The following is a 54,199-nucleotide window of genomic DNA, read 5'->3' as shown; positions in this document are numbered from 1 at the left end:
GCGCATCAGAGCGTCAGTCGATCAGCACCAGATGACGCGCGGATGAATGGGACAGTGAAGAAAACTCAGGTCTTGTCGTCGTCGCCTTGCGTGATCAGCCGGGCGCTGCGCTGGCCCGTCACATAAATCCACAGCCAGCTCAATGAAACCGCAAGCCGGTTGCGAAAGCCGATCAGGAAATAGATGTGCGCGATTCCCCACAGCCACCAGGCCGCCCAGCCGGTCAGCTTGATCCAGCCGAAATCGATCGCCGCGGCGCGCTTGCCGATGGTGGCGAGATCGCCGTCATGCCTGTAGCGGAATGGCCGCGGGCTTGCGTCTCCGGCAAGCCGCGCCCTCAGCGTCGCAGCAACATGCTTGCCCTGCTGCTTGGCGGCGGGCGCCACGCCGGGAACGGGGCGCCCATCGGGCCGCAGCACGTGCGCGGCGTCGCCGATGACGAAAATCTCCGGACTGCCGGGTACAGTCAGGTCGGGCTCGACGAGCACCCTGCCCGCCCGATCCGCCGCCGCTCCGAGCCATTCGGCGGCAGGCGACGCGGCAACGCCTGCGGCCCACAGGATGGTCCTCGCCGCCAGTTGCTTGTCGCCAAAGACGACGCCCTCGGCATCGCAACGCGTGACGGCCCGGCCGAGTTCGATCGTCACGCCGAGCCGTTCGAGCGCCTTGCTGGCATAGTCGGAAAGTTTTGGCGCGAAATTGGCAAGGATTCGGTCGCCGGCCTCGATCAGCACCACGCGCGTCTGCTGCGTGTCGATGTTGCGGAACTCGCCGCGCAGCGTGTCGTGCGCCAGTTCGACGATGGTGCCGGCCAGTTCCACGCCGGTCGGCCCGCCGCCGACGATCGCCAATGTCAGCAACGCCTGGCGTTTGGCGGGATCGGTTTCCCGCTCGGCCTGCTCGAAGGCCAGAAGAATACGGCGCCGGATCGTCGTGGCGTCCTCCAGTGTCTTCAGGCCCGGCGCGAACGGCTCCCATTCGTCGTGGCCGAAATAGGCATGACGAGCGCCAGTGGCCAGCACCAGCGTGTCGTAGGCGACAGCGCTGCCGTCATCGAGCAGCACGCGATTGCCGGCACGATCGACGCCGGCGACATTGGCAAGCAGCGTCGTCACGTCCTTGCGCTTGCGCAGGAGGTGGCGGATCGGCCAGGCGACCTCGGACGTGGCCAGTGCTGTAGTCGCCACCTGGTAGAGCAGCGGCTGGAAAAGATGGTGGTTGCGCTTGTCGATCATGGTGATGCGCACCGGAGCGCCTGATAGCCCGCGGGTAAGTTCGAGGCCGCCGAACCCCGCGCCGACAACGACCACGTGATGGCTGGCCTGGTTCACTTCATTTCACCCTGACGGTAAGAATGCTTGTCTTAGATGTAGGTATTTTTGTGCAATGCAGCAACAGAGGGACGGTGCCCGGGACTCGCCGTCCCATGTCGTGAATGCACAAGTTATATCGTGTCGCGAGGTATAGCGTCATCCAACACGCTATGAGGTGACGCATGGCCAACGATCATGACGACCAAGGTCCGGCGCAGTATTCTTCGCCGCCTTGCTTCATGCATGAACTCGATCCGGAATTCCGGGCGCCGCTATCCGACTGGACCGATGTAAGGCGCTGGCGCAAGGCCGAGCGCGAACGCCTGATCGCGGCGCGGCTGGCGGTTTCAGCCGATGCGCGAGCGGCAATGTCCCAGCGAATTGCCGAAGGGCTCGACGCGATCATCGGCGAGATCGCCGGTCGCATGGTCAGTCTTTACTGGCCGTTTCGCGGTGAGCCGGATTTGCGGCCATGGATGGCATCCGTCAATGAGCGCGGCGGCCGCACGGCGCTACCCATCGTCGTGGAGAGAGGCCAACCGCTGATCTTCCGTGCCTACAAATCCGGTGACCGGTTGGAAAAAGGCATCTGGAACATCCCGATACCGGCCGAGGGCGACCCGGTTCTGCCAGATATCGTCATCTCGCCGATCGTCGGCATCGATCCGGCAAATTATCGCCTGGGCTATGGCGGCGGCTTCTTCGACCGCACGCTGGCCGCCGTGCCGTTCAAGCCGCTGGTCATCGGCGTCGGCTACGAACTCCAGCGTATAGCGACCATCTATCCGCAGCCGCACGATATCCCGATGGATCGGGTCGTCACCGAGGCCTAAGAGCGCCGCGCAGCAGCGCAAATGTCTCGTGACAAAAATCCGACTTGGTCGACAAATAACATGACCTTTGAGCGGACCATGCTGTTGAGGACTATTTCGACATGCGCTCTGGGCGGATCCAACGGTCGCTCAGTCGCTCTTAGACTGGCTGCTTCACAACGGATGATAGGATGATCGGACGAACTTTAGCGGCTGCCCTTGCCATTGCGTTTTCCTTTTCGCCTGCGCATGCGCAACTACAGCATCGTTTGCCGAGCGGCTATAAATGGGGCCGCTGCCTGCTTGTTGTTGACGGTCAGACCCGCATATCCGGAAGATGCTCCTATCAAATCGAGACGGGCGGCGATTTTAATATCCAGGGGCCTCGGCAAGTTTTTGCAGGTATCGACTATCCTGATACGCATAGTGGGGCCGGTGAAATGTCCGAAGATTACTGGGCAGTTGTCTACAAGGACGGTGATGTTTGGGACGGCTATGCGAACTCGGACATTAGGGAAACTCACGGTGATGAACGTTGGGCAGACCTTCGCCGCGAAGGCGCATGTTATGTTGGAAAGGACGTCCGGGTGTGCCTCTGGCGTTAAGCCATCTCCGGCTTCATGCCCATGGCCGTGCGGTCGACGATCTCACGCAAGGCGAATGACGAGTTGATCTTCGTCACATGCGGCATCGCCGACAACCATTCCTTGTGGATGCGCTCATAGTCGACTAGGTCCTTTGCCGCTATGCGCAGGATGTAGTCGTATTCGCCCGACATCAGATGGCAGGACAGCACGTTGGGGCAGCGCTTGATCGCCGCCTCGAAATCCGACAGCGTCTTCTCGAACTGGCCCGACAGCGATATGTGCACGATCGCCGTCATCTGATGACCAAGTGCCGCATTGGACAGCCGGGCGTGGTAGCCGCGGATGGTCCCGGATTTCTCCAGATTGTCCAGCCGGCGCGAACACGCCGACTGCGACAGGCCAACCTTCTCGGCGAGCGCCGCGTTGGGTATCCGACCATCCTTCTGCAAAGCCTCAAGAATAGCGATATCAATCCTGTCGAGCGGCATTTTTCGTGAATCCTGCGAAAATATGGCTGTTCCGCGCAATAATTATCGAAACTTGCCCATGCGCGCAAGCGCATTCGCAAACACATGCGCAGCGATTCATGGTTCACTCCGCCAATACAGGGAACGAGCCCAAAAGGGCCGGATCAGGAGAAGAAAATGCGCGTCGGCTGCCCCAAGGAAATCAAGAACCACGAATATCGCGTCGGCCTCACGCCCGGCTCGGTCCGCGAATATGTCGCTCATGGCCATGAAGTGCTGGTCGAGACCGGTGCCGGTGCTGGTATCGGCGCCGATGACAATGCTTACCGCGCCGCCGGCGCCACGATTGCCAAGACCGCTGCCGACGTGTTCGCCAAGTCGGACATGATCGTCAAGGTCAAGGAGCCGCAGCCCAATGAATGGGCGCAGCTTCGCGATGGCCAGATCCTCTATACCTATCTCCACCTGGCTCCGGATCCGGAGCAGACCAAGGGGCTGCTCGCTTCCGGCGTCACGGCAATCGCCTACGAGACCGTGACCGACGACCGTGGCGGCCTGCCGCTCCTGGCGCCGATGTCGGAAGTCGCCGGACGCCTGTCGATCCAGGCCGGCGCGACGGCGCTGCAGAAGGCCAATGGTGGCCGCGGCGTGCTACTCGGCGGCGTGCCGGGCGTGCTGCCCGGCAAGGTCACCGTGCTCGGCGGCGGCGTCGTCGGCCTGCATGCCGCCAGAATGGCGGCGGGCCTTGGCGCCGACGTCACCATTATCGACCGCTCTATTCCGCGCTTGCGCCAGCTGGACGACCTCTTCGCGGGCCGTGTCCATACCCGCTACTCGACCGTCGAGGCGCTTGAGGAAGAATGCTTCTCGGCCGACATCGTCGTCGGCGCCGTGCTCATCCCGGGCGCCGCCGCGCCGAAGCTCGTCACCCGCGAAATGCTGTCCGGCATGAAGAAGGGCTCGGTGCTGGTCGACGTCGCCATAGACCAGGGCGGTTGCTTCGAGACCTCGCACGCGACGACTCACGCCGAACCCACCTACGAGGTCGATGGCGTCATCCACTATTGCGTCGCCAACATGCCTGGCGCGGTGCCGGTCACCTCGGCCCATGCGCTCAACAACGCAACGCTGCACTACGGCCTGCAACTCGCCGACAAAGGCCTGAAGGCGCTGGTCGACGACCACCACCTGCGCAACGGGCTCAATGTCCACAAGGGCAAGATCACCAACCGGGCGGTCGCTGAGGCGCTTGGCTACGAACTGGTCGAGCCGAAATCTGTCTTGGCTGCCTGATCTCACCCAGGAAAACCTCCTCCTGTCAGCCCGTCGGCTATGCCGGCGGGTTTTTTCTTGCGTGCAAAGCGCAGGCAACAAAAAAGCGGAGCCAAAGCCCCGCTTCCTAGGTATCGAGATCTCCCGCCGGTTCATCCGCGGTCGGCAAATCAATCGACCATCGCTTTCTATCGCGACTATGCGACGGGAGTAAGACAGCCTCTCCAGCCCGCCATCTTCGCCTCACGCGCGCTCGATGCGGCACTGGTAGCAATTGTTGCGCGCCGAGCGGACATGGAGGTAGGCGATATCGTCGCGTTCGAACAAGGTCTCGGCTCGCGCGGTAATTGCTCCGGTCGGGATAACACCGCCGCTGCCATAGACGATGCGGTCGTCCCTGCCATAGCCGCGCACGATGTAGTCGGGGCTTTCGAGAATCTCGGGCAACTCCTCGCTCTGGGCGGCGCGTTCGCATTCTTCGGCATGCAGGAAGATTGGCCCGGTTTCGGCATAGGGCTGAGGGTCCGGAAATGGCCGGTACGCCAGGATGAGAAAGGCGTCGCCAGCGGCGATGTTCTTCAGACAGTGCCGGCAAGGCATGCCGTCACCATCTGAAATCTGTCGCTCGGGCGTGTGGCCGTAGGCATCCGGGCCGCCGAACTGCAGGGCCCTGACATCTTGGGTCGGCAGAGCTTTGAACTGAATGGTCATGGTGAAAATCTCCGGTGTCGTTGACCAGAAATTATGCGCTAAGGCCGATGCTTCCCACCCGATTCCTGCCAAGTATCGAAGCGCCGATGGCATTGGCAGCCGGTGCCGATCGATCTCTCGATGGATCAGCGACCTCATCAATGACGAAGCCGGCTAATCAATATGTCACGGCCGCATCACGCTGGCCGAACGCTCGGCGAAAGGCAGCGGATGCACGATCTCCTTCTTCTGCGCCACCGGAGCAAAGCCAAGCTTCTGGTAGAGCGGCAGCGCCGCCGGATGATCGAGCGTGCAAGTCTGCACCGCCACCCGCTTCGGCCCGTACGACCATGCGGCGGCAATCGCAGCACCGAGAAACCAGCGGCCGATGCCTTGCCCGGTCGCATGTTCCATCATGCCGAAATAGGCGAGTTCCACCTCATCCGGCAAATGTGGCTTGAGGTCGAAGAAGCCGGCCGGCGCGCCATCGAGATAGAGCACCCTGATATCGCGATCCTCGCGGTGGATGCCGGCCGCAAGCTCGTCGTCATCCAGCCTCAGTACATTGACCCAGTGCCATTTGCGCCCCACCCGGTCCATCAGGTAGCGGTAGAAATGCAAGGGAATGTCCTTGGTCTTCAGCAGCGCGATCTGACGGTTGTAGGGCACCGGCGGCGAATAGGCCGGCGGTACATGCATCTCGAGAAATGTCACGGTGACTTCGATGTCTTCCAGCACGCCGTTGTCCATCGTCGTCATTCCTTGCCGGTCACAACAGGCGTGTCGGAGAGCCCGCCCCACTCCGCCCATGAGCCGTCGTAAAGCCTGTTGTCGGTATGGCCGAGCGTTTCCAGCGCCAGTGTGACCACCGCGGCAGTGACACCGGAGCCGCAAGACGTGACGACAGGCTTAGAGAGGTCGATGCCGGCCTCCTCGATAACCTTGCGCAGACGGTCCTTTGACAACAACACGCCGTTTTCCGACAGCGCCGAATAAGGCAGATTGCGCGCGCCCGGCATATGGCCGGAACGGACGCCGGCGCGGGGCTCGGGCTCGGTGCCGGCAAAGCGGCCCGGTCCACGGGCATCGGCGATCTGGCTTTCCCTGGTGTCGACGATCCGGCGCATGTCGGCGAGGCTGGCGACGCGACCCGCGTCGAAATCGGCATGGAATACGCATGGCGCGATCTTCGTGGGCTCGGCCGTTACCGGCCAGCCGGCCGCCTTCCAGCCATCGAAGCCACCGTCCAGAATATAGGTCTGGAAAACACCCATCACGCGGAACATCCACCACGCCCTGGGCGCGGAGAAGAAGCCCGGGCCATCATAGACGACGATGGTATCATCGGCCGAAACCCCCATCGCACCGACATACTGTGCAAAATGCTGCGGCGACGGCAATGTGTGCGGCAGAGCAGAATCGGGATCGGAAACCGCATCCTGATCCAGGAACCGAGCGCCCGGAATGTGCGCCGCCTCGTATTCGGCGCGCGCGTCGCGTTTTTGCGCAGGCAGATACCAGGACGCATCGATGATCACCAGGCCAGGCTGGCCGAGGCGCGTCCGCAGCCAGTCCGCGTCGACGGTGAAGGGGCTATCCTCGGCCATTCCTGTTCTCCTGCTTCGTCTTCGGCAAAACTCTGTTTAACTTGACAATCTGGACGCGTTGCGCGCGCGATATTCGGTTTGGATACGCGGCATGATCAACTGCGGCAGTCCGTTGATTCTGATTGTTTTCGTGTTTCGTGGCGAGTACGGATTGATCGTTAGGATCTGGGGTGGGCGGGGTCAATAAAATCTCGACATGAGCAATCTTCTGTTTTCCCGTGTTCCCAGCAATCCGGTTTCGCTCGGACTTGTCTGCAATTTTATTGCACACTATCCGCCTTTCGACGGCTATGAGTTCGGCCTGATGGTGAAGACACTGCGTTACCAGTTGGATCAGCAGACACACATGATCGGCTCGATCGACGACGTGATCGTCGCCTATGTCGGCTGGATCCAGACCAGCCGCGAGATAGCCGAGGCTTGGGCGACGAATGGCGGGCCGCTCAATCCCTTCCCCGGTGGCGATGCCACAGCGGTGACGGTGATGGCGACGCGGTCCTCGTCCCACATTCTGCCGCTGATCAAGAAGGCCAAGCTCATCAACCTCGACAAGTCAGTATTCTGGAAACGCGACTTCATCGACAACCGCGGCTCGGTCAAGCGTGCCGTCCGCAAGCGCAACGTCTGATGGATCCGGCCAGCTCCGCCGAGGCGCTGACGCAAGAAATCCTCATCCGGCTGGATGACCGCTATGCCGCGATGTTCGTGCGCATCTGGCGACCGGCCGGCACGCCGCGCGCAACGGTGTTCTGCCTGCACGGCTTCACCGGCAATGGTGCCGACTTCGACTATCTCGCCACCTTCCTGTGCCGCAATGGCTTCCTGGTTATCTGCCCCGATTTGTTGGGGCGCGGGCGCAGTGCCTATCTGGGGTCGGGATACGACATCAATGTCTACTCCAAATGCCTGCGCGCGCTCGGCGAGTTCGCCGGCACGGAGAACCATTTCATCGGCACTTCGTGGGGCGGCACGATCTTGCTGCTGTTTCTGCAGATGACCCGCTCCAAGGCCGCGGGAATCATTCTCAACGACGTCCCCATGCTCGGCGGACCGAAGGTTGACGCGATGAGACACGAAGTCCTCAAGGAAAGCATGCTTGCGTTCAAAACCCGGGCGGCGGCCAAGGACTATCTGAACGCCACCAGAGCCGTCATGGGCCCGGTCGAGGATACGGTGTTCAACCGCTATGTCGAGAACAGGATCGCCACCGGTCCCGATGGCTTCCGGCTCGCCTACGACCCTGCCACGACGGGAAATTTCGGCGCCCTCGCCGGCCGCGAATACGATCTCTTCCCAATCGCCGCCAAGATCGACGCCCGCATCCTGCTGCTATACGGTCGCGACAGCCAAGTCATCGACCGGCCGGCCATCGAGCGTACGCGGCTGGCACGGCCTGATCTGTGGCTTGTGGACAACATCGATGCGGGCGATCCGCCATCGCTGATGACACTGGACCAGGCTCTGCTCATCCTGGGATTTCTGTCTGCCGCCTGAAAACCTGGCGTGTCGTGGTGGGGTTGGTTTCGGAAATGCATTTCGACGATTTGTACAGCGAATATGTCACCGCGACCCATGATCGCCAGAGCTCCACCGAAAACCCTGCCAAAATCCTCATCTGCACGACACCGCGAACGGCGGGGCATTCCTACTGTCAGGTCTTGCGGCAGTTCGGCCTGGGAATGCCGACGGAGTATTTTCAGTGGCAGTACGCCTTGCCGCTGATGAGACGGTGGTCGGCTGACGACACCATGGACTTTGAAAAACTCAATCAGCAGGCGCCGGCCTATGGTCGCCATCTTCTGGCGAAAAGGACGGAGAACGGCGTATTCGCCGCCAAGATCTTCTTTGAAAACCTGCCATTCGCGCGCAGTTCAATCGGCGATGACAACGGCAACTCGTTCTATGTCTTCCTCTCCAGGAGAAACAAGGTCGATCAGACCATAAGCCTGCTCTCGATGCTGCATACGGGCCAGCCTTTCGACAGTCAGGAGACACTGCCTGGAATTCCCACAGTAACAACTTTGACCGAGAGGGTTGTCAGGGATACCGCCCAGTATATTCTCGATAGCGAGATCAGGTGGAAAAATTACCTGAACGCCCTTGATCGGCGCAGGGTGGCGGAGGTCTGCTATGAGGACTTTATCGCAAACCAGCAGGAAAGCGCTTCCGCCACGATGGGCAACTGGTTCCCAGACTTCGAATTGAAATCAAAAATCATATCGACAAGCATGCGCTATGCGCATGATGTCGAGCTCAAGACCATGATCAAACGTCAGTTTGGGGACTACGTCAGGCGGTTCTGGCAGGACCACGCCTAACGCTGGCGCATCACCGCTTCGAAACACTGACCGAAGACCCCTGCGCCGGGCGCAAGGCCAGCGCATAGTCGAACCGGATCACATCGTCGGCCCGGCTGAAAGCGAACTGCCGCACAATGGCAAGGACCGCCTCCCTGACTTCCAGCCGGCCGAGGCGCGCGCCACCACACATGCGCGGTCCGGTAAGGAAGGGAATAAAGGCCCGTCGATCAAAGCTGTTCTCGAGGAATTCCTTCCGGCTTGCGTCGAAGACACGCGGGTTTGACCAGAAGGCTGGATTCTGGTGCACGCCGACGATCGATACCATGATCAGTTGCCCGGCATAGAGGTTCTGGCCGTCGAGAACCGTATCGGCGCCGACTTCCCGGGTCAGGAACGGTATCGGCGGGAAATAGCGCATCGTCTCGTTGATCATGCAATCGGTGTACGGCGTTTGTGCCTCACCCGAGAGAACCTCAGCATGGATACGCTCCTGCACCTGCAGGTTGGCACCCAGCCGATCGATCACCCAAAGAGCGGTGGTCACCGTCGTCTCGACGCCAGCGAAGAAATTCATGACGAACTCCTCCACCGGTGAGAAGTCCTCCAGGTCGGAGGCCAGATCCCTGAAGCGGTCCATCTCAGCGGCCGCCCGGGAGTCCGCCATCAGCAGCGATGTGAAATCGGCAACAACCGCGCGGGCATCCTGGATGACATTCGTGCGCTCGGCGCTCGTCGGCGATACCCAGGAATAATATTGGAGGCGCCTCAGCACGTCGCGGACCCTGTCGAGCAGCAAGAGCGTCGCTGCCATATCGGGAACAAGGCCGAAAGCCCGGTAAAATATCGTCATCGACGCCGCGAACAGAGCTTGCTGGATGGAGGGCAGCGTTGCGTCACTCCCGGCAAGACCGGCGGCGTAGAGCTCTGCCATCGGGTGCTGCTGCGCCGGCCTGGCTGCCGCCAGGTAGGTATCCTGGGTGATGGCGCGCCGAACCGACCAATCCTCGCCATTGGTGTTGAAGCGGCTGAAACCGAGAGCCGAGATCAGGGAGAAATTCTTGCGAAAGAGCTCCGGCGCCTTGACGATGGTGTCAACGGCTTCCGGGTTGTCGAAGACAATCAGGTTGCCGAGACTGCCAGCCCTTCCATTCGTTTCCACCTGCCCGCTTTGGGCAAAAAGCGCATAGACGAGGTTGTTGAGAACGCTTTCGATTTGCGTCTGATTGTCCATCTATGCTCCCCCGGCAATCCCGAACGCCACAGGCGTGGCGCTAACATTCGCCTACAAAATCCGCGGCTATCTTATTTGATTCTCGGGGAGAAAAAGCCATCTGTGGCAAACGCGTAACACTGCCCGAGCAAATTATTGTGACAGCTATCTCGCGGGGTACCGCTGCGGTAATGTGCGAGTGGGCTAATAACTATTGATTTGTTTTCAGGCGGGGAAAAATGCGAAATCACGTTTCAAGCAAGCTTCTTGCTACTGTTGCAGCGTCGGCTGCTTCGGTGACATCTGTTGGTGTGGTTGCGGCCCATGCCGCCGATGCGCAGGCAATTGATCCAGCAGTGGTCGATTCCCGCATCAAGATTGCCTTCGAAGGCGCGGTCTATCAGTCCAACGTCGACAAGCTTGGTGACACCACGGACAAACTAGGCAGCAACAACGGCTTTGGCGATCTCTATGGATCGGTCGCGCTGACCAAAGCGATATTTCCGGATGTCGACTGGCGCCTCGCCGGGTCCTTTCATGCAGGGCAGGATAATGACACCAGTTTTGACATACCGATAACGGGCAGCGACCCCGGCAACGTCAATCTTTCGTTTGGAAACAGCTACAATTTTCAGACGCTGGACTTCGATATCGGCAAGCACGTTCAGGCACAAAGCGCCGACATCCGCTTCTTCGGCGGCTTGCGGCTGCTGCACTCCAAGGAGAAAATCAGCCTGCACGAAGGCATTACCCGGGATAATCCGGCGGACAAGTCCGGCAGCGTCGACAAGCTCGGCTCGTCCGAATTTTACGGCATCGGTCCTCGCATCGGCGCAGAAGTCTATTATCCCTTGGGCGAGACATGGGGTCTGACTGGCGCGGTTTCCGGTTCGGCCATGTGGGGCCGGCGCACGAACAAGATCAGCCTGAGCGCGACGCAGCACGATCCGGGCGCTATCCCGCCTGATCCGATCGATCAGACCATCAATGCAAGCGAAAGCCAGCATTCCAGCGAAGTGGTGACCAATGTCGACCTTTCCGGTGGCGTGACTTTCAAGCCATGGGACAACACCACGTTCACTGCTGGCTATCGGGTCGAGCAGTGGCACAATCTTCTCCAGCTCTCCGATAAGAGCACCCAGACCTTCAACGGCCCGTTCCTGCGCCTCGAAGTCAAGATGTAGCCCAGCGGTTCGGGCTGCCGAGCTCGGACCGCGGCGTCGAATGGATTGCAATTGACTGAACTGGAAGTGGCGTTTGAATCGAAGTTTGCCGTAAACGGCAACGTCAAACTGCACTACACGGCGGCGGGCTCAGGCCCGCCGATTGTGTTCCTGCACGGCTTTCCGGATCACGGCATGGGTTGGCGCCGGCAGTTGGAAGCACTTTGCGGCCGCTACCGCGTGATTGCGCCCGACTTGCGGGGCTATGGGCAAAGCGATGCGCCGCAGGGCTACGGCAACTATGTGCTGACGAATCTGGTCAACGACGTGCTGGCCGTTCTGGCCGCGGAAAAGCTGACCCAGGCCGCCATTGTCGGCCACGACTGGGGCGGCATCGTTGCATGGTGGCTGGCCATACGCGCGCCGCAGGTCGTGCGCCATCTCGTCCTGCTGTCGACGCCGCATCCGCGCAATCATCTCAACGCCATTGCCGATCCGGCCAATGCCGAGATGATCGCCTACATACGCAGCTTCCAGGTACCCGGTGCAGCCCAGATGCTGAACATCGACGACCTTGCTACCTGGGTCGCCGATCCGCAGGATAGGCAGGCGCTGACGGACTCGCTGCGGCGATCCAGTCCGGAAGCAATGCTTGGCTACTACAGAGCCAACATTCCGCTCGGCAAGGTGCCAAGTCTGGGACAATTGCCACTCGTCAAGGCACCGACCCTGGTCCTGTTTGGCACCGACGATCCCTATGTTCCCGTCAGCGCTTTCGATGGCACGTTCCGCGAGGTCGACAATGTGACCGCGCTGATAGCTCTGCCCGGCGCCGGTCATTTCATCCACCATCAGGCAGCGAAGTTCGTCACCGAGCAGATCGAAGCCTGGGTGGAGAGACCGCCTTCCAGTTTCCGACACCTTGCGTAAGGTGTCTCACGACCGCCTGAAGAATTGTAGCAGGCCGACCACCGTCTGACCTCAGGCCTCCGGCATCGGGCCGAAGCGGATGCGGAAGCGCCGGTTTTCGCGGCCCTTCTTCTCGATCTTGCCGATGTGGATTTCACCGATTTCGCCAGTGCTTTTGACATGCGTGCCGCCGCAAGGCTGGCTGTCCACCGAGGCGTTCTCGCCGATGCAGACAAGGCGGATCCTGCCGGTACCGACAGGCGGCCGGACGTTCTTGGACTTCACCAGGCCAGGGTTTGCAGCCAGTTCCTCATCGCTGATCAGCCTGGTGAAGATCGGGTGGTCGGCGCGCACAAGGTCCATCAGGCTCGCCGTCACCTCTTCCTTGCCGAAGCTAGCATCGGGAATGTCGAAATCGACACGGCTGTCGTCCTCGGAAACGGAAGCACCCGTGATCGGGAATGGGCAGACGACGGTAAGCAGGTGGCAGGCCGCGTGCATGCGCATCAAGAGGTGCCGCCGCTCCCAGTCGATCGCCAGGCTCACCTTCTCGCCGACCTCCGGCACGGCATGATCCGGCGCCGGCACGTGGATGATCTCGTCCTTGGTCTCACCGGAAATGGTGGCGGCAATGGCGACGCGGCTGCCATCGGCGCGTTCGAGATGGCCGGTATCGCCTGGCTGGCCGCCCGAGGTGGCGTAAAAGATCGTCCGGTCGAGAATGATACCGCCACGATCGTTGACGGCGACGACGGTGGCGTCAGCCGTCTTCAGATAGGCCTCATCGCGAAACAGCGCTTCCGTCTTGTAGGCCATTACGCGACCTTTTCGAATGGCACTGAAATCCTGCTCTTCAGCTCCATCCAGCCTGGCACCGGCAGCTTCTTTTCGCGCAGGAATTCCGGGTTGAACAGCTTCGACTGGTAGCGCGTGCCGTAGTCGCAAAGAATGGTCACGATGGTGTGGCCGGGGCCCAATTCCCTGGCCAGCCGGATCGCGCCGGCAATGTTGATGCCAGTCGAGCCGCCGACGCAAAGGCCTTCCTCCTGGATCAGGTCGAAGATGATCGGCAGCGCATCTTCGTCCTTGATCTGGAAGGAGAAGTCGGGCGTGAATCCTTCCAGATTGGCGGTGATGCGCCCCTGCCCGATGCCTTCGGTGATCGAGCTGCCCTCGGACTTCAGCTCACCGCTGGTGTAGAAACTGTAGAGCGAGGCGCCCAGCGGATCGGCGAGTGCGATCTTGACGTCCTTGCTTTTTGCCTTCAGCCCGAAGGCGACGCCGGCCAGCGTCCCACCCGAACCGACAGCCGAGACAAAACCGTCAATCTTGCCTTCGGTCTGGTTCCAGATTTCCTGCGCCGTGGTGCGGATATGGCCGTCGCGGTTGGCGACATTGTCGAACTGGTTGGCCCAGATGGCGCCGTTCGGCTCCGTCCTCGCCATCTGCTCGGCCAGCCGGCCCGACAGTTTCACGTAGTTGTTGGGGTTCTTGTAAGGAACGGCAGGCACTTCGATCAGCTCGGCGCCGAGCAGCCTGATCGTATCCTTCTTCTCCTGGCTCTGCGTGTCGGGAATGACGATGACGGTGCGGTAGCCGAGCGCCTTGGCGACCAGCGTCAGCCCGATACCGGTATTGCCGGCGGTCCCCTCGACGATGACGCCGCCGGGCTTCAGCAACCCGCGCTGTTCAGCGTCGCGGATGATGAACAGACCGGCGCGATCCTTGACCGACTGGCCCGGATTCATGAATTCGGCCTTGCCAAGGATCTCGCAGCCGGTTTCTTCGGAAGCTTTGTTGAGGCGGATCAGAGGCGTATTGCCGATCACGTCGATCACAGAACGGGGCATTCAGGATTCCTTTGTGCGGTGCGCCGAAACCCTAGAAACCCGAAGCTTCGGTTTCAAGGCAAGAATTTGTCTGGTCCAGTCGCATTTGCCGTGCTGTTGTTGCAACAACGCTTCCCGAGACCAACCTCATGCCCCACTGTTCATTTCCGCCTGGCGTCGAAAAGCAGCTTTTCATTCGATTTCTTCATCGCTAGAGCAAGGCAGGAACAAGTCGACAGGGCGCAGCATGACACTCTACCGGGCCAACCCGAAGCACGGCGTCGCCTGGATCACGGGCGGAAGCAGCGGTATCGGCCGCTCGCTGGCCAGGGATCTTGCGTCCCAGGGCTACGCCGTCGCGGTGACGGCGCTCGACGACGATCCGATCGACACGCTCGTCGTCGAGACCGCACAGATGCCGGGCAGTGTCACCGCTTTTCCCTGCGATGTCACCGACGAGCCACGCATGGCCAGAACCGTCGCCGCGATCGAGAAGGAACTCGGGCCTATCGTGCTCGCCGTCTTCAATGCCGGAAACTACATATCGACGCCGGGTGAGAACCTCGTCGTCAACGACTTTCGCCGGTCCTTCGAAGTCAACTATTTCGGCATCGTCAACGGCTTGGTGCCGGTCATCGAGCGCATGCGTGTCAGGGCACGCGGCCACGTCGTTCTGGTCGGTTCGGTCACCGCCTATTTCGGTTGGCCGACCACGGCCGCCTATGGCGGCACCAAGGCGGCGATCAACATCCTGGCCGAATCGCTGAAATATGATTTCGACAAGATGAATGTGCGCATCCAGGTGATCAATCCGGGCTTCATCGACACGCCGCTGACCGAGAAGAACATGCTGCCGATGCCGGGGCTGATGCCGGTCAGCCGGGCGTCTCGTCGCATGGCGCGGGGAATCAAGTCCGGCGGCTTCGAAGTCACTTTTCCCCGTCGGACAAGCTGGCCTCTGAAACTGCTCAGTCTGCTGCCGAGGCCGCTGTGCAGAGGGGTGATCAGCCTGACGACCAACTGGAAGGCGCGCCCGCTTCACTACGACCGAAAGCCGCCAATCGAATAGAGCGCTGTCGAAAATTGGCGGCTCCTGCCGGCCGTTGCCTGTCTTTGGCCGCAGCCATAGGTTGAGAATTGTAGCGTGGAGTCTGCGATGGGGCGACGGGTTGTGCTTGCTGTGCTGGTCCTATTCGCAGTCCTCGCATTGGCCTTCGTGCTCGGCCCGCGTGTTGCTGTCGACACCACGATCCATTTCGATCCCTCGGCCATCGGTGACGATCCGCAAGCCTATGTGGCAAGAGTGGAAGCAGCCGTGCCCGGAATCCGCGACGGGCTGGACAAGGAGATCGTCTGGGCAAATCCGCTGGTTCATGCCAGGACGCCGCTGTCGATCGTCTATATCCACGGCTTTTCCGCATCGAAGGGCGAGGTCCGGCCGCTGCCTGACGACGTGGCCGACCAGCTCGACGCCAACCTCTTCTACACCCGCCTTACCGGTCACGGGCAGGATGGCGCGGCGATGACGCAAGGCAGCGTCAATGCCTGGATCAACGACTATGAGGAGGCGCTCGCCATCGGCCGGGCGATCGGCGACAAGGTGATCGTCATCTCGACCTCGACCGGCGGCTCGCTGGCGGCATGGGCGGCAACGCAGCCGGGCGCGTCGGACGGGGTGGCGGCGATCGCGTTCATCTCGCCGAACTTCGGCGTCAAGGCATCCGGCGCCGAGTTCCTGACCATGCCGTGGGGCAAGCAGATCGCCAAACTCGTCGCCGGCAAGGAACGCAGCTTCGTGCCGCGCAACGCGCTGCATGAGAAATTCTGGACGTACCGCTACCCGATCGAAGCGACCTTGCCGATGCAGGCGCTGACCGAACTTGCCTATGGCGCGCCGGTGGAGAAGGCGACCATCCCTGCCCTGTTCATCTTTTCGGATTCGGACAGAGTGGTGCGGCCCGATCGCACCCGCGAAATCGCCGGGCGCTGGGGTGGTGCGCACGAACTGGTGCCGGTCGACGACACCGGCGACCCGGACAACCATGTCATTGCCGGCGACGCGCTATCGCCGTCGACCACAGCCTTCCTCGCGCAGAGGATTGGTGTCTGGATCGAAGCGGTGGTGAAGTAAGGCGCGGACGAAAAGGGCGGCCGAAGCATCGCTTCAGCCGCCCTTTTCAGTATCACTCACGGGCAGTCAGCCAGCCCGAAGCTTGGCCGACTACAATGCAAGCTGGCTTACGCAGCCCGGGCCGCGGGCCGCTTGCCGCCGAAGCGGCGCTTGTTGTTGCCCTTGAAGGGCTTGGCGCCTTCCGGCTTGCGCTCGCCAGCGAAAGCCGGCTTGTCGCCGAAGCGCTTCTTCTCACCGCCCGGCCGCCGGCCGTCGCGACGGCCATTACGGTCATTGGCGGGCTCGAAGCGCTCGTTCTTTTCAGCCGGATTGCGCAGCGGGTCGGGACTGCCGAGATGGTCGGCAACGATCGGCAGCTTGGTGCGGATGATGCGCTCGACCTGGCGCAGCTTGCTGTTTTCGGAAGGATCGCAAAGCGTGATGGCGATGCCGTCCATGCCGTTGCGGCCGGTGCGGCCGATGCGGTGGACGTAGCTTTCCGCTTCGTCCGGCAGGTCGAAGTTCACGACATGGCTGATGCCGGGTACGTCGATGCCGCGCGCCGCGATGTCGGTCGCGACCAGAATGCGTACCGAACCTTCACGGAAATCGTTCAGCGCCTTCTGACGGGCATTTTGCGACTTGTTGCCGTGAATGACGGCGGCCTTAAAGCCGTCGCGCTCGAGGTCCTTGGTAACCCGGTCGGCGCCATGCTTGGTGCGCGAAAAAATGATGACGGACTTCATCGCTTCGTCGGCGAGCATCGTCGACAGCACCTGGCGCTTCTGCTTGGTGCGGGCGAAGACGACGCCTTGCACGATCTCGACCGCCGCAGTGCTATGCGGCGAGACTTCGATGCGAACCGGATTCTTCAGCAGGCCCTTGGCCAGCTCGGCGATCTCATCCGGCATGGTGGCCGAGAATAGCGCCGTCTGGCGATCAGGCGCGGTCGCCTTGGCGATGCGCTTGACGTCGTTGATGAAGCCCATGTCGAGCATGCGGTCGCCCTCGTCCAGCACCAGCCATTTGGTGTCGGAGAGAATGAGGTCGCCTTCGCGCACCAGGTCGGTCAACCGGCCGGGCGTGGCAATAAGAATGTCGACGCCGGGGGCTACCTTCTTCACCTGGCTGAAGCGCGAGACGCCGCCCAGCACGAGTGCGGTCGAGACATGCGCGCCCTTGGCGAGGATCTTGATGGTGTCCTCGATCTGCACGGCGAGTTCACGCGTCGGAGCCAGAATCAGTGCGCGGGTGGTCTTGGCGCGCCGCTTGGTCCCGAGCGCGATGATCTTCGACAGGATCGGCAGCGCGAAGGCCGCGGTCTTGCCGGAGCCGGTCTGCGCAATGCCGAAAATGTCACGGCCTTCCATCTGCGGCGGGATTGCCTGCGCCTGGATCGGCTTGGGCTCGGTGAAACCGGCGGCGTGGGTGGCCTTGAGCAGCGCACCCGTAATTCCCAGTGCTGCGAAACCAGAAAGTTCCCCAGAGTCCTTACCGGGCAAAGTGTTTTCGTTGGTCAAAATAATCTTCTTTCACGCGGCCTCTGGCCGCAAACATCAATGGCGGCAGGGCGCAACCTACCGTCGGATAACATTGTCATGGAACGACAAGGCGGCGGACGATTCCGTCCGCGCGGCTGCGCTGTCGTGCCCGCAGGCATCATGCCACGGGGCTTTTTCGCCACCTTGCCGATCAACCGGAAAGAGGGAAAACAGACGCAACCAGTCTCATTCGTCGAGAAGGCCGGATAGTCCCGGCCCAAGCGCCTATGCCGCCGCATATGGCCCAGTTCGCCGCCAAATGCAAGGGGCGCCATGCTGCAGCGCAACAAAACCATGAGGAAGGGGGTGCTTGCACTCGCCTGCGAGCATCATTACCACGAAATGCAGCCTGCGCGGGAGATCGGCCATGAAAGATGTACTCAAGGAACTCGAACGCCGTCGCGACATCGCCCGCATGGGCGGCGGCCAGTCCCGCATCGACGCCCAGCACAAGAAGGGCAAGCTCACCGCGCGTGAACGCATCGAGGTCTTTCTCGACGAGGGCTCGTTCGAGGAATTCGATATGTATGTCGAGCATCGTTCGACCGATTTCGGCATGGAGAAGACGAAGATCGCTGGCGATGGCGTCGTCACCGGCTGGGGCACGGTGAATGGTCGCCCGGTCTACGTCTTCGCCAAGGATTTCACCGTGTTCGGCGGTTCGTTGTCGGAGGCGCACGCCGAGAAGGTCATCAAGGTGCAGGAGATGGCGCTGCGCAACCGCGCACCGATCATCGGCCTTTACGACGCCGGCGGGGCCCGCATCCAGGAAGGCGTGGCGGCGCTCGGCGGCTATGCCGAGATCTTTCAACGCAATGTGCTCGCCTCCGGCGTCATCCCACAGATTTCCGTGATCATGGGCCCTTGTGCCGGCGGCGACGTCTATTCGCCGGCCATGACCGACTTCATCTTCATGGTGCGCGACACCTCCTACATGTTCGTCACCGGACCGGACGTGGTGAAAACCGTCACCAACGAGACGGTCACCGCCGAGAGCCTCGGCGGCGCCTCCGTCCACACGACGAAATCCTCGATCGCCGACGGCGCCTATGACAATGACGTCGAGGCGCTCCTGCAGATGCGCCGCCTGGTCGACCTGCTGCCCGCCTCCAACACATCGGATCTTCCCGAGATCGAATGCTACCAGTCGGTCACCGACCACGATCTGTCGCTCGACCGGCTGATTCCCGACAACGCCAACAAGCCTTACGACATCAAGGAACTCATCCTGAAGATTGCCGATGAGGGCGACTTCTTCGAGATCCAGCAGAATTTCGCCAAGAACATCGTCACCGGCTTCGGGCGGGTCGAGGGCCGCACGGTCGGCTTCGTCGCCAACCAGCCGATGGTGCTGGCCGGCGTGCTCGATTCGGACGCCAGCCGCAAGGCAGCGCGCTTCGTGCGCTTCTGCGACTGCTTTTCGATCCCGATCGTCACCTTCGTCGATGTTCCCGGCTTCCTGCCCGGCACGGCTCAGGAATATGGCGGGCTGATCAAGCACGGCGCGAAACTCCTGTTCGCCTATGCCGAGGCAACCGTGCCGAAGATCACCGTCATCACCCGCAAGGCCTATGGCGGCGCCTATGACGTGATGGCGTCAAAACATCTGCGCGGCGACATGAACTATGCCTGGCCGACGGCACAGATCGCGGTGATGGGCGCCCGGGGCGCGGTCGAGATCATCTACCGCAAGGACATCGGCGACGCTGAAAAGATCGCGGCCCATACAAAGACTTACGAGGATCGCTTCCTGTCGCCCTTCGTCGCCGCCGAACGTGGCTATGTGGATGAAGTGATCATGCCGCACTCGACACGCCGCCGTATCGCGCGGGCGCTCAGGATGCTGCGAAACAAGGACATGCAGAACCCCTGGAAGAAGCACGACAACATCCCGCTGTGAGCTGAATGTCGCTGGTATTGCGCAAGCGCCGTTGATCAGCGCCTGCCTCGGGCAGCGACCAGTTCGCGCAACACCGGCACCAGCGCCAGCGGCAGATCCTCGGCGATCAGACCCGGTCCGAACCGGCTGCCGGCTTCGGCATGGATCCAGACCGCGGCGCAGGCCGCTTCGAAGGGCGGCATGCCTTGCGCCAACAGGCCGGCGGTGATGCCGCACAGCACGTCACCCGAACCGGCGGTGGCAAGCCAGGGCGCGCCATTGCAATTGATCGCCGCCCGGCCATCGGCAGCAGCGATCACCGTGTCGGCGCCCTTGTAGACGATGACGGCATTGGCACGCTTGGCCGCCGCGCGCGCCTTGTCGAGCTTGGACGAGGCATCGTTGCCAGCGATGTCGGGAAACAGCCTGGCGAACTCCCCCTCATGCGGCGTCATCACCAGGGCCGGTGCGTTCGGTTGGCGAGCGGCTTCGAACAAAGCGTCCGGTGCCTCGCGAAACGAGGTGATCGCGTCGGCGTCGAAGACCAGGCCGTCAATCCTGGTGGAGGCGTCCCGAGGCTGGCCGCAGGCCAGTAGCGTGAGTGCGAAGGTCCGCGTTCTCTCACCGACACCAAAGCCGGGCCCGAGAACGAAGGCAGACGGCCGGCGTTCGCCGACAAACGCCTTGATGTCGGCGATGTCGTCGGTCCTGCGCAGCATGATCGAGGTCAGATGCGCGGCATTCGCTTCAATGGCGCTGTCAGGCGAAAGCACGGTCACCGCCCCTGCACCGCTTCGGGCCGCGGCCAATGCCGACAACCGCGCCGCGCCGGTGGCGCTAGGCCCGCCGGAAAAGACTCCGGCGTGGCCGCGCTTGTATTTGTGCGCGTCGACGGCTGGCACCGGAAAATGGTCCAGCCAGAGCGTCGGCGTGTTCTCGAACGTCCGGGGCTGGAGCCGCGCAATTATGCCGTCGCCGATGCCAATGTCGGCGAGCACGATCTCGCCGCATCGTTCGCGGCCCGGCAAGAGCAGATGGCCGGGTTTCTTCCGCGCGAAGGTCACGGTGGTGTCGGCGAAAAATGCCTTGCCGAGCACTTTGCCACTGTCACCGGAAACACCGGAAGGCAGGTCGACCGCGACGACCGGCAAATGCAGATCGGTGGCGATGTCGACCGCCCTGGCGGCATCGCCGGACAGCGGCTTGGACAGCCCTGCCCCATAGAGCGCGTCGACAACGATCGAGCCGGCCTCGGCCTCAAATCCAGACAGCGGCCGAGGCTTGATCGGACATTCGGCGGCAGCGAGCGCCGCATCGCTTTGCGGCCGCGGCGTGCCGGATGCCCAGATAGTGATGCCGACACCACTGCTGGCCAGGAGGCGGGCGACGACGTAGCCATCGCCGCCATTGTCGCCGGGGCCGCAAAGCACATGGACGTGCGTCGCCGCCGGATAGCGCTTGAGGACCTCGGCCGCGACCGCTTCGCCGGCCCGGCGCATCAATCCGATACCGTCGGCCGGGCCGTCGGAAATCGTCAACCGGTCGGCCTCGCCCATCTCGGCGGAAGAAAGAAGTTCGTTGCTCATGGATTGCCGATCCGCATTCGATCAAGCATTGTCCGGTTTTCGATCCGAAGCAAAGAGGAGTTGTCGCTATCTGCGGCCATATCGTCGGGACGGGACGTGGCAGGCGCAAAACTGCCCACCAAATGGGCGATATGCCTAACTATTATGCGGACGCAAGCGCTGGCGCTGTGTAGGCTCCAGCAGCCCACGCCGTATCCGATGCAGCGAATGACGCATCCGCGCGCGGCTCGGCTTTGAAATCGTATGAGACCGCTTCGCATCCGTCCAATTGGCACAGTTCGTGCTAGATGGAGGCGCAAGCGGGGGCTCACAACCCGTCTTTTTTGGCAGTGGAGGCCACTTTTTACATGAAAAAGATCGAAGCGATCATCAAGCCATTCAAGCTGGATGAAGTGAAGGAAGCCCTTCAGGAGGCCGGACTGCAAGGCATCACCGTTACCGAGGCCAAAGGTTTTGGCCGCCAGAAGGGCCATACCGAACTCTATCGCGGCGCCGAGTATGTCGTCGATTTCCTGCCCAAGGTTAAGATCGAGGTGGTACTTGGCGACGACGCCGTCGAAGGCGCGATCGAAGCCATCCGCAAGGCGGCCCAGACCGGCCGTATCGGCGACGGCAAGATCTTTGTCTCCAACATCGAGGAAGTCGTGCGAATCCGCACCGGCGAAACAGGCATGGACGCGGTCTGAGCCGACCTCGCCATCCTTCGAAACGTCATCATCAAAAAACGTCATCACACAGGGATAAATGACATGACGACAGCCAAAGACATCATGAAGCAGATCAAGGACAACGACGTGAAATTCGTCGACCTGCGCTTCACCGATCCGAAGGGCAAGCTGCAGCACGTGACGATGGATGTCATCGAGGTCGAGGAGGACATGTTCGCCGACGGCGTGATGTTCGACGGCTCTTCGATTGCCGGCTGGAAGGCCATCAACGAGTCCGACATGGTGCTGATGCCCGACCCGGAAACGGTCCACATGGACCCGTTCTTCGCGCAGTCGACCATGGTCATCCTGTGCGACATCCTCGATCCGGTTTCGGGCGAATCCTACAACCGTGATCCGCGCGGTACGGCCAAGAAGGCCGAAGCCTACATGAATTCGGAAGGCATCGGCGACCAGATCTTCGTCGGCCCGGAAGCCGAATTCTTCGTGTTCGACGATGTGAAGTACAAGGCCGATCCTTACAACACGGGCTTCAAGCTCGACTCGACCGAACTGCCGTCGAACGACGACACCGACTATGAAACCGGCAATCTCGGCCACCGTCCGCGCGTCAAGGGCGGTTATTTCCCGGTGCCGCCGATCGATTCCGCGCAGGACATGCGCTCCGAGATGTTGACCGTGCTCGCCGAAATGGGCGTGCGCGTCGAAAAGCATCACCATGAAGTGGCCGCCGCGCAGCACGAACTCGGCATCAAGTTCGACACGCTGGTCCGCAACGCCGACAAGATGCTGATCTACAAATATGTCGTGCACCAGGTCGCCAACGCCTATGGCAAGACGGCCACCTTCATGCCGAAGCCGATCTTCGGCGACAACGGTTCGGGCATGCACGTCCACCAATCGATCTGGAAGAATGGCAAGCCGACCTTCGCCGGCAATGAATATGCCGGCCTTTCGGAAAGCTGCCTGTTCTACATCGGCGGCATCATCAAGCACGCCAAGGCGATCAACGCCTTCACCAACCCGCTGACCAACTCCTACAAGCGCCTGGTGCCGGGCTACGAAGCGCCGGTGCTGCTGGCCTATTCGGCGCGCAACCGCTCGGCGTCCTGCCGCATCCCGTTCGGCTCGTCGCCGAAGGCCAAGCGCGTCGAGGTCCGCTTCCCCGATCCGGGCGCGAACCCCTACCTCGCTTTCGCCGCTATGCTGATGGCCGGCCTCGACGGCATCAAGAACAAGATCCATCCGGGGCAGCCGATGGACAAGGATCTCTACGATCTGCCGCCGAAGGAACTGAAGAAGATCCCGACCGTCTGCGGCTCGCTGCGCGAAGCGCTGCAGAGTCTCGACAAGGATCGTGGCTTCCTGAAAGCCGGCGGCGTCTTCGACGACGACCAGATCGACAGCTACATCGAGCTGAAGATGGCTGAAGTGATGCGCTTCGAAATGACCCCGCATCCGGTCGAGTACGACATGTACTACTCGGTCTGAGATTCGATTTATTACTCAAAGCCCTTGAAGGAATTTCCTCCTTCAAGGGCTTTTTGCTGACATCCGGCAGGCCACGCGTTTGCACGGTCGCCCTCCCGCCGCTCGATCGTCGGACGTGAGCACCGCATTTGCTTTTGGGCTTTCGACGATCGTATGCATGCTTGGGCCGATGAGCCTGTGGCCCATTGGCAGGCAATGCACGTCAGCCCAAAGACACGAGCTTGGCTCAGCAGTGTCGATCGACGATGAGGAGTGGTGTTCGACTACGGAAATGAAGCCAGGAGCGAGCGGCGCACTGTCTCAGGCTACAGTGACCGCTCGTCCGGCGCCCCCGCCAATGCCGCCGTTCAAGAAAACCCCGCCCGTCCGAACAGCATCGCGTGACGTAACCCCAAGGTTTCCGAATACGCATGCTGCACTGCGATCTGTCAACGCCGCCAGCCAGGCTGTTGATAGCCGATTTAACAGCCCGAACAGGCGCTTAAGGAAGGGCCGCAGCCACTGAAGAACGCCTGAAAAGGCGGTTTTCCGGGCTTTCTGCCAAGCTGCTGCTGGAAACGGACATGGCAGCAGCCGGGACTTTGGCGGGATCTGCGACCGCCTGGATTGTCTGACTTTTTCTGGGTCCTTTTTGCACGAGATCCGATCTGCCGGGCGCCGGCAAAAGGAACCCCGGCACAGGCCGGGGCTCCTGCAGGAGCAGACCATCGGGGGGATGGCGGCGGCACCACCGCCAATCCGACGCGCTCAACGGCCGTGTCCGGCAAGGCCTGTCGGACGAGCAGAGCTACGGCCATATCGACTTCATTCCCTGGGAGCGTATGCACACCCTCTACGCCGCCGTGGTGCAGGCGACCGAGGAGGCCGCGCGGTCGCCAACCGTGACATGATCGGCCGCGACGGCAACCGCACGCCAGGCTTGCCGCCAAGGTCGCGGCTGCGCTGAAGGCGCGCGGCGTCATCGCCGGTTAAGGCGGAGCACTGCTCCATTCTCCGGCATCCAACCCGGCAGCTGGAACAAAAAAGCCCCGGCGAGAACACGCCGGGGCTTCCTCTTTCTACCGACGCGACGCTTAGGCGGCGGCCGAGACCTCGGCGCTCGCCGCAACCGAAGCAATCGTCTTCAGGATCTGCGAGGCGATCTGGTAGGGGTCGCCCTGCGAATTCGGACGGCGGTCTTCCAGATAGCCCTTGTAGTCGTTCTTGACGAAGGAATGTGGCACGCGGATCGACGCACCGCGATCGGCGATGCCATAGCTGAACCTGTTCCACGGCGCGGTCTCATGCTTGCCGGTCAAACGCTTGTCGTTGTCCGGTCCGTAGACGGCAATGTGATCCATCAGGTTCTTGTCGAAGGCCGCCATCAGCGCTTCGAAATACGCCTTGCCGCCCACTTCGCGCATATAAGCGGTCGAGAAATTGGCGTGCATGCCCGATCCGTTCCAGTCGGTGTCGCCGAGCGGCTTGCAGTGGTATTCGATATCGATGCCGTATTTCTCGGTCAGGCGCTGCATCAGGTAGCGGGCCATCCACATCTGGTCGGCGGCCTTCTTGGAGCCCTTGCCGAAAATCTGGAATTCCCACTGGCCCTTGGCCACTTCGGCATTGATGCCTTCGTGGTTGATGCCTGCGGCAAGGCAGAGATCGAGATGCTCCTCGACGATCTGACGGGCGACAGAACCGACATTCGAATAGCCGACGCCGGTGTAGTACGGGCCCTGCGGTGCGGGATAACCGCTTTCGGGGAAGCCGAGCGGGCGGCCATCCTTGTAGAAGAAGTATTCCTGCTCGAAGCCGAACCAGGCGCCCTCGTCATCGAGGATGGTGGCACGCTTGTTGGAGGCATGCGGCGTGACGCCATCGGGCATCATCACTTCGCACATGACGAGCACGCCGTTTGTGCGCGCCGGATCCGGATAGACAGCGACCGGCTTCAGCACGCAGTCGGAGCTGTGGCCTTCGGCCTGCTGCGTCGAGGAACCGTCAAAACCCCACAGCGGAAGCTGCTCGAGCGTCGGGAATTCGGCGAATTCCTTGATCTGCGTCTTTCCGCGAAGGTTGGGGACCGGGGTGTACCCATCGAGCCAAATATACTCGAGCTTGTATTTCGTCATTCTAGCCTCTCGTTGCTTGATCACCGAACCCTGGGCGGCGCCGATATGTGGGACCGCCCAGCAGCCGACCTGCCGGATCACTAAAATGCAATTCGTGTGCCACTCTCTCCTCGGAGGGTGCGGCAAAATCGACGCCGTACTGGGTTGCAGTTGGCAAGCCGCCTAAGCAATGCGTCCGGATCAACCATAGTCACAATTCGCCTAAATCTTAGGCAAATACTGATCTTTTTGTAGGCATATTGCCTAACTTGATCGCAGACCTTATCTTCAAAACAAGTTGAATCGACAAGGTCGGCAGAAGAAAGGAGCCCGACAATGGAAATCATTTCCACGCCTCCGTCGGCTAAAATCTTGATGTTCCCGGTGGCAGCGCGCGCCCCTGCCTCAAATTTGAGCGGAAAGGCTAAGTTTGCAGCAGAGCTTGCCTCGCTGCGCGGTGCTCGGACGGATTTCGGCGACGGCTGGTATCACGAGGCAGCCATCGAGGATGCGAAGCAGGACCGGCAGAGTTAGTCCCTGCCCTCCTCGTGTCTCGACCACGTATTGAAAAACCCGGCGCGATCGCTCGCGCCGGGTTTTCTTTAGCCTACCGAGCCGTCAGCTATTGCTTGGTATGCAGGTCGGTTCCAAGCGTATCCTTGACGAAGATGACGCCGATGATCAGCGACATCGCCGCGACCGCGATCGGATACCACAGACCATAGTAGATATCGCCCTTGGCGGCGCTCAAGGCGAACACCGTCGCCGGAAGCAGACCACCGAACCAGCCATTGCCGATGTGGTACGGCAGCGACATGCCAGTGTAGCGAATGCGGGTCGGGAACATCTCGACCAGGATCGCCGCGATCGGCCCGTAAACCATGGTCACGTAGAGGATCAGGATGAACAGGATCGCCACGATCTTTGTCCAGTTGACCTGCGCCGGATCGGCAAACATCGAGAAGGTCCCCGACGCGGGTATGTTGTAGACGGTCACGTCCTTGGCGCCGGCGGCTTCCTCGGACGTCAACACCTTGTCCTTGACCGCCTGCTCGAGCGGAACCGTTGCCTTCTCACCGGCGCGGATGGCCGCTGCATCGAGCTTCAGTTCGGGATTGGCCGCGACGAAGGCGTCGAGCTTCTGGTCAGCCACCTTGGACGCGGCACGCTTCAGCGGATAGCCACCATCCTTGAGTGCCATGCTGACTGCCTTGGTGAAGGCAGCATCCTTGGCCTTAGCCTGATCGCCCGCGGCGATGGCGTCGTAGGATTCGACCGTCTCACTGCCGAGCTTCACCGTGGCCGGGGTCCCAGGCGCCGCTGTTGTGACGATGTCATACGGCACAGAACTCTTGGCAAGGAACGACGTGGCAATGTCGCACGACGTGGTGAACTTCGCCGTGCCGACCGGGTTGAACTGGAATTTGCAGTCGCCGGGCGCCACGGTAACCGTCGCACGCGTGTTCTGCTGCGCGGCGGCCAATGCCGGATTGGCTGACCAGGTCAATGCCTTGAACAGCGGGAAGTAGGTGAAGATCGCCAGAGCCAGCCCCGCCATGATGATCGGCTTGCGGCCGATCTTGTCGGAGAGCCAGCCGAACACGACGAAGAAGATGGAGCCGATCGCCAGGGCGATGGCAATCAGGATGTTGACCGTCTGCAGGTCGACCTTGAGCACGTTCTGCAGGAAGAACAACGCATAGAACTGGCCGGAGTACCAGACCACGGCCTGGCCGGCGGTCAGGCCGAAAAGGGCCAGGATGGCGATCTTGGCATTCTTCCACTGTCCGAAGGCCTCCGAAAGCGGAGCCTTGGAGCCTTTGCCCTCGTCCTTCATGCGCTGGAAGGTCGGTGATTCACTCAGCGTCAGGCGAATCCAGACAGAAACACCGAGCAGGATGACCGAGACAAGGAACGGAATACGCCAGCCCCAGGCGGCGAAGTCTTCCTTGCTCAACATCGCCTGAACGCCGAGGATGATGATCAGCGACAGGAACAGGCCGAGTGTTGCCGTTGTCTGAATCCACGAGGTGTAGAAACCACGGCGGTCGTCGGGTGCGTGTTCAGCGACATAGGTTGCCGCACCGCCATACTCGCCGCCAAGCGCCAGACCCTGCAGCATGCGTAGCCCGACCAGGATGACCGGAGCTGCAATGCCCCAGGTCGCTGAACCAGGAAGCAGGCCGACCAGGAACGTCGAACTGCCCATGATCAGGATGGTGACAAGGAACGTATATTTGCGGCCGACAAGATCGCCGATGCGACCGAACACCAGCGCGCCGAACGGACGCACCAGGAAGCCCGCGGCGAAGGCCAACAGGGCGAAGATGTTGCGTGTTGCTTCCGGATACTGGCTGAAGAAGGTTGCGCCGATGAAGGCGGCGAGCGAGCCGTAGAGATAGAAATCGTACCATTCGAAAACGGTGCCGAGCGAGGAAGCGAAGATGACCTTCTTCTCTTCCCGCGTCATGCCGCGGCTTGTTCCGCCGGCGGTTGATGCCATTGCCATTGTTTATGTCCTCCCGTGAGACCCTTGTCCTCGATACTGCCCGTCATCGTCCGCGTTCTCCTCCGAACACGGACTCAAGGACAGCAATCACGGAAAAATGACAGAAAGCGCCCCCCAACGGCAGGGCGCCTTTGGGATTATGACTTTGGTCTAATGTGCAGTGCGGGATGAGTTTGAACGAGCGCTGAAACCGTCAGCCCTTGAGCGCTTCGAGCAGGCCGGCGGCGGCCATCATGTCGCGCTTGCGGGCGGAGCGGCGCGCGACCGCCTCCGCGTCCTGGCCCCACTGCTCGATCTGCCAGTCCTCGTCGACATGGCCGGCGGACCAGGCCGCCTCCGTGTCGAGTTCACCGAAATCGACAGCCAGGGCCAGCAGCGCCGAGCCGGTCAGCGACGTCATGACATGAATGGCGGCCAGCCGCAGCGGATCGGCACGCTGGCTGAGATGGACACCAAGCACTGCAATGGTCTCGCGCGGCTGCTCGACATGGATGATGCCTTGGGCGAGGTTGAAACGAGCCCCTAGTGTCGCCCTCGCCCAGTCGATCACCGGATCCCAATGCTGGTCCTGCCGCTCGACCAGCCCTTGCGGCGCGTCGGCGCGATAGCAGAGCAAGTCGGCGGAAGCGAAGCGCAGAATGTCTTCCAGCACCGCCTGCGGGTCGCTGGCGACGCCGTCGATGGCGGTGTTTACGAGGCGCATCACTGGCATGGTCACCGGATTGATGGTCTCGCCCTGGGCAGCGAACTCGGCAGCGACGAGCGCTGCTGCTCTTTCCGTCGGCAGCGCCAGCAGCGCCTTGCCCGGCGTGCGTACCGGCTTGCCGTCGAGATGCACGGCAAAGCCGTCTTCCGCCGGAGCGACCGAGGCCGCCTTGTAAAAGCGCTTCGGCAGATGTGTTTTCATCTGGATCTGGGCGCGGCGCACCGGGTCCGGATCGGAAAGATATTTGCCCGCTTCGAGGTCGTCGAGGATATCACGCATAAGAAATCTCTCTCACATCGGCACCAGCTTGCGCGCCGGCCGGTTGACGATGATCAATCCGGCGGCAATCAGGCCAAGTGCCAGAAAAATGCGAATGGTCAGCGGCTCATTCAAGAAGATGCCGCCGCACAGAACGCCGAAAACCGGGGACAGGAAGGTGAAACTGGACAGGCCCGAGGCCGGATAGCGGCGCAGCAGCCAGAACCACAGCACATAGGTGAAGGCGACGATGTAGACCGCCTGGAAAAGCAGGGCCAATGTCGGCAGCGCAGACGGGTCGCGAATGGGCGGACCGGCGAGAGGAAGCACCAGCACGCCAACAATTGCCGCGCCGGCGAGTTGATAAAGCAGCAGCTTTTCGGCGCTCGCATCAACCAGCTTCGATCGTTTGATGAGGATGTTGGTCAGTGCCCACAAAAATCCGGCGCCGAGGCTCAAGAGATCACCGAACAATATATCGCCGCTACCGCCGAGCTTGTCGGAAAAGACGGCGGCAAGGCCGGCAAAGGCCAGCAACAGACCGAGGAACTTGCGCAAGGTGATCTGCTCGCCGAGCAGGAAGTGCCCGCCGATCAGCATCCAGAAAGGCATCGTGTTGACCAGCAGCGTGTTGCGCGCGACGGTGGTGTGTTCCAGGCCAACATAAAGGCAGAGGAACTCGATGCCGAAAAGCGCGCCGACGGCGATGCCCGCAAGCAGTGTCCCATCGCGGGTGAACAGCGCTATGCCGCGCCAACGGCACCAGAGGAAAACGCAAAGACCGCCGATGATCGACCGGGCAATCGACAGGAAAACAGGATCGTAGCCGGCGTAGGAGATCTTGGCGGCGACGTAGTTCAGCCCCCAGGAAAAGGTCAGGCCAACCATGATGGCAGCGGCGGCCATATCGACCGTGTCGCGCCGGTCGAGCGCGTCGGTGGCGCCGCTCAAGATCAGTCCTCCGCGCTGGCGTCGTCGAAGCCGATCAGGTTCCAGCTCTGGCGCATATGCGGCGGCATCGGCGCGGTAACATCGATGACGCCCTTGTCCGGGTGGGGAATTATGATGCGACGCGCATGGAGATGCAGGCGGTTTTGAATGCCGCCGGGGAAATCCCAGTTGGTGTCGGCCTCGAAATATTTCGGATCACCGATGATCGGGCAACCAATGTAGGCGGCATGGACACGAAGCTGGTGGGTGCGGCCCGTATAGGGTTCCATTTCCAGCCAGGTCATCGTCTGCGCCGCCTGCTCGATGATGCGGTAGTAGGAGACGGCGTGGTCGGCGCCCTTTTCGCCATGCGCGGCGACACGCACCCGGTCACCGTCAGGCGTCGGCTCCTTGATCAGCCAGGTCGAGATCTTGTCCTCACGCTTGGGCGGTACGCCCTTCACCAGCGCCCAATACGTCTTCTTGGTCTCGCGGGCGCGAAACGCTTCGGACAGCTTCATGGCGGCAAGCCGGGTGCGAGCGACGACCAGCACGCCCGATGTGTCGCGGTCGAGCCGGTGAACGAGCCGCGGCTTCTCACCCTTCTGGTTGCGCCACGCCTCCAGCATGTCATCGACATTGCGGGTGACGCCCGAGCCGCCCTGCACGGCAAGGCCCGCCGGTTTGTTGAAGACGAAAACCTTCGGGTCCTCGTGGATGAGCATTTTCGCCAGAACGTCGGCATCGCCCTGGTTGCGGATGGAATGGCCGGTCAGCGCGCTCTCGCCCTTCTTGTCGACCTCGAGCGGTGGAACGCGCACCGTCTGGCCGGGCTCGACACGGGTGTCGGCCTTGACACGGCCGCCATCGACGCGGATCTGGCCGGAGCGCAGCAGCTTTTGCAGATGGCCGAAGCCAAGGCCCGGGAAATGGGTCTTGAACCAGCGATCGAGCCGCATGCCCGCCTCGCCGGCCTCCACCGTGATCTGTTCAACACCTGCCATGGTTCTCGCTTTATCCGTTTTCCAAGCAGGACCGGGCCTGCTCTCGGCGCGGCAATAGCATTAAGGCAGGCTTCTTGCGAGCCAAAGACCAAAAAACAGGGCGAAGATCGCACCAGTGACGCTGGCCAGCGCGTATCCGAATGCCGGCAACGTCGCTCCCCGCTCCCATAATGTCGCGAAATCGAGCGAAAACGCGGAAAAGGTGGTGAAGCCGCCAAAGATGCCCGTGGCGACGAACAGCCGAAGCTCGTTCGACCCGCCGCGACGTGACAGGGCTGCGATGAACAGGCCCATGGCGAAAGAGCCGAGGATGTTGATGGCCATCGTGCCCCATGGAAAATTCGGACCGATGAGCCGCAACGCGCCCATACTGGCCAGGTGGCGGATGCCGGCGCCAATGCCGCCGCCCAGAACAACGAGAAGGAGATTGAGCATGGCGGTTTTCTGCCCTCGCGGGGCGGCCCGGTCAATCCCCCGTGCGTGTGGGCGCTGGCACCGCACAAACAGTTGAACGCGTCAGGAATCGCCTCTCGCGTCCATTGTCGAGCGAGAACATGCCGCCCCTGCCCGCTACCACATCGATGATGAGATCTGTGTGCTTCCACACCTCATGTTGCGAAGCACTGATGTAAACGGGAGTCTCGCCGATTTCGCCGAGCATGACATCCTTGTCGCCGACGATGAAATCGCTTCGGGGATAGCACATCGGTGAGGATCCATCGCAGCAACCGCCCGACTGGTGGAACAGCACCGGGCCGTGATCGGCGATGATTTCGGCCAGAAACGACCGGGCCGCCGGCGTGGCCGATACTTTTCCCAGGGAAACCTTGTCGAGCATGCCGTCCTCCATCACGAAGCGTGCTCCTCCACAAGGGACCGCGGCGCGGCGATGAAAGCCGCGCCTCTTGTGGAGATCGCGCATGATCCTTGCGACAGGATCATGCGCTGGCTCGGGAGGTGATCAGAAGAAACCGAGCTTCTTCGGGCTGTAGCTGACCAGCATGTTCTTGGTCTGCTGATAATGGTCGAGCATCATCTTGTGGTTTTCGCGACCGATGCCCGATTGCTTGTAGCCGCCAAACGCGGCATGCGCAGGATAGGCATGGTAGCAATTCGTCCAGACGCGGCCAGCCTGGATGGCGCGGCCGAAGCGGTAGCAGCGGTTCGCGTCACGGCTCCAGATGCCGGCGCCAAGGCCGTAGAGCGTGTCGTTGGCGATCGACAGTGCCTCATCGTCATCCTTGAAGGTCGTCACCGAGACCACCGGTCCGAAGATCTCCTCCTGGAAGACCCGCATCTTGTTGTGACCCTTGAACACGGTCGGCTTGACGTAGTAGCCGCCCGCCAGATCCCCCGGCAGGTGGTTCTGCTCGCCACCGGTCAACACTTCGGCACCTTCCTGACGGCCGATGTCGAAGTAGCTCAGGATCTTCTCCAGCTGTTCGCTTGACGCTTGCGCACCGATCATCGTTGCCGGGTCGAGCGGATCGCCCTGGACGATCGCCTCGACGCGCTTCAGCGCACGCTCCATGAACTTGTCGTAGATCTTCTCATGCACCAACGCCCGGCTCGGGCAGGTGCAGACCTCACCCTGGTTGAGGGCGAACATGACGAAGCCTTCGATCGCCTTGTCGAAGAAGTCGTCGTCCTCGGCGGTAACGTCCTGGAAGAAGATGTTGGGCGACTTGCCGCCGAGTTCCAGCGTTACCGGGATGAGATTCTGGCTGGCATATTGCGAGATCAACCTGCCGGTCGTCGTCTCGCCGGTGAAGGCGATCTTGGCAATCCGGTTCGACGAGGCGAGCGGCTTGCCGGCCTCAAGGCCAAAGCCGTTGACGATGTTGAGCACGCCATCCGGCAACAGGTCGCCGACCAGATCCGCCCACAGCATGATGGTGGCGGGCGTCTGCTCGGCCGGCTTCAGGACGACGCAATTGCCAGCGGCAAGCGCCGGCGCCAGCTTCCACACCGCCATCAGCAGCGGGAAATTCCAGGGGATGATCAGGCCGACGACGCCGAGCGGCTCATGGAAATGATAGGCGACGGTGTCGTGGTCGATTTCCGAAATGCCGCCCTCCTGGGCACGCACGGCCCCGGCAAAATAGCGGAAATGATCGATGGCGAGCGGAAGATCGGCGGCGGTCGTCTCGCGGATCGGCTTGCCGTTGTCCCAGGTCTCGGCGAGCGCCAGAAGATCGAGATTGTCCTCCATGCGGTCGGCGACGCGGTTGAGGATCAGCGCACGGGCGGCGGCACTTGTCTTGCCCCAGGCATCCTTGGCCTTGTGCGCGGCGTCGAGCGCCGCCTCGATGTCCCTGGCGTCGGACCGGGCAACCTCGCCCAGCGGCCGGCCGTTCACCGGCGAGATGTTTTCAAAATATTTTCCGGAAAGCGGGGCGACCCATTTGCCGCCAATGTAATTGTCGTAGCGCTTGGCGAAGGGAACCTTGGCCGTGCGGGAAAATTCTACCTTGTTCATCGTCTTCCTCCCAAGAAGCAACGCCACGGGATGCGGCGTGTCGCTGGGAAGGGTTGCCGATGGCGTCGGACTTGTCAGCCCGCGCCCAGCACTGGCCAATGCCGACTGTCGCAGAACTGCGACAGTCGCGGGCCTCAAAGGTCAATGTGGACGGCGGATACCGAAGCGGGCAAGCTTGCGGTGCAAGGTAGCCCGCGAAATTCCAAGATTGCTGGCGGCGGCCGAAACATTGCCTTCGGCGCGCGCGATGGCGCGCTGAACCACGCCGCGCTCTGCTTCATCCAGGTCTTCGGCAGTGTTGGCCGAGCCGCCAAGGATGTCGGCGGCCGGCAGTCCCTTGGCCAGCGCCTGTTGCGTGATACCGAGGGCCAGCCGCGCCGAGCGCGTCGCGCCGACCACGAGATCATCACCATTGACCGCGATCAGCGCGCCGGCGCCGCGCTCCGCCGCCGAGGCAAGCAGAATGCGGGCATTGGGGAAAGACAGGCGGAAATTCTCGGCCTCGATGCGGCGCGCGGCATCGCCGACCGCGATGGCGATCAAGCCGACAAAGCCTTCGGTCAGGTCCGACCTGCACGACGAGACATCGAGCGCGGCCGCGAGATTGCCTTCGTGGTCGTAGATCGGCGCGGTGGTGCAGCTGAGCAGCGTGTTGCGTGAAAAGAAATGCTGGTCTCGGTGAATGGTCAGCGCACGTTGATCGGCAAGGCATGTGCCGATGCCGTTGGTACCCTCGGAGTCCTCACTCCAGACGGTGCCCGTCCACAACCCCCACTCGTCGAACGTGTCGTCGTCCGCGACAGCGCCACGGCGTTCGACCGGGATGCCATTGCGATCGGCAAGCAGCACGCAGCAACCAACACCGCCGACAGCCAGGTACAGCCGGTCGAGGCTCGCATCGGCGGCGCGACGCAATGGTTCCATGCGCTGCCTTGCTTCGTTCAGCTCGGCCTCGGTCAAGCGTCGCGGCGCCTTGCGCTCGGCCGGATCGAGGCCATGCAATGCAAGCGAACGCCGCCAGGAAGCGACCAGCGCCGAGCGGGCCGCATCGCGGCTGGCGATGGATGCCTGTATGAAATCCGCATGATGGCCGGTCGGCTGCTGTCCGCTCACCTATCCTCCCAAGGCGAATGTCGCTTCCAACTCACAGTAGCGTTATATCTATTGAGATACATCCGCTGCGTCGACTTGTAGAGGAACAAGGCCCGATGGCGCTATAGGACGTTGGTTCAAGACCAGTCGCGGAAGCGTCCGGGCTTGGCGGCAATTCCCGCAAAGCGGAAACCTCTGCCGGCAAGGCTGGCAGCATCGATGATCTTCAGCTCAGCTGGTTCCGACCTTCTTCGGCTTGGTCGAACCGATCATCTTCCAGTTCTTGTAGAACATCGAATTGATGCGCTCGACGCTCACCGAGACGATGGCGAGAAGGCCCGCAATGAGCCCGGGGACCGGGGACGGGCGAATGATGTCCATGAACACGCAGTAGCGCCGTCCGTCGTATTCGTTGACCGAGCGGTGCAGCAGCGTGTCGTCGAAGATGAACAGCGGATTGTCGTACCAGTAATTCTTGACGTTGCCGCACTCGACGAAGATCTCCGATTTCACCGGAATCAGGTTGTAGAGAATGCGCAGGCTGAGCCGCAGCGGGCCGAAGTGCCAGGACGTCGATTCACGCTTGCTGAAGACGGAAACGGCGATGGTCTTGATGTATTTGAAATCCTTGTTGAACTCGGCGACGTTGTCGATCTTGTGCTTGCCGTACCACTGATAGACGTACATGCCGCGCCGGCCGGCGCCAAAATTGGCGTCAATGTCGGCAATGATCTCGTCCTTGCGCGCCTTGAAGACGTCCAGGACCTCGTTGACCTCGCGCTGATAATCCTCCGGAAACTGCTCCAGCTTCCACACGCCCGGGTTCCTGTAGCACAAGAGATCGACCAGCAGGTTGAACGGCGAAAGCAGCCAGGTGAACAGGCCGTTGCCAAGGAAATAGCCGCTGAACAGCGACATATCCTTGCGGTCGTTGCGAAGGACATCGATGAGGCCGAGGACGATGAAGAGCGTCGTCAGGATCGGAATGAAATAGAAGCCGAGGGCAAGAAGCGGAACAGCAATGGCGAATTTGCGAAGGGTTTTGCGAAGGGTTTTTGTCATTTTTCCACGCGCGGAGCGCGATCCTGTTGCGAAAGAGTGGCGCCAAATCATGGCAACGACCACCGCCCCGGTCGCGCGCCTTGATAAGGTTTTTTGGTCCGCCACACAACGCCCATGGCGTTGCGGGTCGTCAGCCGGGAGTGCGGATATCGGTCAATGCACCGCCGGCAGCCCGAGTTCGTCCCATTTTTCCCTGGCCACGGGATCGCCAACCAGAAATTCGAAGCCGACGACGCTTTCGCCGTCATGCGCGAGTTGGCATTTGAACTTCAGGCCGTACCAGTTTCTGCGGCTGCGAAAGGCAGCGCCGTTGGCGGCGATCGTCGTGCCGGTGATCTTCTCCTCCGCCGTTGCATAAGGCACGACCTGCTCTGGCTGAAAATCCGCGCGCCATCGGCGAATCTGATCCATCGCCTCGAGATTGCACAATTGCACCATGCGCTCGTCGGAAGCGAAGGTCGCGAGATCGGCGCGCGCCTGGCGGCTCCGTGGATCGGCAAGCGTCTTGGCCGACAGCATTTCGGTCGGCCGGATCATGGCCGATGCGCTGGGCGGTTGAGGTCGAGGCGAGCTCGAAGCCGGTTGCGGCTCTGCTGCCCGCACCTGCGGCGCCACCGGAGCCGCTGGTGCCGGCGGCGGCCTGGTTGAAGCCTCGAACTGCTGGGGCGTCAGGATGTCGACCGACACCCGCTCTTCCTCCGGTCGGTTCGTGCGCTTCGGTATCGGCATCAAGGCCAGTATCGCGGCGAACAACGCGTGGAGAACGACCGAGGTTGAAATGCCCCAAGGCGAAGCCTCGTTTTGAAGCGTGACGGCGACCGGGCCACGCAAGCCTGCTATCCTCGCTCTTTGCGCAGCTTTGCCCAGTAGTCGAGCCGCTTCCTGATGTCGCGCTCGAAACCGCGTTCAGGCGGATCGTAGAAGGTTTGGCGGCCCATCTTTTCGGGAAAATAATCCTGGCCCGAAAAGGCATCAGGCTCGTCATGGTCGTAGCGATAGCCGGCGCCGTAGTCCTCCTCTTTCATCAACTTGGTCGGCGCGTTGAGGATGTGCTTGGGCGGCAGTAGCGAGCCGTATTCCTTGGCGGCACGCGTGGCCGCCTTGAAGGCGGTGTAGACGGCGTTGGATTTGGGCGCGGTGGCGAGATAGACGGTGGCCTCGGCGAAGGCGAGCTCGCCCTCGGGCGAGCCGAGATAGTCGTAGGCATCCTTGGCGGCGTTGGCGACGACCAGCGCCTGCGGATCGGCAAGGCCGATATCCTCCATCGCCATGCGCACCAGCCGGCGGCCGAGATAGAGCGGATCCTCGCCGGCATCGAACATGCGCGCGAGATAATAGAGCGCGGCGTCGGGATCGGAGCCGCGCACCGATTTGTGCAGCGCCGAGATCAGGTTGTAATGGCCGTCCTGGCCCTTGTCGTAGATCGGCGCGCGGCGCTGGACGATGCGCTGTAGCCCTTCCGCATTGAATATCTCGCCCGGCTTGGCGGCGCGCCAGACCTCTTCGGCCAGCGTCAGCGACGCGCGGCCATCGCCATCGCTCATGCGGATGAGCATCGCCTTCGCCTCGTCGTCGAGCGGCAACGCCCTGCCCTCGATGTCCTCCGCCCGCGCCATAAGCTTGGCGATGCTCTCCTCGCCGAGCGAGTGAAAGACCAGCACGCGCGCGCGTGACAAAAGAGCCGCGTTGAGCTCGAAGGACGGATTTTCGGTGGTGGCACCGACAAGCACGACGGTGCCGTCTTCCATGACCGGCAGGAAACCATCCTGCTGCGCGCGGTTGAAGCGATGGATTTCGTCGACGAACAACAAGGTCTGGCGGCCGTTGGCGCGGCGCAGCTTGGCTGCTTCGAACACCTTCTTCAGGTCGGCGACGCCGGAGAACACCGCCGATATCTGCTCGAAGGCGAGGCTGGTTTCACCGGCAAGCAACCGTGCCACCGTGGTCTTGCCGGTGCCGGGCGGTCCCCAGAAGATCATCGAGCCGAGCGAACCCGAGCCGATCAGGCGGGTCAGCGCACCGTCAGGGCCGGTCAGATGTTCCTGGCCGACGACCTCACCGAGGTTTCTTGGCCGCAGCCTGTCGGCCAGCGGCCGCCCGGGCGGTGCCTTTTCCGGTTCGTCGACGCTGAACAGATCGGCCATGCACTTCTTTTTGGTTGGAGCATGCGCCCGATTGCACGGGCCCGTGCTCTAATAACGCAATACCTGACGCAGTATCTGCCCGCCGCGCTCGACGGTAAAGCGCCACCAGCGCGTATCCTGCTGGGCGACCTGCGCCAGCGTTGCCGCGGTATCGATGGTCGTGCCGTTCACCTCGCGCACGATATCGCCGGGCTGGAAGCCGAAATCGGCGGCCGGCGAATCGCGATTGATGTCGATCACCGTCACGCCTTTTAGGTCGGTGCGCAGTCCAAGCTTCTGGGCAAGCCGCGGCGACAGTTCGGCGACCTTGGCCCCCGAGAACGGGCTGCGGCCATGCAGCGTCACTTCCGAGGCTTTTGCACCCTCCGGCGCGCGCTCGAGCGCGATGTCCATCGCTGCTTGTTGTCCCTTGGTCAGGATCGCGAAGTTGGCCTTGGTACCGATCGACAGCGTCGCCATGCGGTAGTCCAGCGCCTCAATGCTCTCGACAGGCTTGCCGTTGATCTGCAGCACGACATCGCCCGGCTTCAGCCCTGCCTTGCCCGCCGGGCCCGCCGCGTCGACCGAAGAGACCAGAGCCCCCGTCGGCTTCTCCATGGCGAGCGATTCTGCGATTTGTGGTGTCACTGCTTCGAACTCGGCACCGATATAGGGACGCTCGAAGAAATCGAGGCCGGCCTTGGCTGCGTCGGCGAAAGCGCGCACCATATTGGCGGGGATCGCAAAGCCGATGCCGATCGAGCCGCCGCTGCGGCTATAGATGGCGGTGTTGATGCCGACCAACTGGCCACCCATGTTGATCAGCGCACCACCGGAATTGCCGGGATTGATGGCGGCGTCGGTCTGGATGAAATAGCCTGAATCCGAAACGCCGATATGGCTGCGGGCAAGGGCCGAAACGATGCCGCTCGTCGTGGTCTGTCCGACGCCGAAGGGATTGCCGATGGCCAGCACCAGGTCGCCGACCTCGAGTGCATCGGAATCGCCAATGGCGATGACGGGAAACGGCTTGTCGGACTCGATCTTGAGCACGGCAAGATCAAGAGTCTCATCTTTCAACATCACCTTGCTGGTGAATTCGCGCCCGTCGGCGGTCGCCACCTTGACCTCGTCGGCGTCCTTGATGACGTGGAAATTGGTGACGATGACGCCGCTTGGATCGACAAGCACCCCCGAGCCCAGCGAAGACTGCGCCCGCGGCTGCGCGCGGCCGAAAAACTCCTCGAAGAACGGATCGCCTTCAAAAGGCGACGTGACCTTGGCCGTCTGCGAGGCATAGACATTGACCACGGCAGGCGCTGTCTGCTTGACCAGCGGCGCGAACGACAGTTGCACTTCCTCGCGGCCGAAGGGCACGCGCTTGTCGGGCCCCGATGTGGTGTTTTCGCCCTCCACGCCATGCAGCAGGTCGGTCAGCACATCGGAAAGCCCGGGGTCTGCCTTGGGGGCATCCTCGGCAAGAGCTTGCCTGACTGCCGGCGCGGCTGCGAACGCCAGCATGGCGCAGAGCAGAACAAGGGACAGTCTTTTGGCGCGCATTCGCGAATCCTCCAGGGCGAGTTCGGGCGCATTGTCCCGACGATTGTGCAAAATGAAAGGCTAAGCCTCTGAAATCCGAATATTTCGGCCAAAAGGCCCTCGGTTCCTGGCAAGAAATCCGCTTCGCCGCAAATTGCCGCTTCAAGAAAACAAAAGGGGCCTGCAGGCCCCTTTGAACTCTTCAGGAAAAGCCGAGCCTTATGCGGCCGCGGCTTCCTCGTCGGTGCCTTCCGCCTCCATGCGGGCGCGGTCGCCGGCGCCCTTGGCCGAGGTGTCGCGGTCGACGAATTCGATGACCGCCATCGCTGCGTTGTCGCCGTGGCGGAAGCCCGCCTTCATGATGCGCAGGTAGCCGCCGTTGCGGGTGGCGTAGCGTGGGGCGATGGTGTCGAACAGGCGCTTGACGACGCCTTCATTGCCGATCTGCGCGATCACCTGGCGGCGGGCGTGCAGGTCGCCGCGCTTGCCGAGCGTTACCAGCTTCTCGACGATCGGACGCAGGTCCTTCGCCTTCGGCAGGGTGGTGACGATCTGCTCGTGCTCGAGCAACGACACCGCCAGGTTGGCGAACATCGACTTGCGGTGGCTTATGCTGCGGGCGAACCGGCGGCCCTTAAATCCGTGGCGCATGGCTCTTCTCCTTCATTGCGGGTTCGAGAGGCCTCAGCCTCAATACTGATCTTCGTAACGCTTGGCGAGGTCTTCGATGTTTTCCGGCGGCCAGTCCGGCACTTCCATGCCGAGGTGCAAGCCCATCGCCGCCAGCACTTCCTTGATCTCGTTCAGCGACTTGCGGCCGAAGTTCGGGGTGCGCAGCATCTCGGCTTCGGTCTTCTGGATCAGGTCGCCGATGTAGACGATGTTGTCGTTCTTCAGGCAGTTGGCCGAACGGACCGAAAGCTCGAGCTCGTCGACCTTCTTGAGCAGCGCCGGGTTGAAGGCGAGCTCGGTGACGGCTTCCGCAGCGACTTCCTTCTGCGGCTCGTCGAAGTTGACGAACAGGCCGAGCTGGTCCTGCAGGATGCGAGCTGCGAAAGCCACCGCGTCCTCGCCGGTGATCGAACCGTCGGTCTCGATCGTCATGGTCAGCTTGTCATAGTCGAGAACCTGACCCTCGCGGGTGTTCTCGACCTTGTAGGAGACCTTCTTGACCGGCGAATAGAGGCTGTCGACCGGGATGAGGCCAATCGGCGCGTCCTCGGCGCGATTGCGGTCTGCCGGCACGTAGCCCTTGCCGGTGTCGACGGTGAATTCCATGCGGATTTCAGCGCCTTCGTCCAGCGTGCAGATGACGTGGTCGGGGTTGAGGATCTCGACATCGCCAACCGTCTGGATGTCGCCGGCGAGAACCGCACCTGGCCCCTGCTTGCGAACGACCATGCGCTTGGGGCCATCGCCTTCCATGCGGATGGCGATTTCCTTGATGTTCAAGACGATGTCGGTCACGTCCTCGCGCACACCGGCGATGGACGAGAATTCATGCAGAACACCGTCGATCTGCACGGCGGTAACAGCCGCACCGCGCAGCGAAGACAGAAGCACGCGACGCAGCGCGTTGCCGAGCGTCAGGCCAAAGCCGCGCTCGAGCGGCTCGGCGACCAGAGTGGTCAGTGTCTTCTTCTTCGACGAGAACTCGATCTTGTTCGGCTTGATCAGTTCCTGCCAATTTTTCTGGATCATGATGCTTTCCTTCCGTTGACCCGCCACCATCCAATCGTGGCGGGCGACCTGGAATACCGCGGAGGAACGCTCTTGGCGTTCACGCGGCGTTCGATAATTTCTTAGACGCGGCGCTTCTTGCGCGGGCGGCAACCGTTGTGCGGGATCGGCGTCACATCACGGATCGAGGTGATGGTGAAGCCGGCCGCCTGCAGGGCGCGCAGCGCCGATTCACGACCGGAGCCGGGTCCGCAGACCTCGACTTCGAGCATGCGCATGCCGTGTTCCTGGGCCTTCTTGGCAACGTCCTCGGCAGCCATCTGGGCGGCAAACGGGGTCGACTTGCGCGAACCCTTGAAGCCCTGGGCACCGGCCGACGACCAGGCAATCGAATTGCCCTGCGCGTCGGTGATGGTGATCATCGTGTTGTTGAAGGTCGAATTGACGTGGGCAACGCCCGACGAGATATTCTTGCGTTCGCGACGGCGAACACGAGCGGCTTCCTTGGCCATGATAGTCCTTTCAGTTGATCTCTACACCGCCGTAATGCCAGCGGCTCCACCCTTCCCGCTTTTCAGTTGCCGGGAAAACGCAACCGGCAGCCGAGGCTGCCGGGCGAGACGGACAAGCCGTCCGAAACTTACTTCTTCTTGCCGGCGATCGACTTGGCCGGGCCCTTGCGGGTGCGCGCATTGGTATGCGTGCGCTGGCCGCGAACCGGCAGCGAGCGGCGATGCCGCAGGCCGCGGTAGCAGCCGAGGTCCATGAGCCGCTTGATGTTCATCGACACTTCGCGGCGCAGGTCGCCCTCGACCTGATAGTCGCGGTCGATCGTTTCGCGGATCTGCAGCACTTCCGCGTCGGTCAGCTGATTGACGCGACGCTCGGCCGGGATGCCGACCTTGTCGACGATCTCCTGGGCGAACTTCTTGCCGATGCCGTGAATGTACTGAAGCGCGATGACGACGCGCTTGTTGGTCGGAATGTTAACGCCGGCTATACGAGCCATGTTCTTCTCTTCTCCATGTGGGCCGGACGAACCGGCGCTATCTTAAGTTGCCCCGCGTCCGGTGGAGGCCGGCCCATGCGGGAGTTTCCAGTTCAAAGCGGCTGCCTTGCCCTTGCGGACAAGCAAAGCCCATGCCTGATAGGAAGACGGGCCGCCATACCGCAGCGAACCGCTCCCGTCAAGCGCAATCGTTAATTTCCCCGCGTTGCCGCCTTGAGCACTGCCTCGATCTGTTCAGTCACCTGATCGATGTCGGCCATGCCGTCGACGCTCCTGAGCTTGCCCTTGGCATAATAGTAGCCAATCAGCGGCGACGTCTTCTTGTAGTACTCTCTCAGGCGTTCCTCGAACACGGCCGGATTATCGTCCTTGCGTACGGGCAGACCGGCGGCCTGTGCCTCGTTTGCGCGCTTGACGATTCGACCAACCAGCGCCTTGTCGTCGACGACAAGTTCGACAACGGCATCCAGGCCCTGGGAACGATCCGAAAGCATTGCTTCCACCGCGTCCGCCTGAACCAGGGTTCGCGGATATCCGTCGAGGATGAACCCCTTCGCGCAATCGGCCTGATCGATACGCTCGGCGACGATCGCATTGACGATGGCATCGGACACCAGTTCACCGGCATCCATCACCGCCTTGGCGCGCTTGCCGACTTCGGTACCGGCCTGGACGGCAGCACGCAGCATGTCGCCCGTCGAAAGCTGGGGTATGCCGTGTTTTTCTACCAGTCTTTGTGCTTGTGTCCCCTTGCCCGCCCCTGGCGGCCCAAGCAAAATCAACCTCATCTGGCTTTCTTCCCCCCGCGCAGCTTCGACTTCTTGATCAGGCCTTCATACTGGTGCGCGATCAGGTGTCCCTGAATCTGCGCAACCGTATCGAGCGTGACACTGACCACGATCAGAAGCGATGTGCCACCAAGGTAGAATGGTACGCCAGTCGCCGAGATCAGGAACTCCGGCAGCAGGCACACCAGCACCAAATAGATGGCGCCGACGACGGTGATGCGGGTGAGAACGTAATCGATGTAATCGGCGGTGCGCTCGCCCGGACGATAGCCCGGGATGAAGCCCGAATGCTTCTTGAGCTGGTCGGCGGTGTCCTTCGGGTTGAAGACAATCGCAGTATAGAAGAAAGCGAAGAACACGATCATCGCCGCATAGAATGCCATGTAAAGCGGCTGACCGTGGCCGAGCGAAGCCAGGATGGTGCTCGCCCAGGCCGGCATGTTGGTCGTCTGCGAGAAGCCGGCGACGGTGGCCGGCAGCAACAGCAGCGACGAGGCGAAGATCGGCGGAATGACGCCTGAGGTGTTGAGCTTCAGCGGCAGATGCGAGGTGTCGCCCTGGAACATCCGGTTGCCGACCTGACGCTTCGGATACTGGATCAGCAGGCGACGCTGGGCACGCTCGAAGAACACAATGAGGGCGATGACGACGATGGCCAAGACGATGATCGCCAGGATGAGGCCGGTCGACAAGGCGCCGGTGCGGCCAAGCTCAAGCGTGCCGGAAATGGCGCGCGGCAGGCCGGCGACGATACCGGAGAAGATGATCAGCGAAATGCCGTTGCCGATGCCGCGCGCGGTGATCTGCTCGCCGAGCCACATCAGGAACATGGTGCCGCCGACCAGTGTGACGACGGTCGAGAGGCGGAAGAACATGCCGGGATCATTGACGATGCCGTTGCCGTTCTCCAGGCCCACAGAAATGCCATAGGCCTGAACCAGCGCCAAAAGCACGGTGCCGTAGCGCGTATACTGGTTGATGACCTTGCGGCCCTGCTCGCCTTCCTTCTTCAGCGCTTCCAGCGAAGGGATGACCGAGGTCATCAGCTGCATGATGATGGAGGCGGAAATGTACGGCATGATGCCCAGCGCGAAGATCGCCATGCGCTGCACGGCACCGCCGGCGAACATGTTGAACATGCCGAGCACACCTTTGCTCTGCGAGGAGAAGGCCTGCGCGAAGGCGTCGGGATTGATGCCGGGAAGCGGAATATACGTGCCGAGGCGATAGACGAGCAACGCGCCGATGGTGAACCAGATGCGTTTCTTCAGGTCCTCCGCCTTGGCGAAGGCCGAGAAATTCAGATTCGAGGCTAGTTGTTCAGCAGCCGAAGCCATGCCTGATTCTCCGCTTGGTAACGCTTGATGGCCCGAAGGTCAGGCGGTGCGTTTCACCGAAGCTCACGAGATAAGCTCCGGGCTCTAAACATGCAAGCGGCCGCGTTGACGCGGCCGCCTAATTGAGCAGATCAAAGCGCAATCGTGAGCAAAAACGGTTCCCACTCTTGCCGATCGCGCTTCAAATTGCCGTTACTCGGCAGCTGCCTTTTCCGGCAGCTTGACCGAACCACCGGCCTTTTCGATCTTCTCGATCGCGGCCTTGGAGGCGCCCGCAACGTCAAAGGCGAGCTTCGCCTTGATCTCGCCGTCGGAGAGGATGCGCACGCCGTCCTTGACGCGGCGAATGACGCCGGCAGCAACGAGCGATTCAGCCGTCACGGTTGCCTTGGCATCGAGCTTCTTGGCGTCGAGGGCGACCTGGATACGGGCCAGCGACACAACGGTGAAGCTCTTGGCGAAGATGTTGTTGAAGCCGCGCTTCGGCAGACGCCGATAGAGCGGCATCTGGCCACCCTCGAAGCCGTTGATGGCAACGCCGGAGCGCGCCTTCTGGCCCTTGACGCCGCGACCACCGGTCTTGCCGGAGCCGGAGCCGATGCCGCGGCCGAGACGCTTCTTGGAATGCGTCGCGCCGTCCTTGTCACGCAGATCGTTGAGTTTCATCTGAGTTCTCCTGCGCTTTGGCTCAGCCCTCGTCCACGACGCGGACGAGATGCTGGACGGCGGCGATCATGCCGCGCACGGAGGGCGTATCTTCCAGCGTGCGCTGCTTGTGCATCTTGTTGAGGCCGAGCCCGACCAGCGTCGCGCGCTGCTCCTTCGGACGGCGGATCGGCGAACCGATCTGCTCAACGGTGATGGTCTTGGTTGCTTTCTTGGCCATGGTCAAAATCCCTGGTCAGCGTCGACTATTCTTCAGCCGCAACGGCGGTGCCGCGGCGGGCCTGAAGGGTCGAATACTTGATGCCGCGCGCAGCAGCCACATCCTTGGGATGCATCTGGCTCTTCAGCGCGTCGAACGTGGCGCGAACCATGTTGTAGGGGTTCGACGAACCCATCGACTTGGCGACCACGTCATGCATGCCGAGCGTCTCGAAGACAGCGCGCATCGGGCCACCGGCGATGATGCCGGTACCTTGCTTGGCGGCGCGCAGCAGAACACGGCCAGCGCCCCAACGCCCCTCGACGTCGTGGTGCAGCGTGCGGCCTGAGCGCAGCGGCACGAAAATCATGTCGCGCTTGGCCGATTCAGTTGCCTTGCGGATAGCTTCCGGCACTTCGCGCGCCTTGCCGTGACCGAAGCCGACACGGCCCTTCTGGTCGCCGACGACGACGAGTGCTGCAAAACCGAAGCGACGGCCGCCCTTGACGACCTTGGCGACGCGGTTGATGTGGACGAGCTTGTCCACCATGCCGTCATCGCGTTCTTCACGATCGCGGCCGCGGCCGCCATCCCTACGTTCCTGTGCCATATCCTGTTCCTTGTTTTTTTCCGGAAGCACGGTTGCTGATAAGATCCGGCACCTCTGTGGGTCACCGGGGGCGAAAGTCATTTTTCCCTTCGCATGATCTCTATCCGAAAAGTCTGCAACTTTTCGGGATCATGCTTAGAAGCTCAGACCACCCTCCCGGGCAGCCTCGGCGAGCGCCTTGACGCGGCCGTGATAGATGTAGGCGCCGCGGTCGAAGACGACTTCCTTGACGCCAGCCTTGGTGGCGCGCTCGGCGATCAGCTTGCCGATCGCGGCAGCGGCGGCGGTGTCGGCGCCGGTCTTGAGCGAACCCTTGAGGTCCTTCTCGAGCGTCGAGGCTGCGACGATGGTGTGGCCCTTGGCGTCGTCGATGACCTGCACATAGATGTTCTTCGACGTGCGGTGGACCGACAGACGCGGGCGCTCACCGGCGACCTTCTTGATCTGACGGCGGACGCGCTGCGCGCGGCGCTGGATGGATTCCTTGGTAGCCATGATAGTTCCTTGCCTTCAAAAAACGGGGGCCGCCCTATGCGGTAGGCGAAAGCGCCTCCCGCGACCGCTCCCCGCGGCGTTACATCTCTTTAGCTTGGTCCTCTCCGAAAAGTCTCAACTTTTCGGGGCCAAGCCCACTACTTCTTCTTGCCTTCCTTGCGGACGATCTTCTCGCCAGCGTAGCGGACACCCTTGCCCTTGTAGGGCTCAGGACCGCGATATTCGCGGATCTCGGCGGCAACCTGGCCGACCTGCTGCTTGTCGATGCCGGTCACGGTGATTTCCGTCGGCTTCGGCACAGTGATCGTGATGCCAGCCGGGGTCTCGTAAACGACATCATGGCTGAAGCCAAGGGCCAGCTGCAGGTTCTTGCCCTGCATGGCGGCGCGATAGCCGACGCCGGTGATCTCGAGCTTCTTCTCGAAACCGTCCTTGACGCCCTGCAGGATGTTGACGATCTGCGTGCGCGACATACCCCACTTGGAGCGGGCCGTCTTGGTCTGGTCGCGCGGCTGGACAGCGATCTCGCTGCCTTCCATCTTGACCAGGACTTCTTCGTTCACCACGAACTTCAGCTCGCCCTTGGGGCCCTTCGCCGTCACGGTCTGGCCGTTGACGGTCGCGGTCACGCCCTGCGGCAGCGAAACGGGTTTCTTTCCAATACGAGACATTTTGTTGTCCTCGTCACTTCTCTTGTTTCAGGTCTCTGTCTTCGGGCATGATCCCGAAAACCGGATTCCGATTTTGCCGGTCACACGCCAGATCAGAAGATCTGGCAGAGGATTTCACCGCCGACGTTCTGTTCGCGTGCTTCGTGGTCGGCCATCACGCCCTTCGGTGTCGAAAGGATGGCGATGCCGAGGCCGTTGGCGACGTGCGGGATCGACTTGGCCGAAACATAGACGCGGCGGCCAGGCTTCGAGACGCGGGCGATTTCGCGCACCACCGGTGCACCGTCGAAATACTTCAGCTCGATTTCGATCTCGGACTTGCCGTTGTCGAAATCGGTCTGGCTGTAGTCGCGGATGTAGCCTTCAGCCTTCAGCACGTCGAGGACGCGGGTGCGCAGACGCGAAGCCGGCGTCGAAACACTCGACTTCTTGCGGCCGTAGGCGTTGCGGATGCGGGTCAGCATATCGCCGAGAGGATCGCTCAATGACATGTTATGTCCTCCTTACCAGCTCGACTTGACCAGGCCCGGGATCTGGCCGTTGTTGCCGAGATCACGAAGCGCGATGCGCGATACTTTGAGCTTGCGATAGTAGGCGCGCGGACGGCCGGTGACTTCGCAGCGGTTACGGATGCGGATCTTGGCCGAGTTGCGCGGCAAGGCGGCAAGCTTGAGCTGAGCGCGGAAGCGCTCCTCCATCGGCTTGGACTGATCCATGATGATCGCCTTGAGGGCTGCACGCTTGGGACCGTACTGGTCGGCAAGCTTGCGGCGCCTGTTGTTCTTCTCGACTGAGCTGGTCTTTGCCATTTCAGATTTTTCCTTTTCTCGCTGCCGTTACTGGCGGAAGGGGAAGTTGAAGGCCTTGAGCAATGCCCTGGCTTCGTCGTCCGTCTTCGCAGTCGTACAAACGATGACGTCCATGCCCCAGATCTGATCAACCTTGTCGTAGTTGATCTCCGGGAACACGATGTGTTCCTTGATGCCCATGGCGTAGTTGCCACGGCCATCGAAGCTCTTCGGATTCAGCCCGCGGAAGTCGCGGACGCGTGGCAGTGCGATGTTCACGAGGCGGTCGAGGAACTCGTACATGCGTTCCTTGCGCAGCGTGACCTTGGCGCCGATCGGCATCTTTTCGCGGACCTTGAAGCCGGCGATCGAGTTGCGAGCGCGGGTGACGACGGCCTTCTGGCCGGCGATCATCGCCAGGTCCTCGGCGGCGATCGAAGGCTTCTTCGAGTCGCCGGTCGCTTCGCCGACGCCCATGTTCAGCACGATCTTGTCGATGCGCGGAACCTGCATCTCGTTCTCGTAGCCGAACTGCTCCTGCAGCGCCTTGCGAATGGTCTCGTTGTAGACCTGCTTGAGACGCGGCGTGTTCTGGGCAGTCGCCTGCTTGGATTGAGCCTTAGCCATTGATGACTTCTCCCGAGCGCTTGGCGACGCGCACCTTCTTGCCGTCCTTCTGGAAGATGAAGCCGACGCGGGTCGGCTTGCCATCCTTGGGGTCGGCCAGCGCGATGTTCGACAGCTGGATCGGCGCTTCCTTGGTTATGATCCCGCCCTCTTGGGACTGGGATTGCTTCTGGTGACGACGGATCATGTTGACGCCGCGCACCAGCGCGGTGTCTTCCTTCGGCTGTACCGAGAGGACTTCGCCCGAACGGCCCTTGTCCTTGCCGGCCAGCACGACGACCTTGTCGCCTTTTCTAATCTTTTGCATTGGTCCGGCTCCTTACAGCACTTCAGGCGCGAGCGAGATGATCTTCATGTGGTTCTTGGCGCGGAGTTCGCGCGGAACTGGTCCGAAGATACGCGTGCCGATCGGCTCTTTCTTGTTGTCGACGAGAACGGCCGCGTTCTTGTCGAAACGGATCACGCTGCCGTCCGGGCGGCGGATGTCCTTGGCCGTGCGAACCACGACCGCCTTCATCACATCGCCCTTCTTCACGCGGCCGCGCGGAATGGCTTCCTTGATCGACACCACGATGATGTCGCCCACGGAAGCATATTTCCGCTTCGAGCCGCCCAGCACCTTGATGCACATGACACGACGGGCGCCGGAATTATCCGCGACGTCGAGGTTTGTTTGCATCTGAATCATGACTGGCCGCCTTCTTCTTTTCTAACGGGACGGGCTCAAAGCCCCTCCCCGGTCTGTCCAAAATTCGTTTGTTTACGCTTGGTCCGAAGACACGACGATCCAGCGCTTATCCTTGGAAATCGGCTTCGATTCCTGGATGAATACCTGATCGCCAACCTTGTGGGCGTTGTTTTCGTCGTGCGCCTTGTACTTCTTGGTCATGCGCACGGTCTTCTTCATCACGGGATGCGTGAAGCGCCGTTCGACCTTGACGACAACCGTCTTCTCGTTCTTGTCGCTGACGACGGTGCCCTGCAGAATGCGCTTTGGCATGGTTTTCGTCCTTAAGCCTTCTTAGCCGCGGACTTTTCCGCAGCGATGGTCTTGATACGCGCGATGTCCTTGCGGACCTGCCTCACGCGTGCGGTCTTCTCGAGCTGGCCGGTGGCCTTCTGGAAGCGCAGGTTGAACTGCTCCTTCTTCAGGCTGGCCAGGTCGTCGGTCAGCTGGTCCTGGGTCTTGGTCCGGATGTCTTCGGCTTTCATGATCAGCCCGTCCTTATTCTGCGATGCGCTGCACGAAGCGCGTCTTGACCGAGAGCTTGGCCGCGCCGAGACGCAGTGCCTCACGGGCGGTTTCTTCATTGACGCCGTCGATCTCGAACATGATGCGGCCCGGCTTGACGCGCGCCGCCCAGTAGTCGACCGCGCCCTTGCCCTTACCCATACGAACTTCGGTCGGCTTCGAAGTGACCGGCACGTCCGGGAAAATACGGATCCAGACGCGACCAGCGCGCTTCATTTCGCGAGTGATCGCGCGGCGGGCCGCCTCGATCTCACGCGCGGTGACGCGGTTCGGCTCAAGCGCCTTCAGCCCGAAACCACCGAAATCCAGATTGGTGCCGCCCTTTGCGGTACCATGGATACGGCCCTTGAACTGCTTGCGGAACTTTGTGCGCTTTGGCTGCAGCATCGTTCTAACTCCAAATTCCTAAATGTCTCAGGCGTTTTCGCGACGACGACCGCGTTCGCGATCACCACCACCGCCATGCGCATTGTCGCCTTCAGTGGCGCGACGCTCCGAAGCCATCGGGTCATGCTCGAGGATCTCGCCCTTGAACACCCAGACCTTGACGCCGCAGATGCCGTACGCCGTATGTGCCTCGGCCGTGCCGTAGTCGACATCGGCGCGCAGCGTATGCAGCGGCACGCGGCCTTCACGGTACCATTCCATGCGCGCGATCTCGGCGCCGCCAAGACGGCCGGCGCAGTTGATGCGGATGCCCTCGGCACCGAGGCGCATCGCCGACTGAACGGCACGCTTCATGGCGCGGCGGAACGCGATGCGGCGTTCGAGCTGCTGGGCGATCGACTGGGCGACCAAGGTCGCGTCGATCTCCGGCTTGCGCACTTCAACGATGTTGAGGTGCGTCTCGGACTTCGTCATCTCCATCAGCTTCTTGCGAAGCTTCTCGATGTCAGCGCCCTTCTTGCCAATGATCAGGCCCGGACGCGCGGCATGGATGGTGACGCGGCACTTCTTGTGCGGACGCTCGATCACGACCTTCGAGATCGCGGCCTGCTTGAGTTCCTTCTCAAGATACTTGCGGATCTTGATGTCCTCATGCAGCAGCTTGCCGTACTCGCCGGTGTTCGCGAACCAGCGCGAATCCCAGGTGCGGTTGATGCCAAGGCGAAGACCGATCGGATTGACTTTCTGGCCCATTATGCGGCCTCCCCTTTTTCTTCGACTTCACGAACAACGATCGTGAGGTGCGAGAACGGCTTCTCGATACGGCTGGCGCGACCACGTCCACGGGCATGGAACCGCTTCATGACGATGGACTTGCCGACATAGGCTTCCGCCACGATCAGCGCATCGACGTCGAGGTCGTGGTTGTTTTCCGCGTTGGCGATGGCCGATTCCAGCGTCTTCTTGACCGTGCCGGAAATCCGCTTGGCCGAGAATTCGAGGTCGGATAGCGCTGTCGCGACCTTCTTGCCGCGGATGAGCGCGGCAACCAGGTTCAGCTTCTGCGGGCTGATACGGATCGTGCGCAACACGGCGCGCGCTTCGTTGTCAGCAAGCCTGCGCGGAGCTTTGGCCTTGCCCATGATTATTTCCTCTTCGCCTTCTTATCCGCGCCGTGACCGTAGTAGGTCCGGGTCGGAGCGAATTCACCGAACTTGTGACCGACCATGTCCTCATTCACCGAGACGGGAACATGCTTCTGGCCGTTGTAGACACCGAAGGTGAAGCCGACGAACTGCGGCAGGATGGTGGAGCGACGGCTCCACATCTTGATCACCTCATTGCGACCACCTTCACGAACCTTGTCCACCTTCTTGAGAAGGTAGCCGTCAATGAAGGGGCCTTTCCAAATCGAACGAGTCACTTGGCGTTACCTCTTCTTAGCTCTTGCGCTGATGGCGCGAGCGCAGGATGAACTTGTCGGTCGCCTTGTTGGACCGCGTCTTCTTGCCCTTGGTCGGCTTGCCCCAGGGGCTGACCGGATGACGGCCACCCGAGGTGCGGCCTTCACCACCGCCGTGCGGATGGTCGACCGGGTTCATGGTCACGCCGCGATTGTGCGGACGCTTGCCGCGCCAAACCGTGCGACCGGCCTTGCCGTCGTTGATGTTGCCATGGTCCGGATTGGACACGGCGCCGACGGTGGCCATGCAGGAGCCGTGAACGACACGCTGCTCGCCCGAGTTGAGGCGCAGGATCGCCATGCCCTGGTCGCGACCGACCAGCTGGCCATAACCGCCTGCCGAACGGGCAACCTGGGCACCCTTGCCCGGCTTCAGCTCGATGTTGTGGACGATCGTGCCGACCGGCATCGAAGCCAGCGGCATCGCATTGCCCGGCTTCACATCAACCGATTCACCGGACACGATCTTGTCGCCGGGAGCCAGACGCTGCGGAGCGATGATGTAGGACAGCTCGCCATCGTCGTACTTGATGAGCGCGATGAAAGCGGTGCGGTTCGGATCGTATTCAATGCGCTCGACCGTGCCGACGACGTCGAACTTGCGGCGCTTGAAGTCGATGATGCGGTACGAACGCTTGTGACCACCACCGATGAAGCGGGCGGTGATGCGACCGTGGTTGTTGCGGCCGCCCGACTTGGTCAGGCCTTCGGTCAGGCCCTTGACGGGCTTGCCCTTGTAGAGGCCCGAGCGGTCGACGATGACCAGCTGGCGGGTGCTCGGCGTTACCGGGTTGAATTTTTTCAGTGCCATTGTTCTGTCCTCGCGGCCTTGCTCAGAGACCCGTCGCGACGTCGATCGACTGGCCGTCGGCCAGCGTCACAATCGCCTTCTTGACGTCGCTCTGGCGGCCGATCGTGCCGCGGAAGCGCTTGATCTTGCCCTTGCGGACAAGCGTGTTCACGGCCATCACCTTGACGCCGAACAGCGCTTCGACGGCAGCCTTGATTTCCGGCTTCGACGCCTTCTTGGCGACGTTGAAGACGACCTGGTTCTGCTCGGAAGCCATGGTCGACTTTTCGGTGATCGCCGGGCTGACGATCACGTCGTAGTGACGAAGGTCGGTCATTTAAAGCGCTCCTCGAGAGCCTCGACGGCGGCCTTCGAAAGGACCAGCGTGCCGCGGCGCAGAATGTCGTAGACGTTGATGCCCTGGATGGGCAGCACGTCGATGTTCGGGATGTTCGTCGCGGCCAGCTTGAAGTTCTTGTCAAGCTCGGCGCCGCCGATCACCAGGGCGTTGCTCAGACCCAGCGTCGCGAAATTCGCGATGAGCGCCTTCGTCTTGGCCTCGGTCAGCTTCAGCTCGTCGATGATGATGATCGACGCGCTCTTGGCCTTGGCCGAGAGGGCATGCTTGAGGCCGAGCGCGCGAACCTTCTTCGGCAGATCGTGCTCGTGGCTGCGGACGACCGGGCCGTGGGCCTTGCCACCGCCGCGGAACTGCGGAGCGCGTGCCGAATGGTGACGAGCGCGGCCCGTACCCTTCTGCTTGTACATTTTGGCGCCGGTGCGCGCGATCTCGGCGCGGCCCTTGGCCTTGTGCGTGCCCTGCTGCTTCTTGGCGAGCTGCCAGCGCACGACGCGCTGCAGAATGTCCTCGCGCGGATCAAGGCCGAAAATCTCCTCGGAGAGTTTCACCTTGCCGGCGTCCTTGCCGCCAAGCGTTGTGATCTTGAGATCCATTATTCCGCTCCCTCTGTGGCCGGAGCCTCGTTCTTAGCAGCTGCCGCAACTGGGCGGATCGCGGCGGGCTTCGGCGCATTGGCCGGCAGTGCCACCTTGGCCGCATCGCGGACCAGGATCCAGGCGCCCTTCGATCCGGGAACCGCACCGCGGATCAGGATCAGGCCGCGATCGGCGTCGGTCGAAACGATCTCGACATTCTGCGTGGTTACGCGGGTGTCGCCCATGTGGCCAGCCATATGCTTGCCTTTGAACACCTTGCCGGGGTCCTGGCGCTGGCCGGTCGAACCGTGGGTACGGTGCGATACCGAGTTACCGTGGGTCGCGCGGCCACCACCCATGTGGTGGCGCTTGATGACGCCCTGGAAGCCCTTGCCGATCGTCGTGCCCGTCACATCGACCTTCTGGCCGGGAACGAAGTGCTCGACAGTGATCTCGGCGCCGACATCGATCATGTTGTCCGCGGAGACGCGGAATTCGGCGACCTTCGCCTTCGGCTCGACGGAAGCGGTCGCGAAATGGCCGCGCATCGCCTTCGACGTGTTCTTCACCTTGGCAAGGCCAACGCCGAGCTGAACGGCGGTGTAGCCATTCTTCTCCTGCGTGCGCTGCGCCACGACCTGGCAGTTCTCCATCTGGAGAACGGTGACGGGAACATGTTCCCCGGCATCGTTATAGATGCGGGTCATTCCCACCTTCTTTGCAATCACACCTGAACGCATCGGTTCAATTCCTTTAGAGTTCCGGGCCAGGGGCACCGCCCCTTACCGCGCTCTCATTCCCTTAGAGCTTGATCTCGACGTCCACACCGGCGGCCAGATCGAGCTTCATCAAAGCATCGACCGTCTGCGGGGTCGGATCGACGATGTCGAGCAGACGCTTGTGCGTGCGCATCTCGAACTGCTCGCGGCTCTTCTTGTCGACGTGAGGCGACCGGTTGACCGTGAACTTTTCGATCCGCGTCGGCAGCGGAATGGGGCCGCGGACGTTGGCACCGGTGCGCTTGGCCGTCGACACGATTTCCTTTGTCGAGGCGTCGAGCACGCGGTGATCAAACGCCTTCAGGCGGATGCGGATATTCTGTCCGTTCATGCGTCACTTCCTTGTTCTGGCGCGGCGCGGGCATATCCTGCGCCCGCGACAGATCGGTTTAAGTCCAAATTACTCTTTGATGGTGACGACGATGCCGGCACCGACGGTGCGGCCGCCTTCACGGATGGCGAAGCGCAGCTTCTCTTCCATGGCGATCGGCACG

The 54,199-nt window shown here is 61.8% G+C and carries 65 protein-coding genes; 14 read left to right on the top strand and 51 right to left on the bottom strand.

Features of this window, described 5'->3' with window-relative positions:
* Positions 1-65 precede the first annotated feature (65 nt).
* Positions 66-1,331 carry an NAD(P)/FAD-dependent oxidoreductase gene (locus BLS48_RS27400; RefSeq protein WP_091584682.1) on the bottom strand — a complete coding sequence of 422 codons (1,266 nt, stop codon included), beginning with the start codon at positions 1,329-1,331 and terminating at the stop codon, positions 66-68.
* Positions 1,332-1,495: 164 nt separating this feature from the next.
* Between BLS48_RS27400 and BLS48_RS27395 the strand changes: the two genes are divergently transcribed.
* Positions 1,496-2,146, top strand: a complete 651-nt coding sequence (locus tag BLS48_RS27395) for a 5-formyltetrahydrofolate cyclo-ligase (protein WP_091584680.1) — start codon at positions 1,496-1,498, stop codon at positions 2,144-2,146.
* Between the two features lie 170 nt (positions 2,147-2,316).
* Positions 2,317-2,730, top strand: a complete 414-nt coding sequence (locus tag BLS48_RS35215; RefSeq protein WP_143019519.1) for a hypothetical protein — start codon at positions 2,317-2,319, stop codon at positions 2,728-2,730.
* Here BLS48_RS35215 and BLS48_RS27390 read toward each other — a convergent pair.
* Entirely contained in the window at positions 2,727-3,200 is a 474-nt protein-coding gene (locus BLS48_RS27390) for an Lrp/AsnC family transcriptional regulator (RefSeq protein WP_013531467.1), read from the bottom strand. The genes BLS48_RS35215 and BLS48_RS27390 overlap by 4 nt on opposite strands.
* Before the next feature lie 156 nt (positions 3,201-3,356).
* Here BLS48_RS27390 and ald point away from each other — a divergent pair, with 156 nt between their 5' ends.
* A complete protein-coding gene (ald, locus tag BLS48_RS27385) occupies positions 3,357-4,472 on the top strand; it encodes an alanine dehydrogenase (protein ID WP_091584678.1) in 1,116 nt (371 codons plus the stop codon).
* 222 nt (positions 4,473-4,694) lie between these two features.
* On the opposite strand, the gene BLS48_RS27380 is transcribed toward ald, so the two are convergent.
* The 3 genes from BLS48_RS27380 to sseA all read right to left on the bottom strand — a co-directional run bounded on the left by BLS48_RS27380 (position 4,695) and on the right by sseA (position 6,748).
* On the bottom strand, positions 4,695-5,162 hold the full coding sequence (locus tag BLS48_RS27380) for a DUF1203 domain-containing protein (protein WP_091584676.1): 468 nt from the start codon (positions 5,160-5,162) through the stop codon (positions 4,695-4,697).
* Between the two features lie 165 nt (positions 5,163-5,327).
* Entirely contained in the window at positions 5,328-5,891 is a 564-nt protein-coding gene (locus BLS48_RS27375) for a GNAT family N-acetyltransferase (RefSeq protein ID WP_091584674.1), read from the bottom strand.
* Positions 5,892-5,896: 5 nt separating this feature from the next.
* On the bottom strand, positions 5,897-6,748 hold the full coding sequence (gene sseA / locus BLS48_RS27370; RefSeq protein ID WP_091584673.1) for a 3-mercaptopyruvate sulfurtransferase: 852 nt from the start codon (positions 6,746-6,748) through the stop codon (positions 5,897-5,899).
* Positions 6,749-6,944: 196 nt separating this feature from the next.
* Between sseA and BLS48_RS27365 the strand changes: the two genes are divergently transcribed.
* The 3 genes from BLS48_RS27365 to BLS48_RS27355 are packed head-to-tail and all read left to right on the top strand — an operon-like array spanning position 6,945 to position 9,066.
* Positions 6,945-7,376, top strand: a complete 432-nt coding sequence (locus tag BLS48_RS27365; protein ID WP_091584671.1) for a hypothetical protein — start codon at positions 6,945-6,947, stop codon at positions 7,374-7,376.
* A complete protein-coding gene (locus BLS48_RS27360; protein ID WP_143019518.1) occupies positions 7,376-8,242 on the top strand; it encodes an alpha/beta hydrolase in 867 nt (288 codons plus the stop codon). Before BLS48_RS27365 ends, BLS48_RS27360 begins: the two co-directional genes overlap by 1 nt.
* A gap of 35 nt (positions 8,243-8,277) precedes the next feature.
* Positions 8,278-9,066: a Stf0 family sulfotransferase gene (locus BLS48_RS27355; protein WP_143019517.1), complete on the top strand. Its 789-nt coding sequence runs from the start codon at positions 8,278-8,280 to the stop codon at positions 9,064-9,066.
* A 10-nt stretch (positions 9,067-9,076) separates the two neighbouring features.
* Here BLS48_RS27355 and BLS48_RS27350 read toward each other — a convergent pair whose 3' ends face one another.
* Positions 9,077-10,279, bottom strand: coding sequence for a cytochrome P450 (locus BLS48_RS27350; protein ID WP_091584667.1), 1,203 nt, complete (start codon positions 10,277-10,279; stop codon positions 9,077-9,079).
* Between the two features lie 218 nt (positions 10,280-10,497).
* Here BLS48_RS27350 and BLS48_RS27345 point away from each other — a divergent pair, with 218 nt between their 5' ends.
* On the top strand, positions 10,498-11,442 hold the full coding sequence (locus BLS48_RS27345; protein ID WP_143019516.1) for an Lpg1974 family pore-forming outer membrane protein: 945 nt from the start codon (positions 10,498-10,500) through the stop codon (positions 11,440-11,442).
* 51 nt (positions 11,443-11,493) lie between these two features.
* Complete coding sequence (locus BLS48_RS27340; RefSeq protein WP_143019515.1) at positions 11,494-12,351, top strand: alpha/beta fold hydrolase; 858 nt, start codon at positions 11,494-11,496, stop codon at positions 12,349-12,351.
* A 51-nt stretch (positions 12,352-12,402) separates the two neighbouring features.
* Here BLS48_RS27340 and BLS48_RS27335 read toward each other — a convergent pair whose 3' ends face one another.
* Together BLS48_RS27335 and BLS48_RS27330 are read right to left on the bottom strand one after the other, a co-directional pair.
* A complete protein-coding gene (locus BLS48_RS27335) occupies positions 12,403-13,146 on the bottom strand; it encodes an alanyl-tRNA editing protein (RefSeq protein WP_091584661.1) in 744 nt (247 codons plus the stop codon).
* Entirely contained in the window at positions 13,146-14,180 is a 1,035-nt protein-coding gene (locus tag BLS48_RS27330; protein ID WP_091584659.1) for a cysteine synthase A, read from the bottom strand. Before BLS48_RS27330 ends, BLS48_RS27335 begins: the two co-directional genes overlap by 1 nt.
* Positions 14,181-14,406: 226 nt before the next feature.
* Here BLS48_RS27330 and BLS48_RS27325 point away from each other — a divergent pair, with 226 nt between their 5' ends.
* Together BLS48_RS27325 and BLS48_RS27320 are read left to right on the top strand one after the other, a co-directional pair.
* Complete coding sequence (locus BLS48_RS27325; protein ID WP_091584657.1) at positions 14,407-15,228, top strand: SDR family oxidoreductase; 822 nt, start codon at positions 14,407-14,409, stop codon at positions 15,226-15,228.
* An 87-nt stretch (positions 15,229-15,315) separates the two neighbouring features.
* Positions 15,316-16,290, top strand: coding sequence for an alpha/beta hydrolase (locus BLS48_RS27320; protein WP_091584655.1), 975 nt, complete (start codon positions 15,316-15,318; stop codon positions 16,288-16,290).
* Between the two features lie 107 nt (positions 16,291-16,397).
* Here the strand turns inward: BLS48_RS27320 and BLS48_RS27315 are convergent, their stop codons facing one another.
* The gene (locus tag BLS48_RS27315) at positions 16,398-17,789 is read right to left on the bottom strand and encodes a DEAD/DEAH box helicase (RefSeq protein WP_091584653.1); all 1,392 of its coding nucleotides are present in this window, start codon (positions 17,787-17,789) and stop codon (positions 16,398-16,400) included.
* Positions 17,790-18,177: 388 nt separating this feature from the next.
* On the opposite strand from BLS48_RS27315, the gene BLS48_RS27310 reads away from it, so the two are divergent.
* On the top strand, positions 18,178-19,710 hold the full coding sequence (locus tag BLS48_RS27310; RefSeq protein WP_091584651.1) for an acyl-CoA carboxylase subunit beta: 1,533 nt from the start codon (positions 18,178-18,180) through the stop codon (positions 19,708-19,710).
* Positions 19,711-19,745: 35 nt separating this feature from the next.
* Here BLS48_RS27310 and BLS48_RS27305 read toward each other — a convergent pair whose 3' ends face one another.
* Positions 19,746-21,275 (bottom strand): NAD(P)H-hydrate dehydratase, encoded by a 1,530-nt coding sequence (locus BLS48_RS27305; RefSeq protein ID WP_091584650.1) that lies wholly within the window; start codon positions 21,273-21,275, stop codon positions 19,746-19,748.
* A gap of 347 nt (positions 21,276-21,622) precedes the next feature.
* On the opposite strand from BLS48_RS27305, the gene BLS48_RS27300 reads away from it, so the two are divergent.
* Together BLS48_RS27300 and glnA are read left to right on the top strand one after the other, a co-directional pair.
* On the top strand, positions 21,623-21,961 hold the full coding sequence (locus BLS48_RS27300) for a P-II family nitrogen regulator (RefSeq protein ID WP_006205430.1): 339 nt from the start codon (positions 21,623-21,625) through the stop codon (positions 21,959-21,961).
* Between the two features lie 63 nt (positions 21,962-22,024).
* Positions 22,025-23,434 (top strand): type I glutamate--ammonia ligase, encoded by a 1,410-nt coding sequence (glnA, locus tag BLS48_RS27295; protein ID WP_091584648.1) that lies wholly within the window; start codon positions 22,025-22,027, stop codon positions 23,432-23,434.
* A gap of 1,073 nt (positions 23,435-24,507) precedes the next feature.
* Here the strand turns inward: glnA and BLS48_RS27290 are convergent.
* Entirely contained in the window at positions 24,508-25,548 is a 1,041-nt protein-coding gene (locus tag BLS48_RS27290; protein ID WP_091584646.1) for a glutamine synthetase beta-grasp domain-containing protein, read from the bottom strand.
* Positions 25,549-25,863: 315 nt separating this feature from the next.
* Between BLS48_RS27290 and BLS48_RS27285 the strand changes: the two genes are divergently transcribed.
* Positions 25,864-26,061, top strand: a complete 198-nt coding sequence (locus tag BLS48_RS27285) for a DUF2735 domain-containing protein (RefSeq protein WP_091584643.1) — start codon at positions 25,864-25,866, stop codon at positions 26,059-26,061.
* An 88-nt stretch (positions 26,062-26,149) separates the two neighbouring features.
* On the opposite strand, the gene BLS48_RS27280 is transcribed toward BLS48_RS27285, so the two are convergent.
* From BLS48_RS27280 to BLS48_RS27085, 40 genes are all read right to left on the bottom strand, one after another.
* Positions 26,150-28,036 carry an MFS transporter gene (locus BLS48_RS27280; RefSeq protein WP_091584641.1) on the bottom strand — a complete coding sequence of 629 codons (1,887 nt, stop codon included), beginning with the start codon at positions 28,034-28,036 and terminating at the stop codon, positions 26,150-26,152.
* Between the two features lie 193 nt (positions 28,037-28,229).
* Positions 28,230-29,021, bottom strand: a complete 792-nt coding sequence (locus tag BLS48_RS27275; protein WP_091584639.1) for an ATP12 family chaperone protein — start codon at positions 29,019-29,021, stop codon at positions 28,230-28,232.
* A 12-nt stretch (positions 29,022-29,033) separates the two neighbouring features.
* Positions 29,034-29,906, bottom strand: coding sequence for a DMT family transporter (locus BLS48_RS27270; RefSeq protein WP_167365265.1), 873 nt, complete (start codon positions 29,904-29,906; stop codon positions 29,034-29,036).
* Positions 29,907-29,953: 47 nt separating this feature from the next.
* On the bottom strand, positions 29,954-30,934 hold the full coding sequence (locus BLS48_RS27265) for an RluA family pseudouridine synthase (protein WP_091584635.1): 981 nt from the start codon (positions 30,932-30,934) through the stop codon (positions 29,954-29,956).
* A gap of 60 nt (positions 30,935-30,994) precedes the next feature.
* Entirely contained in the window at positions 30,995-31,369 is a 375-nt protein-coding gene (gene crcB / locus BLS48_RS27260; RefSeq protein ID WP_091584633.1) for a fluoride efflux transporter CrcB, read from the bottom strand.
* Positions 31,370-31,400: 31 nt separating this feature from the next.
* Complete coding sequence (locus BLS48_RS27255) at positions 31,401-31,772, bottom strand: DUF779 domain-containing protein (protein ID WP_091584811.1); 372 nt, start codon at positions 31,770-31,772, stop codon at positions 31,401-31,403.
* A gap of 123 nt (positions 31,773-31,895) precedes the next feature.
* Positions 31,896-33,413 (bottom strand): aldehyde dehydrogenase, encoded by a 1,518-nt coding sequence (adh, locus tag BLS48_RS27250; RefSeq protein ID WP_091584631.1) that lies wholly within the window; start codon positions 33,411-33,413, stop codon positions 31,896-31,898.
* 141 nt (positions 33,414-33,554) lie between these two features.
* Complete coding sequence (locus tag BLS48_RS27245; RefSeq protein WP_091584629.1) at positions 33,555-34,526, bottom strand: helix-turn-helix domain-containing protein; 972 nt, start codon at positions 34,524-34,526, stop codon at positions 33,555-33,557.
* Between the two features lie 210 nt (positions 34,527-34,736).
* A complete protein-coding gene (locus tag BLS48_RS27240; RefSeq protein ID WP_091584627.1) occupies positions 34,737-35,567 on the bottom strand; it encodes an aspartyl/asparaginyl beta-hydroxylase domain-containing protein in 831 nt (276 codons plus the stop codon).
* Between the two features lie 153 nt (positions 35,568-35,720).
* Positions 35,721-36,398, bottom strand: coding sequence for a DUF930 domain-containing protein (locus BLS48_RS36360; protein WP_244529920.1), 678 nt, complete (start codon positions 36,396-36,398; stop codon positions 35,721-35,723).
* Between the two features lie 5 nt (positions 36,399-36,403).
* On the bottom strand, positions 36,404-37,711 hold the full coding sequence (locus tag BLS48_RS27230; RefSeq protein ID WP_091584624.1) for a replication-associated recombination protein A: 1,308 nt from the start codon (positions 37,709-37,711) through the stop codon (positions 36,404-36,406).
* A 48-nt stretch (positions 37,712-37,759) separates the two neighbouring features.
* On the bottom strand, positions 37,760-39,250 hold the full coding sequence (locus tag BLS48_RS27225) for a DegQ family serine endoprotease (RefSeq protein WP_091584622.1): 1,491 nt from the start codon (positions 39,248-39,250) through the stop codon (positions 37,760-37,762).
* 198 nt (positions 39,251-39,448) lie between these two features.
* Positions 39,449-39,880 (bottom strand): 50S ribosomal protein L17, encoded by a 432-nt coding sequence (gene rplQ / locus BLS48_RS27220; RefSeq protein WP_091584620.1) that lies wholly within the window; start codon positions 39,878-39,880, stop codon positions 39,449-39,451.
* Between the two features lie 39 nt (positions 39,881-39,919).
* Positions 39,920-40,930 carry a DNA-directed RNA polymerase subunit alpha gene (locus BLS48_RS27215; protein ID WP_013531438.1) on the bottom strand — a complete coding sequence of 337 codons (1,011 nt, stop codon included), beginning with the start codon at positions 40,928-40,930 and terminating at the stop codon, positions 39,920-39,922.
* Positions 40,931-41,031: 101 nt separating this feature from the next.
* On the bottom strand, positions 41,032-41,421 hold the full coding sequence (rpsK, locus tag BLS48_RS27210; protein ID WP_006205444.1) for a 30S ribosomal protein S11: 390 nt from the start codon (positions 41,419-41,421) through the stop codon (positions 41,032-41,034).
* Between the two features lie 128 nt (positions 41,422-41,549).
* Entirely contained in the window at positions 41,550-41,918 is a 369-nt protein-coding gene (gene rpsM, locus BLS48_RS27205; RefSeq protein ID WP_006205445.1) for a 30S ribosomal protein S13, read from the bottom strand.
* 191 nt (positions 41,919-42,109) lie between these two features.
* Positions 42,110-42,706, bottom strand: coding sequence for an adenylate kinase (locus BLS48_RS27200; protein ID WP_091584618.1), 597 nt, complete (start codon positions 42,704-42,706; stop codon positions 42,110-42,112).
* Positions 42,703-44,043 carry a preprotein translocase subunit SecY gene (gene secY, locus BLS48_RS27195; RefSeq protein WP_091584616.1) on the bottom strand — a complete coding sequence of 447 codons (1,341 nt, stop codon included), beginning with the start codon at positions 44,041-44,043 and terminating at the stop codon, positions 42,703-42,705. The genes BLS48_RS27200 and secY overlap by 4 nt, the downstream gene beginning before the upstream one ends.
* 192 nt (positions 44,044-44,235) lie before the next feature.
* Positions 44,236-44,709, bottom strand: a complete 474-nt coding sequence (gene rplO / locus BLS48_RS27190; RefSeq protein ID WP_091584614.1) for a 50S ribosomal protein L15 — start codon at positions 44,707-44,709, stop codon at positions 44,236-44,238.
* A 22-nt stretch (positions 44,710-44,731) separates the two neighbouring features.
* Positions 44,732-44,929, bottom strand: a complete 198-nt coding sequence (gene rpmD / locus BLS48_RS27185) for a 50S ribosomal protein L30 (RefSeq protein WP_006205449.1) — start codon at positions 44,927-44,929, stop codon at positions 44,732-44,734.
* Between the two features lie 25 nt (positions 44,930-44,954).
* Positions 44,955-45,518, bottom strand: coding sequence for a 30S ribosomal protein S5 (gene rpsE / locus BLS48_RS27180; RefSeq protein WP_006333394.1), 564 nt, complete (start codon positions 45,516-45,518; stop codon positions 44,955-44,957).
* A 135-nt stretch (positions 45,519-45,653) separates the two neighbouring features.
* Positions 45,654-46,013, bottom strand: coding sequence for a 50S ribosomal protein L18 (rplR, locus tag BLS48_RS27175; protein ID WP_091584612.1), 360 nt, complete (start codon positions 46,011-46,013; stop codon positions 45,654-45,656).
* A 137-nt stretch (positions 46,014-46,150) separates the two neighbouring features.
* Positions 46,151-46,684, bottom strand: coding sequence for a 50S ribosomal protein L6 (gene rplF / locus BLS48_RS27170; RefSeq protein ID WP_091584610.1), 534 nt, complete (start codon positions 46,682-46,684; stop codon positions 46,151-46,153).
* A 92-nt stretch (positions 46,685-46,776) separates the two neighbouring features.
* Positions 46,777-47,175 (bottom strand): 30S ribosomal protein S8, encoded by a 399-nt coding sequence (gene rpsH, locus BLS48_RS27165; RefSeq protein WP_006205453.1) that lies wholly within the window; start codon positions 47,173-47,175, stop codon positions 46,777-46,779.
* A gap of 12 nt (positions 47,176-47,187) precedes the next feature.
* A complete protein-coding gene (gene rpsN, locus BLS48_RS27160) occupies positions 47,188-47,493 on the bottom strand; it encodes a 30S ribosomal protein S14 (RefSeq protein WP_010909282.1) in 306 nt (101 codons plus the stop codon).
* 27 nt (positions 47,494-47,520) lie between these two features.
* Positions 47,521-48,099, bottom strand: a complete 579-nt coding sequence (gene rplE, locus BLS48_RS27155; RefSeq protein WP_091584608.1) for a 50S ribosomal protein L5 — start codon at positions 48,097-48,099, stop codon at positions 47,521-47,523.
* Complete coding sequence (rplX, locus tag BLS48_RS27150) at positions 48,092-48,406, bottom strand: 50S ribosomal protein L24 (protein WP_013531428.1); 315 nt, start codon at positions 48,404-48,406, stop codon at positions 48,092-48,094. The genes rplE and rplX overlap by 8 nt, the downstream gene beginning before the upstream one ends.
* A 12-nt stretch (positions 48,407-48,418) precedes the next feature.
* Positions 48,419-48,787, bottom strand: coding sequence for a 50S ribosomal protein L14 (gene rplN, locus BLS48_RS27145; protein WP_006205457.1), 369 nt, complete (start codon positions 48,785-48,787; stop codon positions 48,419-48,421).
* Between the two features lie 72 nt (positions 48,788-48,859).
* Positions 48,860-49,099, bottom strand: a complete 240-nt coding sequence (gene rpsQ / locus BLS48_RS27140) for a 30S ribosomal protein S17 (protein WP_010909280.1) — start codon at positions 49,097-49,099, stop codon at positions 48,860-48,862.
* Between the two features lie 11 nt (positions 49,100-49,110).
* A complete protein-coding gene (gene rpmC / locus BLS48_RS27135; protein ID WP_006205459.1) occupies positions 49,111-49,311 on the bottom strand; it encodes a 50S ribosomal protein L29 in 201 nt (66 codons plus the stop codon).
* 13 nt (positions 49,312-49,324) lie between these two features.
* Positions 49,325-49,738, bottom strand: a complete 414-nt coding sequence (rplP, locus tag BLS48_RS27130; RefSeq protein ID WP_013531427.1) for a 50S ribosomal protein L16 — start codon at positions 49,736-49,738, stop codon at positions 49,325-49,327.
* 27 nt (positions 49,739-49,765) lie between these two features.
* Positions 49,766-50,491, bottom strand: coding sequence for a 30S ribosomal protein S3 (gene rpsC / locus BLS48_RS27125; RefSeq protein WP_091584605.1), 726 nt, complete (start codon positions 50,489-50,491; stop codon positions 49,766-49,768).
* Positions 50,491-50,880, bottom strand: a complete 390-nt coding sequence (gene rplV / locus BLS48_RS27120) for a 50S ribosomal protein L22 (protein ID WP_006205462.1) — start codon at positions 50,878-50,880, stop codon at positions 50,491-50,493. Before rplV ends, rpsC begins: the two co-directional genes overlap by 1 nt.
* 2 nt (positions 50,881-50,882) lie before the next feature.
* Positions 50,883-51,161: a 30S ribosomal protein S19 gene (gene rpsS / locus BLS48_RS27115; RefSeq protein WP_006205463.1), complete on the bottom strand. Its 279-nt coding sequence runs from the start codon at positions 51,159-51,161 to the stop codon at positions 50,883-50,885.
* A 16-nt stretch (positions 51,162-51,177) separates the two neighbouring features.
* Positions 51,178-52,011, bottom strand: a complete 834-nt coding sequence (gene rplB / locus BLS48_RS27110) for a 50S ribosomal protein L2 (RefSeq protein ID WP_024505067.1) — start codon at positions 52,009-52,011, stop codon at positions 51,178-51,180.
* 22 nt (positions 52,012-52,033) lie between these two features.
* A complete protein-coding gene (locus BLS48_RS27105) occupies positions 52,034-52,327 on the bottom strand; it encodes a 50S ribosomal protein L23 (protein ID WP_010909275.1) in 294 nt (97 codons plus the stop codon).
* Positions 52,324-52,944, bottom strand: coding sequence for a 50S ribosomal protein L4 (gene rplD / locus BLS48_RS27100; RefSeq protein WP_008875667.1), 621 nt, complete (start codon positions 52,942-52,944; stop codon positions 52,324-52,326). The genes BLS48_RS27105 and rplD overlap by 4 nt, the downstream gene beginning before the upstream one ends.
* Positions 52,944-53,666: a 50S ribosomal protein L3 gene (gene rplC, locus BLS48_RS27095; protein WP_091584603.1), complete on the bottom strand. Its 723-nt coding sequence runs from the start codon at positions 53,664-53,666 to the stop codon at positions 52,944-52,946. The genes rplD and rplC overlap by 1 nt, the downstream gene beginning before the upstream one ends.
* Positions 53,667-53,727: 61 nt before the next feature.
* Positions 53,728-54,036 (bottom strand): 30S ribosomal protein S10, encoded by a 309-nt coding sequence (rpsJ, locus tag BLS48_RS27090; protein ID WP_010909272.1) that lies wholly within the window; start codon positions 54,034-54,036, stop codon positions 53,728-53,730.
* Positions 54,037-54,105: 69 nt separating this feature from the next.
* Positions 54,106-54,199 (bottom strand): EF-Tu C-terminal domain-related protein (locus BLS48_RS27085; protein ID WP_476738618.1); only part of this gene is annotated, 94 nt, incomplete at its 5' end.

Origin of the sequence: Mesorhizobium qingshengii (assembly GCF_900103325.1) — a bacterium.
Taxonomy (GTDB): Bacteria; Pseudomonadota; Alphaproteobacteria; order Rhizobiales; family Rhizobiaceae; genus Mesorhizobium; species Mesorhizobium qingshengii.
This window is presented reverse-complemented; position numbering and strand designations above follow the sequence as displayed.

Coding starts and splice junctions, on each gene's coding strand:
- rplN (WP_006205457.1), bottom strand. CDS start 48,787: ATGATTCAGATGCAAACAAACCTCGACGTCGCGGATAATTCCGGCGCC.
- BLS48_RS27335 (WP_091584661.1), bottom strand. CDS start 13,146: ATGGCCTACAAGACGGAAGCGCTGTTTCGCGATGAGGCCTATCTGAAG.
- BLS48_RS27285 (WP_091584643.1), top strand. CDS start 25,864: ATGGAAATCATTTCCACGCCTCCGTCGGCTAAAATCTTGATGTTCCCG.
- rplO (WP_091584614.1), bottom strand. CDS start 44,709: ATGAAACTCAACGATCTGCGTGACAAGGACGGCGCGACGCATTCCAAG.
- rpsN (WP_010909282.1), bottom strand. CDS start 47,493: ATGGCAAAGACCAGCTCAGTCGAGAAGAACAACAGGCGCCGCAAGCTT.
- BLS48_RS27305 (WP_091584650.1), bottom strand. CDS start 21,275: ATGAGCAACGAACTTCTTTCTTCCGCCGAGATGGGCGAGGCCGACCGG.
- BLS48_RS27105 (WP_010909275.1), bottom strand. CDS start 52,327: ATGACCGACCTTCGTCACTACGACGTGATCGTCAGCCCGGCGATCACC.
- rplR (WP_091584612.1), bottom strand. CDS start 46,013: ATGGCTACCAAGGAATCCATCCAGCGCCGCGCGCAGCGCGTCCGCCGT.
- BLS48_RS27280 (WP_091584641.1), bottom strand. CDS start 28,036: ATGGCAATGGCATCAACCGCCGGCGGAACAAGCCGCGGCATGACGCGG.
- BLS48_RS27265 (WP_091584635.1), bottom strand. CDS start 30,934: ATGGCAGGTGTTGAACAGATCACGGTGGAGGCCGGCGAGGCGGGCATG.
- BLS48_RS27345 (WP_143019516.1), top strand. CDS start 10,498: ATGCGAAATCACGTTTCAAGCAAGCTTCTTGCTACTGTTGCAGCGTCG.
- rplP (WP_013531427.1), bottom strand. CDS start 49,738: ATGCTGCAGCCAAAGCGCACAAAGTTCCGCAAGCAGTTCAAGGGCCGT.
- rplF (WP_091584610.1), bottom strand. CDS start 46,684: ATGTCTCGTATTGGAAAGAAACCCGTTTCGCTGCCGCAGGGCGTGACC.
- BLS48_RS27230 (WP_091584624.1), bottom strand. CDS start 37,711: ATGGCCGATCTGTTCAGCGTCGACGAACCGGAAAAGGCACCGCCCGGG.
- BLS48_RS27320 (WP_091584655.1), top strand. CDS start 15,316: ATGGGGCGACGGGTTGTGCTTGCTGTGCTGGTCCTATTCGCAGTCCTC.
- BLS48_RS27215 (WP_013531438.1), bottom strand. CDS start 40,930: ATGATCCAGAAAAATTGGCAGGAACTGATCAAGCCGAACAAGATCGAG.
- BLS48_RS27390 (WP_013531467.1), bottom strand. CDS start 3,200: ATGCCGCTCGACAGGATTGATATCGCTATTCTTGAGGCTTTGCAGAAG.
- rpsQ (WP_010909280.1), bottom strand. CDS start 49,099: ATGCCAAAGCGCATTCTGCAGGGCACCGTCGTCAGCGACAAGAACGAG.
- secY (WP_091584616.1), bottom strand. CDS start 44,043: ATGGCTTCGGCTGCTGAACAACTAGCCTCGAATCTGAATTTCTCGGCC.
- glnA (WP_091584648.1), top strand. CDS start 22,025: ATGACGACAGCCAAAGACATCATGAAGCAGATCAAGGACAACGACGTG.
- BLS48_RS27300 (WP_006205430.1), top strand. CDS start 21,623: ATGAAAAAGATCGAAGCGATCATCAAGCCATTCAAGCTGGATGAAGTG.
- BLS48_RS27225 (WP_091584622.1), bottom strand. CDS start 39,250: ATGCGCGCCAAAAGACTGTCCCTTGTTCTGCTCTGCGCCATGCTGGCG.
- BLS48_RS27310 (WP_091584651.1), top strand. CDS start 18,178: ATGAAAGATGTACTCAAGGAACTCGAACGCCGTCGCGACATCGCCCGC.
- rpsK (WP_006205444.1), bottom strand. CDS start 41,421: ATGGCCAAGGAAGCCGCTCGTGTTCGCCGTCGCGAACGCAAGAATATC.
- rpsE (WP_006333394.1), bottom strand. CDS start 45,518: ATGGCACAGGAACGTAGGGATGGCGGCCGCGGCCGCGATCGTGAAGAA.
- BLS48_RS35215 (WP_143019519.1), top strand. CDS start 2,317: ATGATCGGACGAACTTTAGCGGCTGCCCTTGCCATTGCGTTTTCCTTT.
- crcB (WP_091584633.1), bottom strand. CDS start 31,369: ATGCTCAATCTCCTTCTCGTTGTTCTGGGCGGCGGCATTGGCGCCGGC.
- BLS48_RS27270 (WP_167365265.1), bottom strand. CDS start 29,906: ATGGCCGCCGCTGCCATCATGGTTGGCCTGACCTTTTCCTGGGGGCTG.
- rplD (WP_008875667.1), bottom strand. CDS start 52,944: ATGGATCTCAAGATCACAACGCTTGGCGGCAAGGACGCCGGCAAGGTG.
- rpsM (WP_006205445.1), bottom strand. CDS start 41,918: ATGGCTCGTATAGCCGGCGTTAACATTCCGACCAACAAGCGCGTCGTC.
- BLS48_RS27395 (WP_091584680.1), top strand. CDS start 1,496: ATGGCCAACGATCATGACGACCAAGGTCCGGCGCAGTATTCTTCGCCG.
- rpsC (WP_091584605.1), bottom strand. CDS start 50,491: ATGGGCCAGAAAGTCAATCCGATCGGTCTTCGCCTTGGCATCAACCGC.
- BLS48_RS27200 (WP_091584618.1), bottom strand. CDS start 42,706: ATGAGGTTGATTTTGCTTGGGCCGCCAGGGGCGGGCAAGGGGACACAA.
- adh (WP_091584631.1), bottom strand. CDS start 33,413: ATGAACAAGGTAGAATTTTCCCGCACGGCCAAGGTTCCCTTCGCCAAG.
- BLS48_RS27350 (WP_091584667.1), bottom strand. CDS start 10,279: ATGGACAATCAGACGCAAATCGAAAGCGTTCTCAACAACCTCGTCTAT.
- rplV (WP_006205462.1), bottom strand. CDS start 50,880: ATGGGCAAGGCCAAAGCTCCGCGCAGGCTTGCTGACAACGAAGCGCGC.
- rpsH (WP_006205453.1), bottom strand. CDS start 47,175: ATGTCATTGAGCGATCCTCTCGGCGATATGCTGACCCGCATCCGCAAC.
- sseA (WP_091584673.1), bottom strand. CDS start 6,748: ATGGCCGAGGATAGCCCCTTCACCGTCGACGCGGACTGGCTGCGGACG.
- BLS48_RS27255 (WP_091584811.1), bottom strand. CDS start 31,772: ATGCTCGACAAGGTTTCCCTGGGAAAAGTATCGGCCACGCCGGCGGCC.
- BLS48_RS27275 (WP_091584639.1), bottom strand. CDS start 29,021: ATGCGTGATATCCTCGACGACCTCGAAGCGGGCAAATATCTTTCCGAT.
- BLS48_RS27355 (WP_143019517.1), top strand. CDS start 8,278: ATGCATTTCGACGATTTGTACAGCGAATATGTCACCGCGACCCATGAT.
- BLS48_RS27360 (WP_143019518.1), top strand. CDS start 7,376: ATGGATCCGGCCAGCTCCGCCGAGGCGCTGACGCAAGAAATCCTCATC.
- BLS48_RS27380 (WP_091584676.1), bottom strand. CDS start 5,162: ATGACCATTCAGTTCAAAGCTCTGCCGACCCAAGATGTCAGGGCCCTG.
- rpsJ (WP_010909272.1), bottom strand. CDS start 54,036: ATGAACGGACAGAATATCCGCATCCGCCTGAAGGCGTTTGATCACCGC.
- rplQ (WP_091584620.1), bottom strand. CDS start 39,880: ATGCGCCACGGATTTAAGGGCCGCCGGTTCGCCCGCAGCATAAGCCAC.
- BLS48_RS27365 (WP_091584671.1), top strand. CDS start 6,945: ATGAGCAATCTTCTGTTTTCCCGTGTTCCCAGCAATCCGGTTTCGCTC.
- BLS48_RS27240 (WP_091584627.1), bottom strand. CDS start 35,567: ATGACAAAAACCCTTCGCAAAACCCTTCGCAAATTCGCCATTGCTGTT.
- ald (WP_091584678.1), top strand. CDS start 3,357: ATGCGCGTCGGCTGCCCCAAGGAAATCAAGAACCACGAATATCGCGTC.
- rplX (WP_013531428.1), bottom strand. CDS start 48,406: ATGCAAAAGATTAGAAAAGGCGACAAGGTCGTCGTGCTGGCCGGCAAG.
- rpmD (WP_006205449.1), bottom strand. CDS start 44,929: ATGGCCAAGAAAGCAACCAAGACCATCACCGTTGAGCAGATCGGTTCG.
- BLS48_RS27330 (WP_091584659.1), bottom strand. CDS start 14,180: ATGCCCCGTTCTGTGATCGACGTGATCGGCAATACGCCTCTGATCCGC.
- BLS48_RS27325 (WP_091584657.1), top strand. CDS start 14,407: ATGACACTCTACCGGGCCAACCCGAAGCACGGCGTCGCCTGGATCACG.
- rplE (WP_091584608.1), bottom strand. CDS start 48,099: ATGGCTAAGGCTCAATCCAAGCAGGCGACTGCCCAGAACACGCCGCGT.
- rplC (WP_091584603.1), bottom strand. CDS start 53,666: ATGCGTTCAGGTGTGATTGCAAAGAAGGTGGGAATGACCCGCATCTAT.
- rpmC (WP_006205459.1), bottom strand. CDS start 49,311: ATGAAAGCCGAAGACATCCGGACCAAGACCCAGGACCAGCTGACCGAC.
- BLS48_RS27290 (WP_091584646.1), bottom strand. CDS start 25,548: ATGACGAAATACAAGCTCGAGTATATTTGGCTCGATGGGTACACCCCG.
- rplB (WP_024505067.1), bottom strand. CDS start 52,011: ATGGCACTGAAAAAATTCAACCCGGTAACGCCGAGCACCCGCCAGCTG.
- BLS48_RS27375 (WP_091584674.1), bottom strand. CDS start 5,891: ATGGACAACGGCGTGCTGGAAGACATCGAAGTCACCGTGACATTTCTC.